The following is a 57,671-nucleotide window of genomic DNA, read 5'->3' on the forward strand; positions in this document are numbered from 1 at the left end:
CGGGACCCGGCCGCCGCCCACCGGACCGGGCAGGCCCGCACCCGGCCCCGCACCAGGCCGGGGCCGGGCCCGGTCCGGCACCGCGCCGGGCGCACAGCCCGCCGGGACACCGGCACCGGCCGGCGCCGCCCGGTGGCCGGACCGCCCGCACGGGCCGGGCCGGTGAGGCGGCAGGCGGCAGGGGGGTCAGGTCCGGGCAGCGGCGGCGGTGTCCTCCTGGGCCCGGTGCTGCTTCATCGCCTCCTCATACACCCACTCCCCGCGCTGCAGGGAGAAGTCCAGGCGGGCCAGCACCGCCGGGGAGGCGATCGCCGACATCAGATAGGAGTAGAAGTCCAGCACCCGCTCCTGCAGGTCCTCCCGGCCCGTCAGGATCCCCGACAGGACCTGGACCCCGGTGAACGCCGCCACGAACACCTTCACCACCCGCGCCAGATCCACGTGCGGCAGGATCTCCCCGGCCGCTTTCGCCTTCTCGAACAGCTCGGTGGTGTGCACCAGCCAGCCCTCGACCGGCACCCGCCGGTCCAGCAGGTCCTTAGGGCCGCCCTGCTCGACCGTCAGACGCATACTGCCCTGCACGATCGGGTCCCCGGTGCCCTTCTGCAGCAGCCGCGCCAGCAGCACCGCCTCATCGATGGACATCTGCAGATGCAGCTCGTGCGCCGGCACCGCGGGCAACCCGCCCACCTGCGCATCCAGCACACCCTGCGCCAGCTCCTCCTTCGAAGCGAAGTGGAAATACAGCGCACCCTTGGTCAGCCCCGACCTCTTCAGGATCTCCGAGATCGTCGCCGCCTCATAACCGACATCGTCGAAGACCTCGGCCGCCGCCGCCAAAATCGCCTTCCGCGTGCGAATCGCTCGCTCTTGCCGCGCCACAGGCGCACCTCCGCAACCCCCGCTGCACGGACCAGGACGGGCAGCCCCGCACCCCCGCACCCCGCAACACCGGGACACAGACACACAAGACCACCACCACACACACCACCCCCACCCGGCCCGGCCCGGAACCACAGCCGAAACCAAACCCACAGCCACAGCCACCGGAGCCGCAACCGCGGCCCGCGGCCACGGCCGCACCCGGCAGCCGCACCCGGGCGGCCACGCCCCGAAGACTGCCCCCGCGGCACTGCCGCGGAGACGGGACGGCCCGCCCGGCGGACGGGACGGTGATGCATGTCCGCCGCCCCCGCCCTCCGCCCGAGGGGCAGAGGACAGGAGCCAACACACCCCATAATAAAACCAGGCGAGCGGTTTTGCAACGATTCTCGATCACGCATTCCCGGCAGCACACACCCGCCCGCCCCGCCCGTACCCGCCCCGGCCAGGCCCTGCAACCGTCAACTACCCCTGAAATATGCGCTTTTGATACGAGGCACGGCTTCGAGAAGACCTCCCGAAACGTTTTACAAGAAACCGGGGGGTCCGTATCTTTGGTCTCCGCACCGCCCTCCGACTCGGCGTCCGTACGGGAGAGGTCCATGACCCTGCTGACCGTAAAGAACCACGCCCAGCACAACCGCGAGACGGCACCAGCAGAGCGGAACACCCCCGCTCACCAGCCCACCCCGCCCCCCGCCCCCACCACCCCGGACACCCCCGCGCACACCGGGCCGGACACCGGCCCCCACACCGCGCACACCACCCCGGACACGGCGGAACACAACGGACCGGACACCACCCCGGACACACCCACCGGAACCGGCCCCACCACAGACACAGACACCACGGGCACCACGGGCACCACGGGCACCACGGGCACCACGGGCACCACGGGCACTCACGCCACCGCACACACCACAAACACCGAGGGCACCACAACCACCACGGACGTGACGGGCGTGACGGGCACTACGGGCGTGACTGACACCGCCAGCACCGCCAGCACCGCCAGCACCGCCAGCACCGCCAGCACCGCCGACGCAGACACCACGGCCTCAAACCCCACCCCCCACCACACCACCGGCCACAGCACCACAAACGGCACCACCACGCATGACAGCACCACAGACAGCGCCACCACGCACAACAGCACCGACACGAACACCCACACCGACGCACCCACCAACGCGCCCGCAACCGCGCCCGCACACCCCACCACAGACCCCGACCAGGACCCCGAAACCCGCACCACCATCAACGAACTCACCCACCTCCTCTTCAACGGCGACGACCTCGACCGCCTCCACACCCCCTGGCGCAACCTCATCTCCACCGACGAATTCCGCCCCCAACCCGGCCTCACCCCCACCCAACAAATCACCCGCTCCTACCAACGCCTCCACCACGTCAACAACACCGCCGGCCCCCACCCCCACACCCTCCCCCAAGACCCCCAACGCCTCGCCGCCATGCACGAATGGCTCGGCCCCATCGACGGCGGCCTCACCTCCCTCGCCAGCATCCACTACAACCTCTTCCTCGGCAGCCTCCTCGACCACAACCACACCCCCACCACAACCACCCCGGACACAAACAGCCCGGACACAGACACCACAACCACCAGAAACACCGGGAACACCGGGAACACCGGGAACACCCCGGACACCGCAGAAACCGGGAACACCGGCGAAACCGGGAACACCAGGGAAACCACCTCAGCCCGGAAGACCCAGAAGGCCGGAGAGACCCAGCAGGCCCAAGAGGTCCAGGAGGCGGGGAAGACCGCAGAAGCCACAGACACCGGGAAGAACGCCAACACCGGGGCGAACACAAACACCAGAGAAACCAGGCAGATCGAGGAGACCGGGAACACCGGAGAAACCAGGAACACCGGGGCGAACGGGGGGACCGGAGAGAACGGGGAGGCCGGGAACACCGGGAACACCGGGGCGAACGGGGAGACCGGGAACACCGGGAACACCGGGGCGAACGGGGGGAGCGGGAACACCGGGAACACCGGGGCGAACGGGGGGAGCGGGAACACCGGGGAGACCGGGGAGGCCAGGACACCCCTGACCACCCGCGACCTCACCCCCTACCTCCACCTCGAACAAACAGGAACGTTTCTCTGCACCGAACTCGAACACGGCAACGACGCCGCCAACCTCCAGACCACCGCCACCTACAACCCCACCACCAAAGGCTTCACCCTCCACACCCCCAACCCCGGCGCCCAGAAATTCATGCCCAACACCAGCCCCCTCGGAGGACCCAAAACCGCCCTCGTCGCCGCCCGCCTCACCACCCACGGCCACGACCAAGGCGTCCACCTCTTCCTCGTCCCCCTCACCAACCACCACGGCCCCCACCCCCACATCACCACCCACACCCTCCCCACCCGCACCGGCCCCACCATCGACCACAGCCTCACCTCCTTCCACCACCTCCCCCTCCCCCCCACCGCACTCCTCCAAGCCCCCCACAGCCACCTCGACCAACACGGCACCCACCACACCACCATCGGCAACCCCCGCAAACGCTTCCTCCGCACCCTCAACCGCGTCACCCTCGGCAAACTCTGCATGAGCGCCGCCTGCCTCGGCATGGCCCGCACCGCCCTCACCACCGCCATCACCTACGCCCACAACCGCCACATCCAAGGCCCCCACAAAAACCAACGCATCCCCCTCACCGCCCACCGCACCCACCACCAACCCCTCCTCACCCACCTCGCCACCACCTACGCCCTCACCCTCCTCCACCGCACCACCCTCCACCAATACACCCAAACCCTCAAAAACCCCCACACCACCCCCCAACAACGCGACACCATCGAACGCCAAATCGCCCTCACCAAAGCCATCACCACCTGGCAATGCCGCACCATCGCCATCGAATCCCGCGAACGCTGCGGAGCCCAAGGCCTCTTCCCCTACAACAACCTCCTCGAACAACAACTCAACATCGAAGGCGGCATCACCGCCGAAGGCGACAACCTCGTCATCACCACCAAAGCCGCCTCCGAAATGCTCTTCAACCACCAACCCCCACCCCCCACCCCACCCACCCACCCCCACACCCCCCAAACCCCCTACCAACAACTCACCGACCCCCACCACCTCCGCAACCTCCTCCTCACCCTCGAAACCATCCACCAACACAACGCCCGCACCGCCCTCAGAAACGCACCCCCCGGCAACCCCATCAACCGCTGGAACAACGCCAGCACCCACGCCCTCGACATGGCCCACACCCACACCCACCGCCTCGCCGCCGACGCCTTCCTCACCACCATCAACAACACCACCCACCCCCCCACCAAACACCTCCTCACCACCCTCTACCGCCTCTACACCTACACCCAACTCACCCCCCACACCACCACCCTCATCACCCACAACCAACTCACCCACACCCACACCAACACCCTCCCCACCGCCATCACCAACACCCTCAACACCCTCACCCCCCACCTCAAAACACTCACCCAAGCCCTCCACACCCCACCCCAATACCTCACCCACATCCCCCTCACCCACCCCAACTACACCCACCACATCCCCACCCACACCACCCACACCAACAGCGCCAACAGCGCCAACAGCGCCAACAGCGCCAACAGCGCCAACAGCGCCAACACCAACCACAACGGCAACAGCACCAACACCAACCACAGCACCACCCACAACGGCAACACCAACACCAACCACAGCAACGGTCAGACACACACCAGCACCAACGGCAGCAATGGCAACGGCAACGGCAACGGCAACCAGGGATACAACTGGGGTGACAGCGCACCAGCCGACCACACCACCCACGGACAGATGCACACCACCACCAGCACCACCAGCAGGCCCAGCACCAGCAACCCGGCCAACAACCCAAACAACAACCCACTCAGCAACCGCCACTACCTACACACCAACACCCCCACCACCAACCACTGCAACCACCCCGACTGCCTCATCGACAACACCCACTGCATCACCACACCCACACCCACACCCACACCCCGAGCCCTACACACCACCACCCCCTAACCCACCAACCCACCAACCCCAACCCACCAGCAACAGCAACCCACCAACAACAAGAGCAACCACGACAGCCCCCCCAACACACCACAGGCCGCGGCGCACGAGGGACGCCACGACCCACACACCCACACCCACCAGCACCCAGGAGCCGCCACCTACAAGCAACCACCACGACAGCAAGCGCGCCTAACGGACAAGGTGCTCTGCCCCTACACACCCGACTACGCCCGGCCCCTGCCTCACTTCAGCAGCGCACCGAACGGGGCCCGCACATCAAGTCAGCCCTCCCGGCCCCGCCACATGGTCACGCAGACCTCGTTCGCCTCCATGTCCGCAAGCAACCAGAACGCAGGAGCACCAGACGCCGACACCAACCGGCCCCCAGCCGCCAGTGCATCCTCAACCCGACCGAGCGCCTCGTCATGCGGAACGCAGACATCGATGTGCAGACGATTACGCTGCGGACACGCACCACCCACCCGCTCAAACCACATCGCCGGCCCCCGCCTCACCGAATCCACCAACAGACCCTCCGACCCCTCCGCACCTGCCTCGGCGACATAGCCCAGCACAGCGGCCCAGAACGGCCGGAATCTCCGCGATGTTCAGAGCGTCAATCCCGATCTCCATGAGCTGAACGGATCGCCGGACCCCGGTATCGGTGTCCGGCTTCGGCAGGAACCCGGACTCGCCAACAGCAGCCGAGATACGCCGCGCCAACTCGACATCCCGATCAGTCGCCGCCGCGCAGTCCAACGACTGCACAGTGAACACAACCTGATCAGCACGTACATCGACCCTCACGTGGCGATCGGTATCGTCACCGCACACAGCCACAGCCTCCGCTGCCAAACCGATCGCTTGAGTCAATGTCCGGCCCCTTACTGGCCCCCAGCCAGCAGACGTCCTGGATCTCGACTGGGCACCGGCACCGGCCATGTTGCAACGAACCTGCAATCCGGAAGGCCTCAACACGAATCCCAACGTGCACGAAGCCGCTTGTGACGACCGACAACCGACGACATAAACCCCACTGACCACGATGACCAGGACAGCAGCGCGGCACCGGGCGCCGGGCACCGGGGTACAGGCGCGCAGAACTCACAGATTGCAGTGGCCTATGCCGGAGCCATTACCTGCCGCACGGGCCACAGCACAGTCGGCCACGAGTACGGCCATGTCTATGGTCCATCAACGGCAAACGGTCCCGCGCTCACCTCGCCCCCAGCAGTCCGTGATGAAACGCGCCGCCAGCCACGCACGGGCCGACCACCGCGCGCGCCACACTGCGAGTGCAGGATCGGCCGAACTCACAGGACGTCAGGCGAGCAGGCCTCCGCGATTGCGTGAGTGTCCCAGTAGAACGGACGGACCTCGGTGATCTGCCGGTCTCTGACCGTGATCGTCTGCAGAATGGGGAAGCCGAGCTCACGTCCCGTCGCACGAGCGCGAGCATGGACCTGGGTGAGCACGACGGCCGTCTCGCCGGTGGCGAGGAACTTCTGCTCCACCATGTCGAATTTCTCCCAGACCCGTCCCATCGCGAGGAAGAACTCCGCCAGTCCGGTGTGCCCGCGCCAAGTACCTCCGTACGGCAGGGCGTCTGCCTGGTGCAGCACGACACCCGGCGCGAAGAACGGCGCGAGCACATCGAACGAAGCCCTACCAGGCCCCCCGGCCGCCAGGTATTGCGCCTCAGCCGCATACATGCCGGTGAGGACTGTCACTGAGTCTGTGATGGATGACAACGTCATGGTGCCAGCGTGATCCATACAGCCGCCTCCTACTGGCGGAAATCAGACACCGCTGTGCACAGCGATGGGTACTCCCCGCATTCCAGTGTCGGCCTGCGCCGCTATCGGCCTACCCGGCGGAGCGTTGGTGGGCCGCCGCTCCCTCATCCGGTTCATGTCGGGGAACTCGATGACCAGAAGCCGGGAGGCCCCCAGGTGCCTTCTACGGGCTGCGGAGGGGCCCGCGACCAGGTATCAGCCGCCGTGAGTGGGTGGTCCGTGCAGCCGAGACATTGCGCGCTGCGGGTCCGCCGGCCGTTCAGGGGCAGAGTCGTGGGCCTTCTTCACTCATGTGCGGGAGCATGTGCGGGAGAAGGGACCGCAGAGGACCGCTGGGTGCCCGCACCGCCTATGTCTTCGACCTGAATGCCGATGAGACACGTGTCGTCGTCGGTGTCGGACTTGCTGTACGTCAGCAGGTGGTCCAGCCGCTGGCCGAGGGTGTCGGCGGGTTTCTGGGCGCCGATGAGCAGTTGGGTCATGGATTCTTGTACGGCGGTGTCCCTGCGTTCGATCAGTCCGTCGGTGTACATCAGGAGGATGTCGCCCGGACGCAGCTGACAGTCGTCCTCGTCATAGCTGACGTCTGCCAACGCGCCCAGCAGAAGCCCGCGTGTGAGAGGGAGCGTGGTCGCGTTGTCGGAGCGCACCACGACCGGTGGCAGGTGCCCGGCCCTTGCCCACCGCAGGGTGCGGGTGGTCGGGTCGTACAAGGCGCACACGGCGGTGGCGGTGACGCGGTCGGTGAGGTGGTGGGCGACGTTGTTGAGCCACCCGAGCAGCTTCGCGGGTCCCGCGCCCGTCATGGCCAGTCCGCGCAGGGCGTTGCGCAGGACCACCATTCCGGTCGCGGCCTTGACCCCGTGGCCGGCGATGTCTCCGACGCACAGCAGGATCTGCCCGGAGGGGAGGGCGACGGCGTCGTACCAGTCGCCTCCCACCAGGGCCTCGGTCTCGGCGGGCCGGTAGCGGACGGCGATGTGCAGACCCGGTGCCTCCAGGGGGCCATGGGTGGGGGGCATGATCGCGTGTTGGAGTTGCAGGGCGAGTCGGCTGCGCTCGGCGGATTCCTGCTCGGTGTGGGCGAGTTGGTCTCGGGTGGCGGCCAGGGCCACCTCCGTCCAGTGCTGCGCGGAGATGTCCTGGTAGGCGCCCCGTACGAGCAGGAGGCGGCCCTCGGAGTCCAGTACGGGTTCGGCGGCGATGCGGATGTGCCGTGTGACGCCGTCGGAGCGCCGGAGCCGGAAGGCGAGCGTGGCGGGGCGCTGATGGTGCAGCACGGTGCGCAGGAAGCGGCCGATCGCCGTGGCGTCGTCCGTGTGGGCGCGCGTGGCCAGGTCTCGCAGCGAAGCCGGGCCGTCCAGAGGGTCGCGCCCGTACAGGCTGAACAGCTGGCTGTTCCAGGTGATCTCGCCCGTCACGAGGTTCTCTTCGAAGCCTCCGACGCGCCCGAGCCGCTGCGCGTGTTGCAGCAGGCTGGCGAGGCGAGCGGTCTCGTCCTCGATGCGCCAGATCATCAGCAGGCTGTGGCCGTGCCGGCTGATACTGATGTCCGCGACGGTTTCGAGGGGGACCTGGTCCACGAGCGTGGTGAGGGTCATGCGTTGGGCGCGGAATGACTCTCCGGTGGCGTACACACGCTCGATGCGGCTGTAGATCTCGCTGCCGCCCACTGCCAGCGGGTAGGTCTCCAGGAGCAGGGAGCCGTTCAGCGCGCTGCGCGGTCGGCCGGCCGGGTCCTGGAAGTGGGTGTTGGCGTAGACGATGCGGAAGTCGGCGAGCCGTCCTTCGCTGTCCAGGTGGGGCCGCAGCACGAGGGCGGCGTCGTGCAGGCCGTCGGACAGGTCGACCAGTTCGGAGTCGGAGGGGCTCGAACGTACCGAACTCGACCGCGCGGAACTCGAACGTGCGGAACTCGACCGTACGGAAGGGGTGAGGCCGGGAGGTGGGGCGGGCAGGGCTTCCAAGGTGTGCGCGCACAGCTCGGCCAGGGCTTCGAGTTGCCTCTCGACTGCGGGCGGATGATCGGCGAGGGGCTGCGGCCAGCAGATCTCGAGCACGCCGTGGATGCGGCCTCCGGTGCCGGCGCAGACAGCGATGCGTCCGCCATGGGGACCGTGCCCGTATCCGATGGTGGGCGGCCCGTCGGCGGTGGTGGAGAGGCGTACGGTGCGGCGTTGGGTCAGGGCCTGGCGGGCGGCGGTCGCCACGCCGGGAGGTACGTAGTGCCAGCGCTCCGCCTCTTCGTCGGGGAAGCCCGCGTGGCCGCTGAGGGTCAGGGAACCGTCGTGGCCGGCGGTCCAGACCGCGACCGCTGTGACGCCCAGCGGGGCCAGCGCGTGGTGGAGGAGGGACTCGGCGACCGTCTGGGTGTCGTCGGCGGCGAGTGCTGCGCTCTCCGTGGTCCGCAGGCTCACGGCGACGGACGGGGTGGTGCTGTCGCCGGGTGGTCCTCCGCCGGTGGCCTGGACGAAGTCCGTGGCGATCCGGGTCACGTGGTCACGTGCGGCTTGATTGATGATGTCGGTGGCGAGCTCGAGTTCGGAGATGCCCGACTGGTCGGCGAGTTCGGCGAGTTGGCGGGCGGCCTGTGCGGGGCCGCAGTGGAGGCGCTCCACCAGGATGCCCTTGGCGAGCTCGATCAGAGCCCGGCCGTCCGCCGCGTTGCGGGCGGCCTGTACTTCCTCGCGCAGCCGCTCCACTGTGGCGGCCAGGCGGCCGACCTGCGCGGACTTCTCGGCTGCCACCGGGGCCGTGTCGGGCCTCGGTGCGGTGGCGTCCAGCGCGCGGGGGGAGGCCGCGGTGTGCGTCGGCGCGTGGTCTTCGCCCTCGGCCGACGCGCCGTTCCGGGGGTCTGTGGAGGCGCTCATCGTCGTGCGGTCCCCTTACTACGCGGGACGCGGTGCCCACAGCCGTCGGAGCGACCGCGGTGCCCACAGCCGTCGGACCGGCGCGGGCAGAGGCGTGGGAGTGCGTCGAGTGGCACGGTGTCACGCCCCGAGCCGGCGGCGGACGCACGCCACGAGGTCGTTGGCGTCCACCGGCTTGGTGACGTAGTCGCTGGCGCCGGAGGCCAGGCTCTTGTCCCGGTCACCCGGCATCGCCTTGGCGGTGACCGCGATGATCGGCAGGTCCGCGTAGCCGGGTGTCCGGCGGATCTCGGCGGTGGCGGCGTAGCCGTCCATCTCGGGCATCATCACGTCCATCAGGATCAGATCGATCTCCGGGTGGGCGAGCAGCGTCTCGATGCCCTTGCGGCCGTCCTCGGCGTGCAGCACACGGATGCCGTGCAACTCCAGGATGCCGCTGATGGCGTACAGGTTGCGGACGTCGTCGTCGACGACGAGCAGGGTCCGTCCGTGCAGGCTGTCGTCGACGGTGCCTGCCGTCTGGTGGTGCGTCCTCTTGGCACGTACCAGCGGAACCACGTCGCCGGGCTGCTCGGCGGACAGGTGCAGGGCGATGCGCTCGCGCAGTTCGTCCAGGCTCGACAGGACCTCCAGGGGCCGTCCTTCCGCCCGGGACTGCAGGGCCTCTTCCTGCGCGTCGGTCAGGCGGCGGCTGTTGTGGGCCAGTACGGGGATGCTGAGCAGGGCTTCGTCGCCGTCGCTGGCGTCCAGGAAGGTCCAGGCGTCGCCGTTGTCCATGTCCACGTCGAGGACCACGCAGTGGAAGGGCTGTGCGGCGAGGGCCGATGCCGCTTCGTGGGCTCCGATGACGGTGATCACTTCGTGGCCGGGTTGACCGGTCACGTCCGGGCGGCCGGTGAGGTTGCCGACGGCGCTCTCCGCGACCAGTGACAGCAGCCCGCGCTGTCGGTGCTCGATGACCAGGAGCCGCCTCGGCGAGGGGGCCGGAGCGTGGGTGAGTGCTGTCGGGCTCTGTCGGCCTTCGGGCAGCGCGGCGGGCTCCCCCGCGGCGGCAGGGTCGTTGGGTGCGACGCTGTTCGCGGCTTCCGCCGGGCCGTCGTCGGAGGCGACGGGCAGGTAGAGAGTGAAGGTGCTGCCCTCGCCGGGGGTGCTCTGCGCGGTGACGGCGCCGCCGAGCAGCTGGGCGATCTCACGGCTGATGGACAGTCCCAGTCCCGTGCCGCCGTATTTGCGGCTGGTGGTGCCGTCCGACTGCTGGAAGGCGCCGAAGATGGTTTCCAGCTGCTGGGCGGCGATGCCGATGCCGGTGTCCATGACCCGGAAGGCCACCACGGGTGCGCCGTGCCGGAGGAGCGCGGGGATTTCGCCGTCCGCGGCCACTTCGATGCGGAGTTCGACGCTGCCGCGCTCGGTGAACTTGATCGCGTTGGAGATCAGGTTGCGCAGCACCTGCCGCAGCCGGGCTTCGTCGGTGAGCAGGTCGGCGGGCGCCGCGGGGGCCGTGGTGATGGTGAAGCCGAGGCTCTTCTGCGTGGTCATCGGCCGGAAGGTCGACTCGATGTCCTCCAGCAGCGGGCGCAGGGCGATGCGTTCCGGGTTGACGTCCATCTTGCCGGCTTCGACCTTCGACAGGTCCAGGATGTCGTTGATCAGCTGAAGCAGGTCGGAGCCCGCCGAGTGGATGATGCCCGCGTACTCGACCTGCTTGGGCGTGAGGTTGCGCGTGTGGTTCTGCGCGAGCAGCTGGGCCAGGATGAGCAGGCTGTTGAGCGGGGTGCGCAGCTCGTGGCTCATGTTGGCCAGGAACTCCGACTTGTACTTCGACGCCAGCGACAGTTGCTGCGCCCGGTCCTCCAGCTCTTGGCGTCCCTGTTCGATCTGGAGGTTCTTGCCTTCGATGTCGCGGTTCTGTGCGGCGAGGAGCTGGGCCTTCTCCTCCAGTTCGGCGTTGGAGCGCTGCAGTTCCTCCTGCTGTACCTGGAGTTCCCCGGATCGGGCCTGCAGCTCACCGGCCAGACGCTGCGACTCTTCGAGGAGTTCGTCCGTGCGGGCGTTGGCGAGGATGGTGTTGACGTTGGCTCCGAGCGTTTCCATGAGCCGTTCGAGGAGGTCGCGGTGGATGGGGGTGAACGGGGTGAAGGAGGCTACTTCGATCACGCCCAGGACCTGCTCCTCCACGACGAGGGGCAGCACGATGAGCCCGCCGGGTGTCGCCTTGCCGAGACCGCTGGAGATACCGATGTAGTCGCCGGGTACCCCCTCGGCGGTGATGACGCGGCGGCTGCGGGCGGCTTGCCCCACCAGTGACTCGCCCAGCTTGAACCGGTCGTGGCCATCGACTCCGACGGGCCGGCCGTAGGAGCCGACCAGTTGCAGCTCCATGCCGTTGTGGCCCTCCTCCGCGACCTCCGCGACCTCCGCGAGGTAGAACGCACCGTACTGCGCGGAGACGAGCGGGGTCAGCTCCTCCATGACCAGCTCGGCCACCACCGCGAGATCGCGATGCCCCTGCATGAGTCCGGAGATGTGCGCCAGGCTGGACTTCAGCCAGTCCTGCTCCTGGTTGGCCCGCGTCGTCTCCCGCAGGGACCCGACCATGGCGTTGATGTTGTCCTTGAGTTCGGCGACCTCCCCGGACGCCTCCACGGTGATCGACCGTGTGAGGTCGCCCTCGGCGACGGCACTGGCGACCTCGGCGATGGCACGGACCTGTCGCGTGAGGTTCCCGGCGAGTTCGTTGACGTTCTCGGTCAGCCGCTTCCAGGTGCCCGAGACGCCCTCCACCTCGGCCTGGCCTCCCAGTCGGCCCTCGCTGCCGACCTCGCGCGCCACGCGCGTCACTTCCGCGGCGAACGCGGACAGCTGGTCCACCATCGTGTTGATGGTGGTCTTCAGCTCCAGGATCTCCCCGCGCGCGTCGACGTCGATCTTCTTCGACAGGTCGCCGTTGGCGACCGCGGTCGTCACCAGCGCGATGTTGCGTACCTGTCCCGTCAGGTTGTTCGCCATCGAGTTGACGTTGTCGGTCAGGTCCTTCCAGGTGCCGGCCACGTTCGGGACGCGTGCCTGGCCGCCGAGGCGGCCCTCGGTGCCGACCTCGCGCGCCACCCGGGTCACCTCGTCGGCGAACGCGGACAGGGTGTCCACCATGGTGTTGATCACCTGCGCCAGGGCGGCGACCTCGCCCTTGGCCTCCACCATGATCTTCTGCGACAGGTCGCCGCGGGCCACGGCGGTGGCCACCTGGGCGATGGAGCGCACCTGCCCGGTCAGGTTCGAAGCCATCACGTTGACGTTGTCGGTGAGGTCCTTCCAGGTGCCCGAGGCTCCCCTGACGTCGGCCTGGCCGCCGAGGCGGCCCTCGGTGCCGACCTCGCGGGCCACCCGGGTCACCTCGTCGGCGAAGGCCGACAGCTGGTCCACCATCGTGTTGATGGTGTCCTTCAACTGCAGGATCTCCCCACGGGCGTCGACGTCGATCTTCTGCGACAGGTCGCCGCGGGCGACCGCGGTGGCCACCTGGGCGATGGAGCGCACCTGCCCGGTCAGGTTGCCCGCCATGAAGTTCACCGAGTCCGTCAGGTCGCGCCAGGTGCCTGAGACGCCCTTGACGTCGGCCTGCCCGCCGAGGCGGCCCTCGGTGCCGACCTCGCGGGCCACCCGGGTCACCTCGTCGGCGAAGGCCGACAGCTGGTCCACCATCGTGTTGATGGTGTCCTTCAACCGCAGGATCTCCCCACGGGCGTCCACCGTGATCTTCTGCGACAGGTCTCCCTGTGCCACCGCGGTGGTGACCTGCGCGATGTTGCGTACCTGGTCGGTGAGGTTGCCGGCCATGAAGTTCACCGAGTCGGTCAGGTCGCGCCATACGCCACCCACGCCGGGCACCTGCGCCTGGCCTCCCAGGCGCCCCTCGCTGCCGACCTCGCGGGCCACTCTGGTGACCTCGTCCGCGAACGACGACAGCTGGTCGACCATCGTGTTGACGGTCTCCTTGAGTTCCAGGATCTCCCCGCGCGCGTCGACGTCGATCTTCTGCGACAGATCGCCGCGGGCGACCGCGGTCGCCACCTGCGCGATGTCGCGCACCTGGGTGGTGAGGTTCCCGGCCATGGCGTTGACCGAGTCGGTCAGGTCCGCCCAGGTGCCCGAGACCCCCGGCACTTCCGCCTGCCCGCCCAGCGTGCCCTCGGTTCCGACCTCGCGGGCCACGCGGGTGACTTCCGAGGTGAACAGGGCCAGCTGATCGACCATGCCGTTGAAGACGGTGGCGATCTCACCCATGAGGCCGTCCGAGCCGTCCGGCAGCCTGGAGCCGAAGTCCCCGTCGCGCACCGCCGTCAGCCCGGCAAGGAGTTGACGCAGCTCCGCCTCACCGGCCTTTCCGGCCGGGCCGGCCGTTTCCTCGCGTGGCGCCGGGCACGACGCGTCAACCGGCGTCTGGGGCATGACACAACCTCGTTCCGCAATCACAACTGATGGCAGCCGCGACGCGGCTTGCGTGAACCTGGCCCGGCGACGCCCCCACCGCCGCTGAACTGTTTCCATGGAGAAACCATTTGTACGGTACTCGACTTTGGCCGCGCAGGGGTACCGGCTCAGGACACGCGGTCGAGTTCCACGGGGGGCGAGTTCCGCCGGGGACCGAGTTACACCTGAGACAGACAGCTGTTCCCGGTCCGCGCCCCATCGCCGCGCAGGGGTGTGATTGACTGGATCCACAGCCAATTTGCACAAGCATCGATCAAGCTCGTCACCGTGATGACGCCGAATTGATCACTTCAATGTGGCGTTCGGCTCGGAACTGAGTGGCGTTCGGCTCGGAACTGACATTCGGAGTACTCAGCATGGGTGCGCACTCTCCCCCGCCCCGCAGGTCCCAGGAGGCCGCGCACACGCTGTGCAAGGTGCTGGAGAGCCTGGAGTCCCTGTGGGAACGCGAGCGCCAGAACCATCCGCATCACCTCGTCTCCGCCTCCCAGCTGCGCGTTCTGTACGCGCTGGACAACACGGCGGGGGTCAGCCTGCGGGATCTGGGGGAAGCCCTGGACTCGGCTCCCTCGCCCCTGAGTCGCCTGTGCACACGACTGGAAGCGACGGGATTCGTCCGGCGTGCCCCGAGCGCGCAGAGCGGCAGGGAGATCGAACTCCATCTGACGCACCGGGCCACCGACTACCTGACGGAGTTGCGACAGGGACGTGAGCGCGCCCTGGCCGAGGTCCTGGACACGATGGCTCCGGCACAGCGCGACGCGCTGATCCGGAGCGCGGAGATCCTGCGTACGGCCGCGGATCGTCATCCGGGGGGTGCCGCGGAGGAGCGAGCTGCCCGTTCCGCCTGAGGAGCCGCGCGGCTCCTCGCGTGCGGAGCCCTGCGGCGCGTCGCCCGAAGAATCCCGTGGCTCGTCACCTCACGAACCCTGTGGCTCCTCGCGTGCGGAGCCCAGCCGCTAATCAGTGGCTTCCGCCGCCGCGGAGCTGCGCCCGAGCCAGTCGACGCACATCACGACCGCGTCGTCCGACAGCGGCGACTCTCCTTGATGCTGGGCGAGGCGACTGAGCACGGCTGCCGGAACCTGGGCGGGCGGCAGCAGCCGCGTGCCCTTCACCGCACGCTCAAGGCCCCGCTCCCCGTACACCTCTCCGGCCGCCGAAACAGCCGCGTAGACACCGTCGCTGGCGATCAGCAGGCGGTCCTTCGGCTCCACGCACAGTTCTTGCGACTCGTAGTGCGTGTCCCCGAACATCCCCAGGGGCATCTGCGCCTCGAGGCGCACTTCTGTCAGCGTTCCGCCGCGCAGACGCCACATGTGCGGAGAACCGGCATCGACAACCTCCATCCGCCCCGTCGCCAGGGAGAAGCGCAACAGGAGCACCGCCACATGGGCGTTCCCCCGGTGCTGCGCGTACACGGCTTCATCGGCGAGGGCCGCCTGGCCGGCCAGGTCCAGCCCCGCCCGGCGCGCGTTGCGCACGGCGTTGACGGCCAGCACGGTCAGGAGGGAGGCGTCCATGCCCTGCCCCATCCCGTTGACGACGGCCACGGTCAGATGGTCCGCCGAGACCGACCAGTCGAAGCCGTCTCCGAACACGGCGTACGCCGGTTCGAGCTGGGCCCCGAGCTCGAACTCCTCCTTCGCTACCGACCGGCTCGGCAACAGCAACCACTGCATCTCGGCAGCGAGCGTCAAGTGCTCGGCCCGGCGCTGGACCTCGTACTGATCCGTCTCCCGCCCCGCCAACAGGATCTCTCGGGCGAGGACCGTGCAGATGTGCTGCAACTCCGCCCGAACGGATGGCGAGAGGGAGTCGGCAGGTGCAGTCATCGACAGCACGCCCAGTCGGTCGCCGCGAAAGGTCACCGGAAGGTGCAACCGTGTCTCGCCGTCACCGCTGGGCGTGTCATAGGGTTCCTGAGCGCCGAAAGCCCGGCCCTGCGGGCTGTTGGCGACAGGCGCCGGTTCCCCGCTCCGGGCGCTCGGTCCGACCGGCTGCAAGGAACGCATCGCGTGATCCACCAGCCGCAGCCGCACCGCACTCGCGCCATAACGCTGTTGCAGGGACATCGTCAGTACCTGCACCAGCAGGTGCGGTGCCGCGTCCTCCAACGCACGCTCCACAGCACGGGCGCTTTCCATGGGGTTCCTCATCTTCTCAGCGTTACCGTCGGACAAGCCCGAAGCCTTCGGGACGCGCCGTCGGTCACGCCCCTCTGGTCCCGGGCAGGAAGCTGCTGGGCGGTTTGCCGTCAGCGCGGCATCCGTGCGGAGCAGGGCCGCCGGTCAGCCAGGATCCTCATTCCCTGGTTGCCGACAAAAACGCCGGGGCAGCCCGATCGAGGGAAGCCCGCCACCACCGTCGGGACACCTGCCTCTCCCGGCACGGCACGGCGCGGCGCGGCGCGGCACGCGAGGGTCGACACGGCCGCGCCGACCGGGATCGCTAGTCGGTGTGGACCATGCGCAGTGTCACCGTGCCGCCACGCCGCACCTTGGTGCCGGCTCCGGGCTCCTGGCTGCCCACCTCCACTCGCGCTCCCTGAGCGCCGGTGAAACGCGGCACGAGCTCCGCGTCGCGGATCAAGTTCCCGGCCGCGTTGCGGGCGAGCCCCGTGGCATCGGGGACGGTGGCATCCTCCGTCGTCGTGTAGACGCGTATGGGCGTACGCGCCGACAGCGCGCCGAACCACTCGGCGCCCTCGCGCAGCATGCGCCACTGGAAGTGGGAGACGCCCGCGGCAGCGGGCGCGGTCACGCGGAACGCGAAGGTGACGTGCTCGCCGGGAGCGACCGTACGGGGCAGCTCGACGCGGGCGGGGCCCCAGGTCTGGTTGTCCTGCGGGCTCTGCGAACCCAGACGGTGGGAGTCGGCCGCCGTCCAGGTCTCCGTGCCGACATTGCACATCGTCACGGTGACGTCATAGCTCTGGCCGCGCACCATGGTGGTGGGCACCGACTGCGCGACGAACAGCGCGTCGCGCGCCCGGAAGTCGGAGGCGAACCAGAGGTCGTTGGCGTCACGCCCGGCAAAACACGTGACCTCCTGCTGGCCCATGGTCCAGTCCGGATGCGCATGGCCCCGGTGCGAGTGGAGGGCGTGCCCGGTCGCCACGTGGATCAGACGGATCCGCCGACCCGCCTGCCAGGTTCCGCCACCCTCGATCTCCACCCGCCAGGTGTCGTTGCCGTCGCCCTGTCCCCCCTCACCGAAGCAGGTGACCTCTTGCTGTCCCGTGACTGGGGAGGGGACACCGCCGTGGCTGTGCAGGTTCCTCCGGGTGGCCATGTGTTCGAGGCGTATCAGGTCACCGTGCGAGACCTGTTGGCCGACGCGGTGGTCCGACGGTGTTCCGTCAGGGCCCCTGACGATCCACAGGTCGTTGTCGTCGGCCCCGTCGTAGCAGGTGACCTGCTGCTGCCCCGACGAACCCGGGTGACCGTACACGTAGGGGTGGGAGTGGAGGTTCGCCCAGGTCATGGCGTGCCGTACGCGCAGCGTGGCGCCGTGGCGCACGCTCACACCCGAAGCCTCCACGAGCACGTCCGGGGTGGTCCCGCCGAACCACTCGACACCGTCCTGCACCATCCGCCACTGGTGGTGGGCGGGCAACTGCGCGGGCGCGGTCACACGGAAGGCGAAGGTCGCCTCGCCCCAGGTCGGCACCCGGTGCGGTACGTCGACCCGGCCGAGGCCCCAGACCATGTTGTCCTGCGGATTCTGTGACCCCAGACGGTAGTTGCTTCCTCGTGTCCACGTCTGGATCCCGGTGTTGCGCAGGGTGACTGCGACGTCGTATCCCTGACCGGGCACCATCGCGGTGGGCAAGGACTGCGACACAAAGGCGGCGTCCCGCACCGCGAACGGGCTCCGGATGCCCTCGACGGTCCACATCTCGGCGTCGATGCCCACGGCGCCGTAGCGGACGCGGAAGAAGCCTCTCTCGCCCCAGTCCTCGCCCCAGCTGTTCTTGCAGATCCAGTAGCCGCCCTCGTCGTCGTAGCCCACGACGCAGACACAGTGCCCGCCGACCTCCTCGCCCCACACGTGCCGGTACGCACCCGTGGTGTAGGCGAAGAAGTCCTCGTACACCGTGAGACAGGCGATCAGCGGCCCCTCGCTGCACAGCCAGAGCTTCATGGAGGCCGCGGTGACATAGCGGCGCCAGTTCTCGATGCGAGTGAGCCGGGACGGGGAACTGTCGCACAGCGCCGGGCAGTTCTGGGCGCCGGCCGTGTACGGACAGCAGCGCTCGTCCACGACACCGGAGTTCTTGACGGCTTCGAGCGCGCGATCCACCCACCAGCCGTTGCCGCATGTGCGGCCCTCGCGCCGTGCGTGGCAGTGGAAGAGATGCGCCTCGGAGTAGTCGATCTCCAGGTTCGGGTTCTTCAGCGCCACCCGGTACGTGCCTTCGGCGGCGGCAAGGGTCCCGAAGGCCACGCACGAGCCGCAGTCGCCCTGATCGCGCACAGGCGTGATGTAGTTCTGACCGTCCACGTTCCGCAGGTCATAGGCGGTCGGCACCCCGAGGGCCGCCCGGGAATCCGGGGAATCCGTGGTGGGGCTCTGCTGATTGCGCAAGGCCACCGCTTCGCGTTCGGCGAGCGACGGGTCGTGGGGGCCGGGTACGAAGCCGAGGCGGCGGCGCCGCGCCTCGGCGGACAGTCGCGTCAGCCGATTGGCGCCGGCGCGCCAGTCGGCGTTGTGCCGGGCGATGGCCCGCCGGATTTCTTCCAATCGCTGTGCTTCTGATGCCATTCTGTCCCCCATAAAACATAAAACATGAACCATGAACCACGAACCGTGAAACCGGATGAGCCACCGTCGCGAGAGGGGTCACTTTGCTCTGCACTGTCCATATCGACCAGCTCTCGCGCGGCAATGACCGGAAAGTGGCTCCAGGTTCCGCACCCGCCTGTGCCGGTGGGTCCCTCCCGGCGTGGAGGAGGCCGGTGTGCCGCAGGTGACCTGCACCGAGGCCGACGACGGCCGTGACATCCACGTACGCGTGGGAGATTCGGTGGCAGTGACGCTGCCCGAGAATCCCACGACCGGCCATCTGTGGCTCATCGCCTCGGAGGCCTCGGCCGTCCTGGTCGCGCAGGGGACACGATTCTCGCCGGGTGCAGGCGCCGCGCCCGGCGCCTCCGGCGCGCGGACGTTCACCTTCCGGGCGCAGGTCGCCGGCGTCGGGCTCCTCAAGCTTCACCTGTGCCGGCCGTGGCGGACCACCGCTGCGCCCCTCGCGTCCTTCTCGCTGACCGTGCACTCCAGGAAGAGGGCGCGCGATGTGATTCCAGGAAGGGGACGCTGCCGTTCCCGGAACCGCCGAATCGCGGAACCACCAGGAGACGTCACGGGACGAGCATGAGTTTGCCGCCTGGCCGCCGGGACTGGCTGCGCTTGGCCGCGACGCGGTCGATCCGGCCGCCGGTGGGGGCCGTGTCCAGGGCACGGTCGACGCGGCCTCCGGCCAGTGCGGTGACGCGTTCGGCCATGCCGTCGCCGTAGTCGGTCACCTGGGCGCCGATCGCTTCGAGGGCGGCGGCCCGGGTCGGCCCGGCGGTGGCGATCACCCCGACACCCCGGTGCAGCGCTAGGTGTATTGATCACGGTGGAGCCCGCGCCGTGGACGAGCAGCAGCTCACCCGGCTGGACGCCGAGATCGTCCAGCGCCTGCCACGCCGTCTCGGCCGCCATCGGTAAAGCGGCGGCCTGCTCGGTGGTGACGCCCTCGCCGAGCACGTCGACGGTGCCCGCGACCTCGGTGCCGAGCACGCGCGGGAGCGGCGGCAACCGGTCGGCGAGGAGGCCGTCGACCACCGCCCAGTCGGCTGGGGCGAGGCCGCACGCCCGCACGGCGATCCGGATCCGGCCGGGCCCCGGTTCCGGCTTCGGGACGTCGCGGAGCACGATGACGTCGGGGGATCCGAAGGCACTGCTGACCGCGCTGGGAACCGCCGACGAGGTCTTTCCGTCGCGTGAGTTCCTGCTGCGCCGCGTCGAAGTGATCGCCGCCGGCCCCGCCTTGGCCGAGCGCGATCTGATCAAGTTCGCCGACATCGCCGACGCACTGGCCCGGACGCTCCAGAGCGGCGGCGTGGAGCCGTGCACAGCACGCTTCCTCGTCGATGTGGCGCCGGCGCTCACCCGGCACGCCACATCTTGCTGGCTTGCCGACCCGGACGGGGCCTTCTCCGAGCTCGTCGACCGGGCCACCGCCGAGCTGCGGCCCGCAGGGGCAAGTGATGGCCGTGCCGTGCCGTGCCTCGTCGTGTCGTGTCGTGTCGTGTCGTGTCAGGGCAGTCAGTCGGCACTCATGCGGCAGGGCCCAGCTGCTCCTGCGCCCACTGCTCGAAGCTCGTCACGTCGATACCCAGAGCACGGGCGAACTCGGGCCGGGCCGGCTGGTCGAACACGTTCAAGAAGGCGTGTGTGGCCCCCATGTCCGCCATGCCCGCGGCGCGGGCCTGGTCCTCGGTCATTTCCGGGGCCGTCAGCGGGTGCCCGAGGGCGCGTGAGAGGGTCTCGGCGATCTGCGTCATGGGCAGGTAGTCGCCGGCGAGTTCGAGTTCCAGGCGGTGGTACTCATCAGGTGCGGAGAAGGCGGCCACGGCGGCTCGCCCCACGTCCGCGGTCGCCACGAGTGCCAGGTGCGTACCCGGTTTGACGAGGGTCACCAGGCCGCCTTCGACTCCGCGGGGGAAGTAGAAGCGCATGGACGGCTCGAAGTTCTCCATGAAGAACGAAGGCTTGAGCAACGTCCAGCGAGGGAAGTCCAGTTCGCGTAGGCGGTGCTCGATCGCCGCCTTGGCGCCCAGGGGGCGATCCATGATCTCCCAGTGGCCTTCGGCCCATCCCGGTGCCTCGGTGTGCCGGCCCACACCACTTGTCGAGGACTGGACGAACTGACGAACACCGGCGGCCTTGGCGGCGGCCATGAGGTTGTGTGCCTGACTGATCTCGTTGTCGAAGTCGACGCCCTCTTCGGTGAACGCGGGCATCTGCACGGAGAAGACGCCGCGTACACCGCTCACAGCCGCCTCCAGGGTCGAAGGGTCGGTCAGATCACCGACGATCAGGTGGGCGCCGAGCTTCTCGATGGCTTGTGCGCGCTCTGTGTGCGGGTCGCGCACCAGGGCGCGCACGTGCACTCCCTGCCCGAGCAGCGTTCGGGCAGTCGCGCCCCCTTGGCGGCCGGTCGCACCGGTGACGAGTACGGGAGCCGTGGGATCTGACATGAGTACCTCTCCTGGCAGTCGGGCACGCCACAGGCGCGCCACAGGCACATCGTAAACGGCGGGGCCCGCCGTTTACTGCTCGCTAGAATATGGCGGGGCCCACCACTTATCAATGCCGGGCTCGTCGACGTGGGATCGGCGGTGCTGGAGTCAGCCGTCGACATCGGCGTCGTCGCCACCCGTCACCACTCGTAGCCACTCGTCACCACTCGTCAACGCTGGGGAGATCATGACCGGCCAACGCTCGGACGCCCGCTACAACTACGCCCGCATCCTCGCCGTGGCAGAGGTCGAGGTCGCCACCCACGGCGCGCAGGCCTCACTGGAGCAGATCGCCCGCACTGCGGGCGTCGGATCTGCCACCGTGCGCCGCCACTTCCCCACCCGCAAGGCCTTGCTCGAAGCCGTCTTCAAACAGCGCGTCCACGCCCTGAGCGACCTCGCCGAGTCACTCGGCGCCGAGGACGACAGCCGCGCGGCGCTGCTGACCTGGCTGCGCGAACTGCTCGACTACTCCGTCGCCGCGCGCGGCCTGGCCGACGCCCTGTCCTACGAGCCCCTCGGGGACGACAGCGCTCCGGACTCCTGTGCGACGGTCCTGGTGGAGGCCGTCGCGCCCCTGCTGCACCGGGCGGTCGCCGATGAGTGCGTACGGGAGGACGTCACCGTTCACGATCTGCTCACGGTGGTAGTCGGCATCGCGTTGGCCACCGAGAGCCATCCCGACGCGGCTGTTCAGGCGGAGCGCGCCTTTCGGCTCTCCGTCGAGGGCCTCAGCCCCAAGGGCACCTGACAGCCGCGCACCGCACCCTGCGGTTCGGCCTGGTCGACGTGTTCGGTCTGGTCGACGTGTTGGGTCTCTCGTTGGCGTGCTCGGCCTGGTGCGGTTCCCGCCGGCCGGTCGCGCCTTCTGAGCAGCAGGCCCGCCCGGCAGCAAATTCGGTGGCGTACGGGGAACAGGGCGCGCACGCTGTCTCCGTGGCAGAACTCCAGCAGCAGATCCGCGCCCGCCATACCGGCTCCACGGTCGTCGTCTACCAGGCGTATCCAGCAGAGATAGGCCTGCCCGCCGCCCGGGACGGCCGTTTCCCGGCATCCTGGCAGCGGGACCGGATGACGTGGATCAAGCCGTCCTTCCTCTGGATGATGTACCGCTGCGGGTGGGGGACCAAGGAGGGCCAGGACACCGTCCTCGCCGTCGAGATCACCCGCGAAGGCTTCGAGTGGGCGTTGCGGCACGCTTGCCTGTCCCACTACGAACACGGCCTGCACGGCGACCGGGCCCTCTGGAAGCAGCAGTTGAAGCAGGCCCCTGCCCGTGTCCAGTGGGACCCCGAGCGCGATATCCGCCTGCTGCCCCTCCCCTACCGCTCCCTGCAACTCGGACTGGCCGGGGAAGCCGCACGTCGCTACGCGGACGAGTGGACGGTCGGCATCACCGACGTGACCGCTCTCGCCCACGAGATCCACGGGCACGTACGCGGCGACGATCTGGAAGCCGCCCGGCAGCTCCTCCCCCAGGAGTCTCCCTACCCCGTGCCCGGCGGGCTCCTCGACCACCTGCGCCCGCAGACCGCGAACCGCGAACCATGAGTCCCCCCACGCCTCAGGCCTCAGGCCTCAGGCCTCAGGCCTCAGGCGGGTCGAAGGACACCCGGCTGCGGCCCGAACGACAAGCGGAACGGACACGATGAACACTCCCCCCGCAGACACCCACCAGCCCTCCTGTCGCGACCTGGTGGGCGCGCTCGCCCAGAACGACCGGCGCGCCGCCTACGCGGCCCTCGCCCTGGGAGCCACGACCGCGGCCGAGGTCGCCGAACAGGCCGGGCTGCGCCCCTCAGCCGCCGCCATGGCACTGCAGAAGCTGGTGGAGGTCGACATCGCGCGCTACGACCACGGTGAGCGCACGTACACGCTGCTCGACGAGACCTTCCGCCTGGCCGTACGGGCCGAGGTCAGGGTCGCCGGGCGGGCCGGTGGAGATGGAGCGGGCTCATACTTCCGGCGTGGCCGACTGACCTCGATCCCCGGTGACAGGGACGTACGCAGTCGGGTGCTGGACGTGGTGAAGGACTCCTTCGAGCCTGGGACGCCCTACCCAGAAGCCAAGATCAACGCGATCTGCGGCGAGTGGTTCGACGACTGGGTGACGCTGCGCCGTGCGCTGGTGGACGAGGGCATCCTGCGCAGGAGCGAGTCCGGGGCGATCTACGAACGCGCCTGACGGACGACGCGCCTCGGACTGACGCCCTGGCGGCCGCCGCAGACCTCAATCCGCTTCCGACTTGCTGATGGTTCCAGAATGAGATCCGGAGGCAGCGAGGCGCAGGCGGTGCAGCCGGTTGAGGCGAGGATCTGTCCGGCTTGCCTCATGCGGCTCTGTCTCACGGCTTGCTCCACGGCGGCTGGCAGCCGCACAGACTTGCCCGTCCGGACTGGGCGCCGTGCATGGTGTGTTCATGGATCGATCCGTGGGTCAGGCCCGCCTCGAATGGTGAGCCCAATCATGCGACGTGCCTTGAGCGGTCGACGATCAGATGGTGTTCGGAGCCGGGGCGGACACGGTCGACGGGCGAGGGGCCGACGTGATCCCGCCTTTCAGGGCCCTGACATGCCACCCGTCGACGGCGCAGTCGTCCACGTCCAGAAGGTCAGCACGCACTCGGAACACCCTGCCGATCAAGATCCCCGAGCACAAGACTCACAGCTCAACTCGTACTGAAACGGTCAGTTGTCCGAGGGAGCGACCGACCCGGTGGAAGCGGCTGCAACCGGGAGTGGCATGTGTGTGCCGCCCGGCGTGAACGACAGCGCGGCGCAGCTGCGCAGCACGCGGCGCCTGCGTGCTCGGGGCCGCTCCGCCCTGCTGCGATCCGCACACGGGCTGTTCGCCAAGGCCCTTGTCGGGCCCGATCGCTGCCGTCGGACGCCCGCCTCCTGCTTCCCCGCGCTGCCTCGTCCGCGCAGGTCGCCCCTCGTGGCAGCTCGCTCGGAACCAACCGGCGAGGAATGTGATCAAGGCATGTGTAGGCACTGAATAAAACGATGCTGTTCGAGAACGGGAGTCTTGAGTTGAGGTTCACGGTCCATCCCCTGTTGTCCGGCAGACCAGCTGTGGCTGTGTTGGCCGCGGTCGGTATCACCGCGAGTGTGCTGATCGGCGGGGAGGGGGTGCGCACTGTGGCGGGCTGCGGTGCGGCCGACGACCCCTACCCCTCCCGGACCGCGGCGGACTGGAAAGCGGGCGCGGACCACGTGGTCGTGGCGGTGCCGGCCTCCGAGCGGGAGAGCAACAGGCAGGACGTCGCCAAGGGGGCGGTGCGGTACACCGTCGACCGGGCGGTGACGTTCCGGAAGGAGAAGGTGCTGTGGTCCGCTGCCGCCCCTCGGCATGAGCTGGGCACCGAGTTCGACATGACCGCCCCGGGCTGGTCGGTGTACCGCAACGGCAAACGGCTCAAGGGCACCGCCCCGGAGGCGCCTCGGCTGGAGACCGGTCACACCTACGTCCTCGCCCTGCGCTGGGACGCCGACCAGTGGATTGTCCTCGGCGAGGGCGCGGCCGTGCCGTTCGACGACCATGTGGCGGGGCGAGGTGAGTGGTGCGGCCAGGTGCTGAGCGAGGACGACTTCGCCAAGGGCGAGCGGTTCTCGCAGCGCGACGACCACAGTCTGGAGCAGGCCGTGCGCGGACAGGGCGAACACGCCATCTCCCGCGAACTCGCGAAGGCGAGCAGCGGGAAGGGGCCGTAGCCCAGCTCGGCGAACGCACCGGGCCGGCCGACAGCTCCCTCGCGGAGGGCCTCAGACAGACGGTCCCGGAGTGACACCGGAGTGCACCCCGGGCCGCCGCAGCGGTGTCCCGTCCATCTCGTGGCGCCACATGATGTCGGTGACCCTGCTCCATCGCTCCGGCGAGATGGCGCCGACGCCGAGCATCTCGTCGGTCTTCTCCGCCGGCCAGGAGGCCGTGGGCAGAGGGCGCCAGTCATGGGCGGACGGCTGGTAGCGGTGACCCCGACCTCCACCGTGGTGTCGAGGGGCCGCACGTCGCAGCGGAGCGAACATCTCCCCCGTCTCCAGGCGCAGCCTTTCGCGGAAGACCCGCCGCTCAGCGGTCAGGCCGCCGCCCTCCCTGTGGACACCCTCGTCCGGCCATTCGACGACCAGTTGCGTGCCGGGCCTGCTGTTCGACGACGGTCGCCGAGTGACCTCGCTGCACTCACTGAGCAGACCCGCACTCGCACCCGCACCCGCCCGCACCTACTGATCCGCGACGACCAGCCCGCACCCCGCCACCCCGACCGCGAGGCGGGGTAGGCAGATCAGAGCGAGTGGGGCCCGCCACCGCCTCCACCACCTCCACCGCCGCCATCGGACTAGAGCGCCCGCAGCAAGCGCCAGGTGAACGGTTCGACGACCTCCACGTCGACGCCGAGCCGTAGCAGCTCACCGCAAGCGTGCTCCGCGCTCTCGGTCAGGATGACGGCCTCGACCCACCAGTCGTCACCGACGGCGGTCGGGGCGATGGCGGAGGCGGATGACAAAAAGCGGTGACGGCAGACGGTCGGCAGGAAGCGGATTCCCCTCCAGGTACCGAGTAGGTACCATGAGGGCATGCCGTCCTTGAACATCAGCTACAGCGACGAGGAGATGGAAGAACTGCGGGCCGCGGCAGCGGCAGCGGGCACCTCCCTCAAGCAGTACGTCCACGACCTGTCCCTGCGGGAGAGGCAACGTCTGCAGTTCCTGCGGTACGCCACCTCCTGGGGTGAACAGCACCGTGCCGAGTTCGACGACGCGTTCCCCGACGAAGTGCCCCCGGCCGGCCGTCCCCGGGGAGCCGAAGCCGCCTGATGGTGCTCCATATCGACATCGCCTGGCTGCTCGACGTCCAGGAGCAGTCTGTTCCCGAGGACGTCACCGTCGCGGACTACTCCGCCCTGGTCGCCGCGGTCGCCCGCCACAAGACCCTCATCCCCCGCCCGGGGATCACTCCGCCCGACGCCGCCTGGCGTGCCGCGGCCCTGTTGCACACCCTGGTGCGGCTCGAACCGCTGCCGCACCGCAACTCCCTGTACGCCTGCCAGGTCGCGGCCGCCTACATGCACGCCGCCGGTCACGGCATCGACCCGCCGTACGGCGCGCTCGTCGAGCTGGTCCGTGACATCCAGGGCAGCAAGACCACCGTCTACCAGGCAGCCGACCGCATTCGCGGCTGGCGGATCTGACGCGCGACCGGCACCGCGACACCCCTCGTCTGCTCGGAGTGTCATCGCCGCGGCGGCAACCTCCGTGGCGCACAGTGACCTCGGCTCACCCGTACCCGAGAGGAGACGAAGGCGCATGCAGAACCAGTTCGAGGTCGATGTCACGAAGATCCGCAACGACGCCCGGACCCAGATGGAGCAGGGGCCGGTCACCAAGACGTACGGCGCCGACCGCGAACGGCTTATCGAGGTGCTCAACCAGGTCGTGGCCACGGAGGTCGTCTGCTACCTGCGCTACTCCCAGCACGCGATCGCCGCCACCGGAATCGACCGCGCGCAGGTGGCCGCGGAGTTCACCGAGCACGCGCAGGAGGAGTTGCAGCACGGCCTCTGGGCCGCCGAACGCGTCAGCCAGCTCGGGGGCAGCCCCGACTTCGATCCGGCGACGCTTCGGGAGCGCTCCCACACCGACTACGTCACGACGGACGAGAGCGACCTGAAGCGGATGCTTCAGGAGAACCTCGTCGCGGAGCGCATTGTCATCGCGACCTACCAGGAGATGATCCGCTGGATCGGCGAGAGCGACCCCACCACCCGGCGCATGCTCGAGAAGATCCTCGAGGAGGAGGAAGAACACGCGGACGACCTCACCGATCTTCTGGGCCTCTAGCCCGGCAGGCGGGTGGCGACGATCGGCCGAAGGCTGATCACCGCCACCCGCCTGCGATGGCGACAAGCGGGCGTCAGCTGGTGACGCGCCAGGTGAGCTTCTTGGTCAGGAGCTTGCGCAGTGCCGGATCGATGACCGCCTTCGTGGTGTCGGTGCCCCGCACCGAGACCGTGTGCGCGCGCCCGTCGGCCGGTACGCCGAGGTCACGCGGCGTCACACTCGCCTTGTCCTTGTACGTTCCGGTCGCGCGGCCGTCGACGTACCAGCGCAGCTGAATGCGCTTGTCCGCCTGGACGGTGACGCGCTGCGTGCGGCGCACCCGCTTGTCCGTGGGCGTGGTGCTGCTGATCACCGACGCGTGCCGGTGGAAGCCCGCGATCATCGCCTCGCGTCCGGGGAGGTTGAACTCGTTGCCCAGGGTCCGCATGATGGAGTTCTCGGTGGGGCGGTAGATGCCGCGGGGGTAGTAGCCGCCGCCCCGGTACGCGCCGACGGTGCCGCCGTCCGGAGAGGTCCGGCCGATCCAGCGGTACCACTTCTTCTTCTGCTCGGCCAGCTTGGTCTTGGTGAGCTTGCTGATGTTCGACTCCCACGGCTCGGCGCCGCCGTAGGTGCCGTAGTCGTCGTACCAGTACTCGTCGGCGAGCTTGCCCAGCGAGTGGCCGGTCTCGTGGACGATGATCTGGGAGGAGTCGGGGTTGTCCGAGGAGGCGGTGGCTATGCCGTCGTACCCGGAGGGCGACGTGATGTCGTTGTAGCCCGCGCCTCCGTACTTGGTGGAGTTGGCCAGGACGATCACGAGGTCGGCGTCGGCGGCCTTGCTGGCGTACGCCTCGACCTTCTCGGGGTTGACGCACAGCAGGCGCTCGACGTTGTCGCACCAGAACGACGAGCCGAGCGCGGTCCGCTTGCTCGTGCCGTAGTCCGGATCGCCTCCGACACCCGACTGCGGCGAGTGGGCCTCCACGGCCCACACGTTGAACTGGTTCTTGTACGTGGAATACGGCGCGACCGCGGAGACCTCCTTCCACTTCTTGCGCACGTCGGCCACGAAGTCCTTCTGCTGCGACTTGGTGTAGCCGTCGCCGATGAACACCACGTCGGTCTTGGCCCCGACGGGGCCGCTCTGCACGACCGGGACGACTTTGCCGTCCCGGGCGATCGCGGTCCGCTGCCTGCTGTTCAGCGGGCCGGGGGCGGGGAGCGTGTGGTGCCGGGGGTGGCTGTCGGGGCCGGTGAAGTACTCGACGCGCTGCGAGGGCTCCCCGGACCGCGCCGTGCCGGTGGCCTTGCCAGAGTCGGCGCCGTGGTCGGGGGCGGCGGAGGCGGTGGCGCCGGTGATCGAGGCGGCCAGGGCCGCGATCGCGACGGCCGTGGCGACGGCTGTCCGAGGGCGGGGCCGCCCGGCTCGTGCGGCCCTGTCGGTCCGTGCAGATCTGCCAGTCTTCGCGCTCCGCATGGGAGTCCTTTCACCATCCGCCCACGCCGGGCGGGTTCCATCGGGTCGGCGACGGACGATGGTCGGCTCACGCGGGCACGCACACATCCTTGGACGCGCGCATGACAATTGGGGCGCCGAGGTGCTTGTTCCCTACCGGTCGAGCGGGTGGGCGGTCGGCTCGGCATCCGAGCCGACCGCCCTGTGACGATCATCCGTCCGAACGTTCGGCGAGCCTGCTCTCCGCTGTCGGACCACATCTCCGCTGCGACGTTCACCCTCATCCTGACCTGGGGCGCTCACGCACCGCTGACGTTTGGCTCACGCGCGGATGACGCAGGTGACGCAGAGGACACAGCAGAAGACACAGGTGACGCGACTTGTCGATCAGTCCCGTGCGGCCGACCCGGCGGCAGGAGTCGCATCAGGTCCCGTGCGGCCGCCCGGCGGTGCGAGCCGCATCACCGGGATCACCGGGCGCGATGTGCCCCTCCCCCACCCGACGAATCCGCTACGCCCTTCGCCCCTCCCGTACCAACAGCACCAGGAGGTACGCCCCGCCGACGCACACGGTGACCGCGCCGGTCGGCAGTTGCACACCGGAGATCGCGTGCTGCGCGGCGATGTCGGCGCCGAGCAGCAGGATCGCCCCGACGAGCCCGGCCCCCACCAGGTCGACGGAGTTTCCGTGACCGGTCAGGCGCCGGGCGATCTGGGGCGCGGCCAGCGCGACGAACGCGATCGGTCCGGCCACGGCGGTCACCACGGCGGTGGCGGCCACACCGAGGACGACCAGCATCAGCTTCGTACGCTCCACGGGTACGCCCAGCATCGCCGCCGTGTCGTCGCCCAGTTCGAGCCGCCGCATCCGGCGTTGCGCCACCGGCGCCGCGGCGGCGACCCCCGCGAGCACGACGGCGGCCGTCGTGACGGCGGGCCAGCCGACACCGCTCAGGGAACCGGCGCCCCACACCGCGGCCCGCAGGGCGCTGTCGACGTCGGCCTTCACCAGGAACCAGGTGTTGAGGGAGGACAGCATCGCACCGACCGCGATGCCCACGACGATGAGCCGGAAGCCGCCCGCGCCCCGCTGGAACGCCAGCAGGTACACGGCGAAGGCGGTGAGGAGACCACCGGCGAGCGCGCCCGCCGCGAGGGCCGAGTAGCTGGTCGCGCCCGCGAGGAGGGTGAGGACGACTCCGGTGTAGGAGCCCGTGGTGAAGCCGATGACGTCGGGGCTGCCGAGCGGGTTGCGGGTCAGGGACTGGAAGATCGCGCCGCCCACGGCGAGGGCGGCTCCGAACAGTACGGCGGCGACGATGCGCGGCGCCCGCCACTCCAGGACGACGGTGCGGACGCTGTTCCTCGCCGTGCCCGTCATGACGGCGGTCAGGTCGCCGAGGCTCAGCGGGTAGCTGCCGAGGGTGAAGGCCCACAGGGCCAGCGCGATCAGCGTGATCCACAGCAGCGCGCACACGAGGACCGCGCGGCGGCGCACTCTCAGGCTCAGGGTTCCCGCCCTGAGGACGATCGCCCCGTTCACAGTGCCCTCGCCCGGCGACCGCGCACCAGCAGGATCAGGACCGGCGCGCCGATGAGCGGCATCATCACACCGACCGGCAGTTCGGCGGGGACCACGACCAGCCGGCCGACCACGTCGGCGACAAGCACGATCGCCGGAGCGAGGACGGCGGAGTAGGCGAGGATCCAGCGCCAGTCGGGCCCGGTGAGCCAGCGCACCGCGTGCGGCACCATGAGGCCGACGAACATCAGGGGCCCGGCCGCGGCCGTGGCCGCACCGCACAGCAGGGCCACCGCGACCACCACGCCGCACCGGGTCGCGCCGACCCGCAGCCCGAAGGCCCGCGCCGCGTCGTCGCCGAGGGCGATGGCGTTGAGCGGGCGCGCACAGCAGACGGCGGCCAGCAGCCCGGCCAGGACGAAGGGCGCGATGGCAGCCGCGGTGTCCGTCGGGCGGTCGGCGAGGGTACCGGCTCCCCAGAACCTCATGCGGTCGAAGGTCTCCGTGTCGATCAGGGCGAGGGTCTGGGAGATCCCGGAGAGGACCGCCGTGAAGGCGACCCCGACGAGGGTGAGCCGCAGGGGCGAGGGTCCGCCCCGTCCGCCGCTCGCGGCGAGGTAGACCACGGCGGAACCGATGACGGCCCCGGCGAAGGCGAGGGGCAGATACTGCTCGATGCGTGTGACGCCGAGGACGGCCACGCCCAGCGTGACGGCGAAGCCCGCACCCGCGTTGACACCGAGGACACCCGGGTCGGCCAGCGGATTGCGGGTGAGCGCCTGGATGAGTGCTCCCGCCACGCCGAGCGACACACCGACGAGGACGCCCAACAGGGTGCGGTCCACGCGGGCCTCGCTGACGGTGGCGTGGGACGCGGATCCGTCCGGAGCGGTCAGCGCCTGCCACACCACGTCCGGGGGGAGCATCGCCGAGCCGAGCGCGACGCTGAGCAGCACCGCCACGAGGAGGGCACCGACGGCCGCGGCCAGGCCGAGAAAGCGACGCGTCCTGCGCCGCGGCGACGGCGTCGAGGGCCGTGGAGCCGACGGTGGCGGTGGCGGTGGCGGTGGCTCAGCCGTCGTCGTGTGCACCTGTGCCATCGAACCTCCCTGACTGCCCGCCACCCGGACAGTCCGAAGTGCCGTACGTGAGCGGAATACCGGAAACTACGTGAGCGAAGCACTGGTCATGCTTCAGCGGGCGCCGAGCGCCCCCGCCGGGTCCGACGTGAGCGCGCTCACGGGCACCCCGGACTCGCGGCTCAGCGCGCGCAGCAGTCCGGCCCGGGTCGCATAGCCCGCGGCCCTGGCGGCCGCCGTCAGCTCGCCCCCGCCACGGAGGTGTTCGACGGCGGCGTTCATCCTGGCCCGGTTGCGCCAGCGTGTGAAGGGCAGCCCGGTCTCGTCGAGGAAGACGCGCTGCACCTGACGGGGGCTCATCCGGTGGTCGGCGGCGAGCCGCTCCAGCGTCGCGGTGCGCGTGCGCAGGGCTTCGCGGGCGAGGGCGCGCACCGCGGGGTGGGTGGGCAGCACGATGGGGAAGTACTGCCGGGAGACGCCCCGCAGCACCCGTCCTAGGGCCTGCCGGAAGGGCAGGACCTGCTCCCTCGTACTCGGCGCGGCACCCAGTGCGGTGGTCATGACCTCGACGATCGCGGGGACTGCCCCGAGCGGCTGGACACGGCGTCGGGGCAGGTCACCGGGGTTGAGATAGGGCCCGAGCGCCATGCCACCCGGCTCGATCCGCAGCGCGTGCGGCACCTGTGGAGCGAGCCAGACCGCTTCGTGCCGCCCCAGCTGCCACTCCTCGCCGTCGGCGAGCAGCCGGGCCGTGCCGGTCACCACGTACACGAGATGCGGCTCGTCGTGCTGGTGCGTGTCGTGTCCGAGGAAGCGGATGGCGTTCTCGGCGACGACGGTGCCCAGAGATGTCATCGGCAAGGGTGCCTCCCGTACGTGCGACGCGTCGTGTCCGTCACCGGCGATGTCGCACCCGGATCGACACGACGGAAAAAGCGAGGTTAGCCTCACCTTACCAACGGCTCGAATCTTCGATCGTGCCCAGTCACATGAGGTCCCATGTCTGTTCCTGCTCGCCTGCTCGCCTTCGCGGTCGTCGCCGTCCTTGCGCTGTCCGGCTGCTCCGCCTCCTCCTCGTCGGACGACGGCGACAAGGCGTCCCCCGCGAAGACCCGTACGGTCAAGACCGACTACGGCGAAGTGAAGGTGCCGACCGAGCCCAAGCGCGTCGTCGTCCTGAACCACGCCCTCGCCGGATACCTCTACGACCTCGACGTGCCGGTGCGCGCCACGATTCCCGAGGACGCCGACGGCAAGGGCAAGTTCTCGCCGTACTGGGCGAAGGAGGCGAAGAAGGCGGGCACGACCTTCCTGCCGTGGAGCGTCGACGGGTTCGACCTGGAGGCGATCCTCGCCCTCGATCCCGACCTCATCGTCGGCGGGGGCATCGGCTTCCCCCTGTTCCAGGCGGAGAAGGTGTACGACAAGCTCACCGACATCGCTCCGACCGTGCTCGTGGGCAAGAAGCTCGGTGACTGGCGGAGCCAGTTCTCCTTCCTCGCCGGTGACGTGTTCGGCAAGGCCGACGTCTACAAGCAGCACGTGGCCGCCTACGACAAGCGGATCTCCGAGGTGAAGAAGGCCATCGAGCCGCCGCCGGGACCGGTGTCCTTCCTCGCCCTGACGGGCGACGGCACCGCCTACGGCCTCGTGGAGAACGTGGGCCTGCCCACCGAGTTCAAGAAGGTCGGCATCGAACCGGCGCCGGTCTTCGCCAAGGGCGGATTCAAGGTGTACGGGCAGGGCGGCGACATGTTCGAGCTCTCGACCGAGAAGGTGGGCCAGAACATCACCCAGCCGTCCGTGTTCGTGATGGGCTTCAACAGCGACACCACCGACGTCGCCACCCTGAAGAAGAACCCCGTGTACGGGGCGCTGCCCGCCTTCAAGTCGAACCACGCCTACGACCTGCCGTACTGGGTGCTGCGCGGTGACTACGACGAGTCGATGGCCCTCCTGGACCTCATCGAGAAGAAGTTCTCCTGATGGCCGCGCAGCGTGCGTACACGACGCATCCCCTCGTCCTGCGCCGGGTCACGGTGCGCCGCGTCCACGACGTGACGCCCCGGATGCGAAGGGTCGTCCTCGGCGGCGACCAGCTCGCCGCGTTCACCCGCGACGGGAGCCGCCATCCCGCGTTCGCCGCGCCCGGCTTCGACGACCACATCAAGCTGGTCCTGGCCGCGGACGGGGACGTCCACGCGGCGCTTCCCGCCCAGTTGCCGCACGGCATCGAGTGGACACCGGCCGAGCACCGGCTGACCCGCGACTACACGCCCCGCCGTGTGGACCCCGAGGCCGGTGAGCTGCACCTCGACTTCGTGAGGCACGGCGACGGACCCGCGGAGGCCTGGGTCACCTCGGCGCGGGAGGGCGACGAGCTGTGGTTCGTCGGCCCCAAGTCGTCGCTGCGGCTGCCGGACCGGCTCGACTGGATCCTCCTCATCGGGGACGAGACCGCGCTGCCCGCCATCGGCCGCTTCCTCGACGAACGTCCGCTCGACGCCACGGCGCACGTCCTCGTGACCGTCGCCGACGACTCGGCGCGCCAGGAACTCGCCCTGCGGGACGACGACACGATCACCTGGGTGGTCGCGGAGCCGGGTGACGCCGCCGCCCTGGACGCGGCCGTCCGCGCGCTGCCGGTGCCCGCGGGCGAGGGCTACGCCTGGGCGGCGGCGGAGAGCCGGGCGCTGCTGCCCGTCCGCCGGTATCTGGAGCGCGAACGGAAGCTCCCGAAGGACCGGCTGAACGTCACCGGTTACTGGCACCGCCGGGAGGAGGCGATCGTCGCGGTCGCGCCGGGGGTGGAGGGGGCTGCGGACTTCGGCGCTGGCGCCGCGGGTTCCGCGGGTGCTGCCGGTTCCGCCGGTGCTGCCGGTGCTGCGGGTGCTGCCTCGCTGGGAGGTGCCGGAGGGGGCGTCCCGTCGCCGCTGCCGTGGCTTGTCGTACGGGCCGCGTTGCAGCTCGGCGTCGTCGATGCGCTGGCCGACGCGCCGGGGCTCTCGGCCGACGCGCTCGCGCGGCACGTCGGGGTGTCGGGGGCGGGACTCGGCGTGCTGCTTCCGACGTTGGCGGCGTGCGGAGTGGTCGTCGGTGACGGCTGCACCGCCGGTGTCGTAGATGGTGCTGGTGGCGACTCTGCCGGCGGGGGGAGCGGCGGTCTGCGGCTCGGCCCGGCGGGTGAGGAACTGCTCGACGACCACGAGCGCGAGGAGTACACCGGGCACGAGGCCGAGCTGCTGCTCGCCCTCGCCCATCTGGCTCCCGCGCTCCAGGGGGGCGGTGCGACGTCCGATGCGTCTCGCGCATTCGATGCATCTCGCACACCCGATACGCCTCGCACACCCGATAGGCCTCGCACACCCGATACGTCGGACACGTCAGGGACATCAGACACGTCAGGAACATCAGGCACGTCAGGGACATCGGGCACGTCGGAGGCGTCCCCCTGGCGGCTCGCCTCTGGCGCCACTCTGCACGACACGGTGTGCCACGACGCGGAACGCTACGGCGAACTCGTCGAGGAGTGCGAGCAACTGGTCTTCCTTCTGAACGGCCTGACGGCCGACCCCCTGTGGGACGACGTCCGGACCTGCCTCCTGTCCGGGCCGGGCAGCGCATCGGTGGTGGCCGCCCTCGACGACGCCGGACGGCGGCCGCGGCTGCGGGTCGCGGAGGACGACGTACCCGCCGCGGTCCTGCGCGGGCACGTGCCGGCGCCGGAACGTGCCGACTGGACGGCGGGCCCCGCCGATGTCGCCGTCGCCGCGAAGGCCCTCGCGCACCGCACCGACGACGAGGTCGTGCTGCTCCTCACCGGGCTCGCAGCCTGGACCCGTACGGCGATCCTCGTCGAGGCATCCCGGCCCGACGGCCTGAGCGCGCACGCGGCCGAGGCGGCCCTGCGCGCGTACGCGGCGACCGGCAGTCCTCTGCGCGACTCCGCCGCGATCGCCGCCCTCGCCGAGCGGTCGGGCTGGCAGGTGGAGCGGAGCATCGCGCTCGGTTGGGGTACGGAGGCGACGGTCCTGCGGCGGCCCTGAAGCCGGGGCTCCAGGCCCTGGCCGAGGTGAACTCGGCGGTCGGCCGCTTCGGGTACTGCCCGGGGCGGCCGAGAGGCCTGCCCGACTGCCGTCTGCCGTCTGCCGTCCCGGAACGCGGCTGATCTTTCGTGACCTGCGCCGGTGCCTGCGGCGGCAAAGGCCGTCGGGACGCGCGAGCGTTCGTACGCCGTGGGAGGTTCCGCACCAGCGGCCTCGGCGGGCGCCCCACGTATAAGGCGGGCGCCCCACGTATAAATGGGGAAGCTCGGACAGACGGCTGAGGGACCGGGGGTCCGGCGAGGCACTGCGAGTCCCTGCCATGTCGCCGGGCTCCAAAGACACTCCAGAAGCACTCCAGAAGCACGTCGAGTGCTGGCGGTGCCGCCAGGGCTCAAGCAACCGAAAAGGAACCATGAACCATCCGCTGCACGGAACGCTGCACCATGTCGAGTTGTGGGTCAAGGACCTCCGGCGGACGCAGGACTCGCTCGGCTGGCTGCTGGAGACGTTGGGTTACGTTCCGTTCCAGAGCTGGGAGAGCGGCCGGAGCTGGCGCCTCGGGCCGACCTACATCGTCGTCGAGCAATCGTCGGCGCTCACCGCCGCCGACCACGATCGCTGCCGCCCCGGGCTCAACCACCTGGCCTTTCACGTCACGGACGCCGAGACGGTGGAGGACCTCGCGGCCCGCGCCTCTCGGCACGGCTGGCGTCTGCTGTTCCCCGAGCGGCACCCCCACGCGGGCGGTGGACAGCACTACGCCGCCTACCTCGAAGACACCGACGGCTTCGAGGTCGAGCTGGTCGCGACCACCACCGGCGGCTGAGGGCTCCGCCGCTCCCCTCCCCTGTCCTCCCAGGACGCGGGACGTGCCGCCTGTCAGCGGCTGAACCACGCCTTGCACGCGTCGGTCAGCGCGTCGGCCTGGTCCCAGACGTCGCCGATGATGTCGCCGGTGGCGCCGGACGGACGGCACCGACCCATACCGGCGTCAGCCTGCCTGGCGCCGACCTCGATGGCGGCGCGTGCGACGGCGTCCGGTGCGGCGCAGCCCAGGAGCGGCAGATCGTGCTCACGATGCTCACGTGCCAGGCTGCCGTCGTCGTTGGGCTCGCTGCACTGCCACAGCGGTCCGCTCTCCGGCCCCTCCGGCAGCCATCTCCATATCAGGTCGAGGCCGTTGGGCCACTCGCCGCCCGGCGGCGCGTCCGCCCGGCCGCGGTCGTGCACCGGGCGGGGATCGACCCTGATCTCCGCGTAGAGGTAGGCGTGCGAGTCCTGGTCGGGGCATCCCCAGGTGCGGGGGCGGCCGCGGATGTGGAGGCGGGCGGCTTCGAGTGCCTCGACCACGGCCGCTATGTACGCGCTGTGGGGCAGACCCGTAGCCGCCTCCGGAACGGCTCCCGGGACCTTCCCGTCGCCTTGAACGTTGCTCTCGTGGGTGTGCACTGCGTTCCTTTCGATCGTCTGGGAGTTCTGACCGGACGTGCGCGAGTCCTGACCAAACACGGTGCGTCCCGCTCCACCATGCCCACAGAATCACCCGGCGGACCATTCCTCCCGGGAACCTTCCACCATGCACAACACTCCTAGCGAGTGCAGGTGTTCATCGCCCGCCAGTGAACACGGTCGAAACCGCGGGACCCCGGCAGGTGGAGACCGGCCGCAGGCACCACCGCAGGCACCACCGCAGGCACAGGGGAGAGAAGGCATGACCGATATGGACCCGAGTGTCGGCCCGCGTCCGCCCGGTGCCGGTGTGGACCGGCGTCGGCTCCTCTTCGGCATCCTCCCTGCCACCGCCCTGCTGGCAGCCGGGTGCGGAGGTTCGGGCTCCGACGAGCGGGGCGCACGCGCGGACTCCGACGAGCACGGCGGTCGGGGTAACCGGCCGGGCGACGGGTCACCCCTCGCCCTGGTCTACAACGGCCCGCAGGGCTGCTCCGAGTGCGCGCCGTCCGTCGCCGACCTGCTGCGCCGGGCACCACAGCCCTTCAGGGTGACGTACGTGGGCCCCGGCACCGGAGTGCCCCTCACCGCCGACACTCTCGCCGACGCGCAGTTGTACGTACAGCCCGGCGGCGGCGCCGACCTCGAAAGGACCTGGCGGGACCTGCGCGGCTCGGCCAATGCCGTGCGCGACTGGGTCCGCGGCGGAGGCGGCTACCTGGGCCTGTGCTTCGGCGCGTACCTCGCCGGGCGCAACCCGGGCTTCGACCTGCTGCCCGGCGACACCGACGGCTACATCGACCTGCCGGACACCACGATCCATCACCAGCGCGACACCGTGGTGCCCGTGACCTGGCGCGACAAGAAGCGCCACATGTACTTCCAGGACGGTCCCGCCTTCCTCCTCGACGAGGACGCCGACGCCGACGTGTTGGCCACCTACCCGAACGGATCGGCAGCCGTCGTCGTCGCCCCGTACGGCAAGGGCAGGGTCGGCGTCAGCGGCCCGCACCCGGAGGCCGACCGCTCCTGGTATGCGGAGAAGGGACTGCGCAACCCCGACGGCGTCCGCTTCGACCTGGCCCACGAGTTGGTGGGGGCCACCGCCGGCCGACGGTGAGGAACCCTCCGGCGGGGGCCGGCGGTGCGGGACCCGCCAGGGGGGACCGCCGCAGACACGCCCCCGACCAGGTGTTTAGACTGCGGCACGTACGAACGTCGCGTCGAACGTGCCGCGACCGAACGACCTTCTTTGGGGGAACTCCACGTGCGTATCCGTACGGGGGCGGCTTCCGCTGCCCTGGCCACTCTGCTCGCCGTCAGCGCGGCCGTCCCGGCCCAGGCCGCAAGCTCCGACACGCCGCAGTACCGCAGCGTCGCCACCGCGGAGGCGGCCCGCGCCGGTTCCGGCGTCGGGGCGTTCCAGACCCTCGGCGACAACGTCCACTTCTCGCACACGGTGCGCGGACACATCAACGCCCACGGCTGGTGGAAGAACCTGAGCGGCCCGGCCAGGGGCGTCAAGGCCAAGGTCACCGTGTGGCTCCAGGTCAAGCGCGGGGGCCAGTGGAAGACCCTCACCAAGGAGGCCAAGAACGTCTACTCCGGCGGCGGCAGCGGCAAGCGCACGGCGGCCGCGTACAAGTGCACGTACAACGTGGGTCTGCACGAGTTCCGCAGCGTCATCGACGTCGACCTGATCGGCTACCCGGACGACAGCCACAAGAAGATCACCGCGACGCAGAAGCTGGGTTGCGGCCTGTGATCCACGGCTGACGGCCGGGGCGGTGCCGGAAGAGTACTCTTCCGGCACCGCCTGCTTCTCTCTCCGGGAGTGCCTGCCTGTGTTTCCCCCCACCGTCGCCGTCGGTCTGCACGGCACCCTTCAACTGCGTCCGTGGTTCGACGGGGTGATGCCGCAGGATGGCGACACCGATGTCGCGGAGGACGTCCTCTCCCTCGTCGTCGATCGCGCCGGTTCCTACGGCTGGCGGACCGTGGGCGGGCTGCTGCACGAGAACGGCGAGGTCACAGCCAGCCACGAACCCACGGCGTGGGCTCATGAGGAGGTCGGCGGTGACTGGACGCAGGACGGTCAGGTGCGCCAGTTGGCGTGGCTGGGGGCAGGGGTGCTCACCGACCCGCCGCGTCCGGGGCTCCCCCTGCGGCCGATCGCCCTCCTGCTGTCCGAGGCCCTCGCCCGCGCGGGCGAGGTGACCTTCACCGGTCTGCACGCCTTGCTGCCGCTGCACGCGACCGAGCGCGACACCGCCTTCCACCAGATCGAGCTGGCACCGTGGTTCGGCCTGGCCGATCCGGATGCCCGGTACGAGGTGGTGGTGACCGTCTCCTGCCGAACCCCCGGGGACGGTGGAGGTGGCGAGCACGACGTGACGGCCCTGCGCGAAGCGGTACGGGAGAAGGCGCAGGGGATGGTGGATGTCTTCGCGGCGGGCACGAAGGACACGCCCTCGGGGGCCGAGAGCGCGCTCCCCGGGCTTGACCTCGATCTCCGCCGTACGGTGCACACCGACGGGATGCGGGAAGTGGTCCGGTTCGGCTGCGGCACGCGGGAGTGGTCGCCGGACGTGGCGGTGTGGCTGGTGGAGATGACCGCCGAGGCCCTGCGCGAGGCGGGGCGACCGGCACCGGTGGTCGTCACGGCCTCCCTGGTGACCCCGCCCGCGTAGCCCGAGTCGCTCCGGGCATGCCCGGTGAAGACGTCCCCGCCGACCTTCAGGACCGCTCCCGGCTGTACCACAGCGTGCCGGCCGCCACCACGCCCTGGCCTGGCTGGACGACGAACGCCCCGACCTCGTCGCCACCGCTCGGCGACCGGCGCGGCGATGGCGGGCCGAAGGGAACGGCCATTCGGTGGGGTCGATGCGGCAGGACGGGACGGACCACGACTGGTCCGTCCCGTCCGATCGGGGCCGTGCGCTACGGAAGGCTGTGCACCTTCGGGCCGACGGCGTTCGACCACGCGTTGCCCGCCGTCGCGTCCCAGTTCGTGGACCACGTCATGGCGCCGCGCAGGGACGGGTAGGTCTTGGACGGCTTGAAGGAACCGCAGCCGGTGCCGCGGGTCAGGCAGTCCAGGGCGTTGTTCACGATGGACGGGGCGACGTATCCGCTGCCCGCGCCGCGCGTCGACGCCGGGACGCCGATGCCGACCTGCGACGGGTCGAGGCCGCCCTCCAGCTGGATGCAGGCGAGCGCGGTGAGGAAGTCCACGCTGCCCTGGCTGTAGACCTTGCCGTCGCAGCCCAGCATCGAACCGCTGTTGTAGTACTGCATGTTGACGACCGTGAGGATGTCCTTCACGTTCAGCGCCGTCTGGAAGTAGCCGCCGGACGTCGACTGCATGTCGATGGTCTGGGGCGCCATCGTGAGCACCATCTTCGGGCCCGCCTTCGCGGACAGCTGGCGCAGCGCCTTCGTCATGTAGGTGGGGTTGAGGCCGTTCTCCAGGTCGATGTCGACGCCGTTGAACCCGTACTCCTGCATCAGCGCGTAGGCGCTGTTGGCGAACGCGGTCGCGGAGGCGTCGCTGTTGACGGAGATGGTGCCCTTCTCCCCGCCGACCGAGAGGATCACGGACTTGCCCGCGGCCTTCTTCGCGGCGATGTCCGCCTTGAAGTCGGCGACCGAGGCATAGCCGACGGCCGGGTCCAGGTTGAAGGTGATCTGCCCCGGCGTGGTGGTGGCGTCGGCGAAGGAGACCGCGATGATGTCGTACTGCGAGGACACGTCCCGCAGCTTCTGCACGGTCGCGCCGTTGTTGAAGTTCTGCCAGTAGCCGGTCACCGCGTGCCGGGGCACGGTGCCGTCGCCGCCGCCGTCACCCTTGGGGGTCCGTACGGACACCGCGGACGACTTCGCCGACTCGCCCGCCGCGTTCGAGGCGCTCACCTGGAAGCTGTACGTGGTCTCCGGCGTGAGGCCGGTGACGGTCGTGGAGGCGCCGCTCGCCGAGGCGACCTTCGTGCCGTCGCGGTAGACGGTGTAGCCGGTGGCCGTGTTCGACGGGGTCCAGGACAGGTCCACGGACGTGGGCGTCGCCGTGCCCGCCGTGAGGCCGGCCGGGACGGGCGGTATCTCCACCGGGTCGGGGCCGCCGCCCCCGTCGGGTCCGAAGACGCTGACGTCGTCCACGTAGTACGCGCTCTGCCCGTACCAGCCGTGTGTGTAGACGGTGACCGAGGTGGTGTTCGCGCCGGTGGTGAAGCTCGTCGAGAGCTGCTGCCAGGAAGAGGTGCCCGGCGTCCAGGTCGACACGTCGGTGGTGCCGGTGCCGCGGGCGCCGAGGTAGGTGTAGCTGCCCTGCACCCAGCTGCTCAGCTTGTACGTCGAGTTCGGCTTCACCGCGACGATCTGGGAACACTCGGCGGTGCCCTGGCCCGACGGGGTGGCCTTGAGCGCCTTCGCGCCGCCGTGCACGGGGGACGTGACGGCGGCGCCGCTGTTCGCGGCGCAGGTCCAGTTGCTCAGGTCCGCCTCGAACCCGGCGTTCTTGGCGACGTTGACGTCCGCCGCCTTGGCGCTCGCCGTTCCGACTGCCGCTTTGGCGTCCGCCGACTGCGCGGGCGCGGCGAGCCCGGTGACGCCGAGCGCGGCGGCCGCACCGACGGCGATGGCCGCGCCGATTCTCCGGCGAACGCCGGGTCTGCCCTGTCGTGCACGATCCATGGGGGGCCTCCAGGAAGAGGTGAAGGGCGGAAGCGAACGGCGTAACCACCGTCGTTGTGCGCAAAGTTGGTCCAGACCAATCGAGTTGTCAAGACCTCTGACGAGGCGGACCTGCCTCCGGGGGCGGGTGGCGTGCGGCCCGAGGAGAGGGTTGAGCGGGATGCGAAAAGGATTGGACGGGGTGACGCCCGGGTCTGTACTTTGCAGTGGACCGCGACACCGCCCGAGGAGGTGAGACCCATGAACGCAGTAGCGATGTGGGTGCTCCCCCTTCCTGTCACGGTCGGGCGATCGGCGTAGCTGTCGCCGGGAGCGCCTCTCCACCCAGGCACTCCCGAAGGACGCCACCTGTGACCTCTCATTCCCCGCGGCACACCGACGCCGACCCGTACGACGTGATCATTGCCGGGTGCGGGCCCACCGGTGCCACGCTGGCCGCCGAACTGCGGCTGCACGGCGTGCGCGTACTCGTACTGGAGAAGGAGACCGAGCCCGTCTCCTTCGTCCGCATCGTCGGCCTGCACATCCGCAGTCTCGAACTGATGGCCATGCGCGGCCTGCTGGATCGCATGCGCGAACACGGACGCCGGCGCCCGGCCGGCGGATTCTTCGCCGCCATCGCCAAACCCGCGCCCGCGGGCCTGGACACCGCGCACGCCTATCTGCTGGGCATCCCACAGCCCGTCGTCGTCGGTCTCCTCGAAGAGCACGCGATCCAACAGGGCGCGCAGGTGCGGCGCGGTCGCGCCGTGGCCGCCTTCGCACAGGACAGCCACGGGGTGACCGTCGAGCTGGCCGACGGGCAACAACTGCGTGCGCGCTATCTCGTGGGCTGTGACGGCGGACGCAGTACCGTACGCAAACGACTCGGCGTCGGCTTCCCCGGCGAGCCCTCGCGGGCCGAGACGCTGATGGGCGAGATGGAAGTGGGAGTGTCGCAGGAGGAGGCCACCGCCAAGGCAGCCGAGATCCACGAGACCGACAGCACGTTCAGCCTCAGGCCTTTCGGCGGCGGTGTCTACCGCGTCGTGGTCCCCGTCGTCCACCACGCCACCGCCGTCCCCGACGTGGCCGTCGGCCCCGATGCCCTCCATGCAGGGGGCAACGAACGTGCCGGACGACCGCCCACCCTCGATGACTTCAAGCAGCAGTTGCGCGCCGTCGCCGGAACCGATTTCGGTGTGCACTCCCCGCGCTGGATGTCCCGTTTCGGGGATGCCACCCGGCTCGCCGAGCGGTATCGGGTCGGGCGGGTCCTCCTGGCCGGCGATGCGGCCCACATCCATCCGCCCGCCGGTGGACAGGGCCTCAACCTGGGTGTGCAGGACGCCTTCAACCTCGGCTGGAAGCTGGCCGCGCAGATCCGGGGCCGGGCACCGGACACGCTCCTCGACACCTACCAGACCGAACGCCGCCCGGTCGCCGAGGCCGTGCTGGACAACACCCGCGCCCAGCGGGAACTGACCTCCACCGAACCGGGACCGCAGGCCGTGCGCAGGCTCCTCACCGAACTCATGGACATCGACGAGGTGAACCGCCGCCTGATCGAGAAGATCACCGCGATCGACATCCGCTACGACTTCGGCGCGGGCCCCGACCTGCTCGGCCGCCGCCTGCGCGATCTCGACCTGGCACAGGGCCGCCTCTACGACCTGCTGCACCGCGGCCGGGGCCTGCTCCTCGACCGCACAGCAGGCCTGTCCGTCGACGGCTGGTCGGACCGGGTCGATCACCTCACGGATCCCACCGCGCCACTGGACGTTCCGTGCGTCCTGATGCGCCCCGACGGCTACGTCGCCTGGATCGGCGACGAGCAGCAGGACCTGGACGACCACCTCGCGCGCTGGTTCGGCGAGCCCGTCAGCTGATGTCCGCCTGTCCTCAGGACATCACTCCCCGCCGTTCGACCGGCGGGGCTACGGCGTTCGGCCCCTCGCGGCCAGCACGGCCGCGAGCCCCTCCCGCAAGTCCGCGACGAAGTACTCCGGGACCTCCAGCGACGGGAAGTGCCCTCCGGACTCCGGCTCCCGCCAGCGGACGATCTGCCGGTAGCGCTCCTGGGCCCAGGGGCGCGGGCACTTCTCGACGTCGCGGGGATACATGGTGAGCGCCGCCGGGACGTCGACCCGGAGTTCGGGATCGAGCGAATTGTGGCTTTCGTAGTAGATGCGGGCCGCCGACGCGCCGGTCCGCGTCAGCCAGTACAGGGTGACGTCGTCGAGGATCTTGTCCCGGGGGATCGTCTCGAAGGGGCTGTCCTCGGTGTCCGTCCACTCGGCGAACTTGTCGAGGATCCAGGCGAGAAGGCCGACCGGTGAGTCGACGAGCGAGTAGCCGACGGTCTGCGGCCGGGTCACCTGCTGTTTCGCGTACGCCGCGCGGTGGCGCCAGAAGTGGCGGGCCTCCTCGGCCCACTCGCGCTCGACCGCCGTCAGGCCGTCCGTCGCCAGGCCGGGCGGGCCCTCGGCGAACGTGGTGTGGATGCCGAGGACGTGGGCCGGGAACCTGCCGCCGAGGATCGTGGTGATGTTGCCGCCCCAGTCGCCGCCGTGGGCGACGAACTTGTCGTAGCCGAGCCTTCCCATCAGCTCGACCCACGCGGCCGCGATCCTCTCGGTTCCCCACCCGGTGGTGGCCGGCTTGTCGCTGTAGCCGAACCCCGGCAGCGACGGGACCACGACGTGGAACGCCGGTGCGTCCGCGTCCTGCGGATCCGCCAGGTCGTCCACCACATCGGTGAACCGCACGACGCTGTCCGGCCAGCCGTGCGTCAAGAGCAGCGGGGTGGCGTCCGCGCGCGGGGACCGACGGTGCAGGAAGTGGATTCCCAGGCCGTCGACCGTCGTGCGGAACTGGCCGATCCCGTTGAGGCGCGCCTCGAAAGGCCGCCAGTCGTACTCGGTGCGCCAGTACGTGACGAGGTCGGCCAGGTCGGCGAGCGGCACGCCCTGCTCCCATCGGCGCGGGCCGGGTGGTGCGCCCTGGACCGTCTCGGCCTCCGGCAGTCGCGCCGCGGCCAGCCGCGCGCGCAGATCGTCGAGGTCGGCGTCGGCCACGTGGGCTTCGAACGCGCGCACGTCACTCGCCGGACGGGGCATGGGACCTCCTGGCCGTCGTGGAACCGGACCGGCCACGCCCTACCGTGAACCGGCTATGACGGTTCTAACAGTTCTCCGCACCATGCGGCAACCGGCTAAGGTGGTTCCATGTGTGCCGCGTTCCCTGAATTCCGCCTCGGGACTGTGCTGGCGACCAGCTTCACGGGGACGCTGTCGGAGCGTCACGGCGACGCCGTGGAGCGCGTTCCCACGCCAGGGCGGCTCGTCGACTGGCTGGTGGTGAGCGGTCTCGCCGTGGACTCCTGCACGGAGGCCCAGCTCGGTCTCGCCCGGGAGCTGAGGGAGTCGATCCACGCCGTCGCGACGGCGGCCGCCGCCCGGGAGGCTCTCCCGGCCTCCGCTGTCCAGGTCGTCAATGACCGCAGCACTCAGGGGCGGGCCGCGGCGGTCCTGACCCCCGAGGGGCAGCGGCTGTGGCGGCTCGGTTCCGCAACCCGCAGGAAAGACACCCTCGGCGTGGAGGACGCCCTTGCCGTGATCGCCGCCGACGCCATCGGCATCGTCGCGGGCGAACGGGACGGGAGGCTGGCCCTGTGTGCGTCACCGACCTGCCGGGCCGCCTTCTTCGACACCAGCCGGAGTCGCACTCGCAAATGGTGCGACATGAACACGTGCGGGAACCGTCAGAAGAAGGCGCGCTTCCATGCCAACAAGGGCAGAGCGGCCGGACCGGTGGAGTGATCGTCGTCCGGCGGAGTGATCGTCGTGTCGCGGGCGGGACGTCGCGTCCGCAGCGGCCCTCCCCGGCCGCACCGGTGACCCGGTGACCGGGGAGGGCCGAAGGCCCCGTCAGGTGCGGTAGGCGAAGTAACGCGCGTTGGGGTAGGACGCGATGATGCTCGCGAGCGACCGCCGGTAGGTGTCGGTGGAGTGGTAGGTGAGGTACGGCATGCCGCGGTTGTTGCGGTACGTCACCAGCATGGAGTGGTCCTTGGAACCGTTCTTGTCGAAGTCCATCTGCAGGACGTCACCGACGTCGAGCTGGTAGACGTTCGTCAGGTTCGGGGCGCGCCGGTTGGAGAGGGTGAACCAGCCCCACTCGTTCGTACCCACCCAGGAGGTGCTCTGGCGCGTGCCGTCGTGCCACCAGTTGCGGTAGTCGGAGGCCGAGCCCGGCACGTGCTTCCAGCCGCCCGCCTTCAGCGCCTGGCTGAGGAAGTTGGTGCAGTCGCCGCCGGAGCCGTTGAACCGGGCGTAGGCCGGGTTGTAGTTGCGCCAGTACTTCTCCGCGTACCGGGCCATGGCCGCGTAGTCGTAGGAGCCGCCGGTCTTCCTGGGCGTGGGGCTCGTGGGGGCCTTGGTGGCGGCCGGAGTGCCGTCCGGGTACTGGTTGCCGTCGTCCTTGACGGTCTTCGTCCCGGCGGTGAGCGGCTCGACGACCGCGACGGGGCCGCTGTCACGGGACGTGATCGAGGTGAGCTGCCAGTCGCCGCCCTTCGCGGCGGCGAGCTTCAGCTCCTGACGCGTCGAGAAGGCGGTGGTCTTCGGCTCGTCGCCGCGCAGCTTCTTGTAGGTCAGCGTCGAGGACGCGGTGACCTCCACGGTCGCCGTGCTGCCGCTGATGGTGGCGCGGTCCACGACCACGCGGGTGTCCGCGTCCGTGTAGGCCTCGCCGAGCTGGGCGAGGCGGGACTTGCGCGACTGCAGCGAACGGAGCGCGGCGGCCTCGTCCTTCTTGAGCCGGCGGGACAGGTGCGACGCGGAGGCGCCGGTGCCCGCGGCACCGTGCCCCTGGACCAGGGCGTCGGCGCGCCGGGACAGGACATCCTCGGCGATGCGGGCGAAGGTGTCGACCGTCTTGCGGTCGGCCTTGCGCGGCTTGCTGGGGGCGGTGTCCGCGTGTGCGGCGTACGCGAGCGTGGAGCCGGACATCACGGCCACGGTCAGACCCGCGACGACGGCGGGTCTGTATCTCTTCGATATCACTCTGTTTCCTCTTTTGTTGCCCGGACGACCAAGGCCGGGGGACGGAATCGTCGCACAACTCGGCACTTTTGTAGATCCGTTCGGCCTGTGCGGTTTCCGGCGACTGCCGCAGAACAGGTCCATGCCCCGTCCTGCCCCACTTCACGTACCTCTAAGGTGTGCCCAAAGGGGCAGCGGAGGAGGCATGCGGGGTGGGTGGGAGGAATACGGCCACAGGGGGGCAACCGAGTGGCCGCCGGGCGGTGTTCGGGCGTCACGGCGGGCCGACGGGGCGGCGCAGAAAGCCCGGGAAGCGGCGCGGGACGCGCTCCGGCGAGGGCACGTCCAGTGGCGCGACCGGTGGCATATCCGGTGCGCTCGCCGTGGCTCGCGGGCAGCTGCGGCGGCTGCGGCCCGCGTATCCCCGCCCGGGGCGCAGCGGGTGGCGGCGCTGGGTGCCCTCGTGGCGCCAGTCCCTCGGGGCCTTCCTGTACGTGGTGATCGGTCTGACCGGCTTCGTCGCGATCGCCTACGCCACCACGGACATACCGGATGACCTCAACTCGTTCGCCACACAACAGGACAACGTGTACTACTGGTCCGACGGTTCCGTCATGGCCCGCACCGGCTGGGTGATCCGGCAGGAGATACCGCTGGACAAGGTGCCGCCGAAGGTCCAGGGCGCCGTCCTCGCGGCCGAGAACGCCAGCTTCTACTCGGACGCGGGAGTCTCGCCCACGGGTGTCATGCGCGCCGTGGGCGCCGCGGTGACCGGCGGGGAGACCCAGGGCGGGTCGACCATCACCCAGCAGTACGTGAAGAACGTCTATCTGAACCAGGACCGCACGCTCTCCCGCAAGTTCACCGAGCTCCTGCTCGCCGTGAAGCTGGACAACCGGACGAGCAAGAAGACGATCCTGCAGAACTACCTGAACACCAGCTGGTTCGGGCGCGGCACCTACGGCATCCAGCGCGCCTCGCACGCGTACTACGGCAAGGACGTGTCTCGTCTCAACCCCAGCGAGGGCGCGTTCCTGGCCTCCCTCCTCAAGGGTGCCGGGCTCTACGACCCCGCCATCAGCAAGGCGAACCACAAGCGCGCCGTCGAACGGTGGAACTGGATCCTGGACCGCATGGTCGAGACCGGACATCTCACCCGCGCCGAGCGCGCCACGTACACCGAGTTCCCCGAGCCCACCGGGCCGGGCACCGGCGGCATCCCGGGCGCGCAGACCGGCTACCTGGTGGAACTCGCGAAGCGGCACGCGATCAAGGCCGGGCACATCAAGGCCGCCGACTACGACCTCGGCGGCTACCAGATCCGCACGACCTTCGACCGGGCCCGTACGAAGGCCCTCACCGCGGCCGTCCACAATGCGGAGAAGGACTTCGACGCCGAGAAGCGCCCCCGCACCGACGAGCACGCCAGGATCGGCGCGGCATCCGTCGCCCCGGACGGCAGCCTGCTCGCCATGTACGGCGGCAAGGACTATCTGAAGCAGGGATTCAACCAGGCGAACGCGACGACCATCCCGGCCGGTTCGGCCTTCACCCCGTTCGTCTACGCCGCCGCGCTCGACGAAGGCGTGCAGCGCACCCGCGGCGCCACCCGCACGCCCGTCTCCCCCACCAGCCTGTACGACGGCAACAACCGGATCGCGGTGCGGACCCCGGAGGGCCCGTACTGGGACCGCAGCGGCAAGGTGGTGAAGGGGCGCAACGAGGGCGGCCGCGACTGGGGCCAGGTGACCTTGCGGCAGGCCGTCGCCGACTCCGTCAACACGCCCATGCTCCAGCTCGGCCTCGACGTCGGCCTCGACAAGGTGGAGTCGTACGCCCTGCGCGCGGGTCTGCTCGAATCGAGCCTCGGGGAACGCGTCCCGGCGTTCGCGCTCGGCGAGAACTCGACGCCCAGCGCCATCCGGATGGCCGGCGCGTACCAGACCTTCGCCGCCGGGGGCATGCACACCGAACCGTACTCGGTGCGGTCGGTCAGCCGTGCCGGTGACGCGGTGCCGGTCGTCAAGCCGAGACCCGCACGTGCGGTGACGCGGCGGACCGCCCAGGCGGTCACGGACGCGCTGCGGGCCACCATGACCGAGGGGTCGGCCGCGGCGGCGGGCGACGCGCACCCCGGCGCCGTGGGCAAGACCGGGACGACCACCGCGAACACGGCGGGCTGGTTCGTGGGCGGCACCAAGGCCGAGACCACGGCCGTGGTCGTCTACCGCATGTCGCTGACCGACCTGGTGCCGCTGCCCCTGAAGGGCCTCGGCGGCGACTCCCCCGAAACCCCCGGCAGCGAACGGGCGGTCGGCCTGTGGGCCGACTACATCAAGGCGGTGAAGTAGGCGCGGCCACAGGGACGGCCGACGGTGGGCCGGTGGGTGAACGGTGGGCCGGTGGGTGAACGGTGGGCCGGTGGGTGAACGGGACGGTCGGCGACCGGGGCCGCCCTACTTGCCGAGCGTCCTCCAGTCCGGCGCCTGCGCGGGATCGAGCATGCGCAGCCTCGCCAGGACCTTCGGGTCCTGGGCGTCGAGCCAGTCCGCGAGCTCCCGGAACGACACGCACTTCACGCCCTTGCGCGGGCACACGTCCCGCATGACGTCCTCCACGGCGTCCATGTAGATACCGCCGTTCCAGTCCTCGAAGTGGTTGCCGATGAACATCGGCGCCCGGCTGCCGTTGTAGACCCGGTTGAAGCCGTTCATGTACGAGGCCCTGACCTGTTCCTTCCAGGCCGGGAACTTCGCCGGGTCGCCCTGGGTCTCCTCGCCGGACTGGTGGTAGAGGAAGTTGAAGTCCATGGAGAGGACTTGCACCTCTTTGCCCTGCAACGGCATGAGCTGAAGGGGGAAGTTCCATATGCCGTTCATCTTGGACGGCCATATCTGGAAGTCCCCGGACGAGCTGGCGTCGTAGCGCCAGCCGAACGGCTTGATCGCGGTCAGCAGGTTCTTCTGGCCCTCCAGGCAGGGGGCGCGGCCGCCGACGATCTCCCGGTCCGGGTCGAAGGGCAGCGGCGCCTCGCCGGTGAAGCCGGTGTTGGTCTTCCAGTTCTTGATGAACCCGTACGTCTGGTCGATCTCGCTCTTCCACTCCTCGGCGCTCCAGTCCCCGCCGCCCTTGGGGCCGCAGAAGTGCCCGTTGAAGTGCGAACCGATCTCGTTGCCGTCCTTCCAGGCGCCGCGCAGCTGCGTGAGCGTGGTCTGGATGTGCGGGACGGTCGGGTACGAGATGGCGGCCGAGCCCGGCTTGTGCTGCGGCGGACGGTAGAGCATCTTCTTGCTCTCCGGCAGCAGATAGATGCCGGTGAGGAAGAACGTCATGTGGGCGTCGCTCTCGCGCGCCACCTTGCGGAAGTGGGAGAAGCGCTGGTCGTCGCCCTCCAGCGCGCCGTCCCAGGAGAAGACCACGAACTGGGGCGGCTTCTGTCCGGGCTTGAGCTTCTTCGGCTTCAGCTGTCCGGACTGCGGCCCGGCGTAGGAGGTGGAGCCGTCCCCCAGGACTTGGACCTTGCCGTCCCACTCCTCCTTCTTGTCCTTCGCCCGCTTCGCGGAACCCGCGCCCTCGGCCGTGTCGCCCAGGGACGTGGGCGCCGCTTGCGGGGCGTCGCCGCTTCCGTCGGAGTTCCCGAAGGTCAGTACGTACGCGGCGCCGGTGCCCCCGAGGGCGAGCACGGCCGCGCCGACGCCCAGGCGCTTGCGCTTGCGTGCCTTCTCCCGCGCCTTGCGTGCGGCACGGGACTCCGCCGGAGCATGAGCGGTTCGGTCGGTGTCAACCACTGCGGTCCTACCCAGTGTTCATCGCAGCAGGGCCGCGCACGGATGCTTTGTATGAATATAGGACTACGTGGAACACCTTCGGCTGCCGGGTTGGTCACAAGGTCGCCACACACGGCTCTCGTCGCACGTCAGACCCGCATGAGGCGGCCCGCACGGGGCATTCGGTCTGTCGGTGACGGGGAGGATGCCATGACCATGACGGAGCGGACCGTCGAGCTGCCGGAGAACGCCGACGACACGGAGAACGCCCGTGAGCGGGCCAATCGCCGCTGGCACGAGATCCTGCAGGAGACCCGGGTCGCCCAGACCGGCGTACAGATCCTCTTCGGGTTCCTGCTCAGCGTGGCCTTCACGCCCCTGTTCCGGGAGCTGGGCACGTTCGACCGCACCGTCTACATCATCACGGTGGTTCTCGGCGCGGCCGCCACGGGCGCGCTGATAGCGCCCGTACCCATCCACCGGTTCCTGTCCGGCCAGCGCATGAAGGACGAAGTGGTGGCGACCGCGGGGCGCTTGATGATGTGCGGCATGGTCCTCCTGGCGCTGACCATCGGCTGCACGGTCCTGCTGATCCTGCGCATCGTCGTCCCCGGTCCCCTCGCCGAGGCCCTCGCCGGCGGGATCATGCTGTGGTTCGGCCTCTGCTGGTACGTGCTGCCGCTGCACCTGCGGCGCCGCGCCACTCGACGCTCCGGCGCCGGAGGCTCGTAGGCCGCCGGGGACCGCCGGGGCGGCCACGCGCGAAGGGGCGCCTGATCGGGGGCTGCCCGTCAGGCGCCGTTCGTTTCGGCAGGTGCGGATTCACTCCATACGTGCGGATGCGCACCGTGCGGGTGAAGGAGTTCTGCACCTTCGGAGGTGCGGAGGTGCTCAGCGGATGTTGACGTCGATGCACGCGTAGAAGGCGTTCGCCGTGTCGCCGATGTTCCACACCGCGAGGATCTTGTGCCTTCCGGTGAAGTTGCCGAGGTTGACCTGGTGCGAGACGGTCGCCGGCGGCTGCTGGTTGCCGCCGTCGACGGTGGCGACCTTGGTGCCGTCGACGAAGTACTCGTAGTTCGACGTGCGGTGCCTCGCGGTGAAGGTCCACGTGAAGGTCTGCGTCCTGCTGACGTCGCTGACCTTCCAGCCCTTGCTGTCGTCGTCGAGCTCCGCGAACCTGCCGTTGCCTCCGCTACAGCTGCGCAGCCCCTTGCGGCCCTCGACGCTCTGCGGTTCGTACTTGATGGCGCCGCACGGCACCGTGCGCGCGGCGCACTGCGCCTGACGGCTGGCCGGCGCGTTGACGTACCCGTGCGCGCCGGCCGAACCGGTCGGCAGCGTGAGGGCGAGTACCGGTGCCAGTCCGGCACCGATCACGGCGGCCAGCTTCCGCTTCTTGTCCATGCGTACTCCTTCACGGCGATACTGCGTCGGGGGGACGTGAAGTGCTCGTGGGTGGGCGGGGTGACGTGGGGGGAGAGGGGCGTGGGGGGTGGGGTCGAACCCGGGGCCGGATGTTCCACGACTGCCGATTAGTCCGGACCATAGACTTTGGCAGACCACGGTCAAGGGTGGTTTCGCGCCAACACCCGGACGGCTGGCAGCAGGCCATGTGGAACGGGCGGCGACCGCTGAGGGGTCGCCGCCCGAGTGAGCGGGGTCGTCCGCGGGTGGCGGAACGGACCGGGGCTGCCCCGGGTGACCGGGATGCCCCCAGGTGAGTGGGACGTCCCCGGGTGACCGGGCTATCCCCGGGTGACGGAACGGATCCAGGTGAGCTGCTTCGAGATCTTCCCGGCCTGGGCGACCTGCTCCCGGTCGGAGCCGTTGAAGACGCCGACGAGGGTTTCGGTGCCGCGCGGGCCGACGCTCATCACGGGGCCGCCGGAGTCACCGCCCGCGGGAATGCCGGACACCTTCTTCATGCAGAAGTCCGGGCCGCTCGGCGTGACGTAGCCCTTGCACCGGGGAGTGTCCGCGGACACGACCCGCAGCTTCGACTGCTTGAGCACGCGGGACTGGCAGGCGTTCTCGTCCGTGGTGCAGGTGGCACCCCACCCGTACTGCCGCACGGTCTGGCCGATGCGCACCGGGGACGTGGCGAGACGCGCCGTGCGGACATCCATGCGCGACACCTTGATGAGCATCATGTCGGCGTGCGCGCTGCCCGCGCGCTTGCCGACCGGGCGGACCGTGGTGCCCTTGCGGACGTCGAGGTCGCCGACCCGGAACGAGATCCGCCGGTCGGCGACCGGGCGGGCCTGCTCGTAGAAGCAGTGCGAAGCGGTGAGGATCCAGCGGCTGGTGACCGCCGTCCCGGTGCACGCCGGTTTGCCGTCGACGAGCATGCGCACCGCCCACGGGCCGTAGGCGCTCTTCGACCCGCCGATGACGGCGGAGGCCGGCGCACTCGACATCACCGTTCCCGCCACCAACGTCAGGGCGGCCAACAGCAGCACCTGGACTCGACGCACCATGCGGAACAGCTCCTCTCCTCGGGGAGGGGACGCCCCCTCCGGGTGAAGAGATACCTCGCCGGGCGAAAAGGTTCCGTCGAAAGTCCCGGAGAGTCGGTGCGTGGCGCGGCGCCGCCCCTACCGTGGGGCGTCGGGGCCGTTCGGCTTCCCTCCCCCGCGCGATCCTGCGGAAGGTGACGATGGTGGACCACGACGGCACGCCTCAGGTGTCCCGGCCGCTCACGGGGTGGCGCCGTGCCCTGGCACGGCTGCCGGTCCACCTCTTCCGTGCGGGCCTCGGGCCGGCCTTCGGCAGGCGGCTGCTCCTGCTGGAGCACGTCGGACGGGTGAGCGGCAGGCGCCGCCAGGTGGTGCTCGAAGTGGTCGCCCACGACTCCTGTGGCTCCAGCTGGACCGTGGCGTCCGGCTTCGGCCCAGGGTCGCAGTGGTACCGCAACCTGCGCCGGGAGCCGCACACGGTCATCCAGGTCGGCCGTCGCCGCCATCCCGTGACCGCGCGTTTCCTGTCCCCCGACGAGGGCGCCGACATCATGGCGCGCTACGAGTCCCGGCACCCGGTGGTGTCACACGTGCTCGGCGTCTTCACCGCACTCCCCACCGACGGCAGCGAGGAGTCGTTCCGGGAGGCGGCGCGGTCCATCCCGTTCGTCCGGCTCGACGCCCCTCGCCGCCCCGGGGATCAGGAGGAGGGCGCCACGGCCGAGGACGGGTAGACGCCGTCGACCGCGGTGTCGAGCGTGCGTTGTCTGCCCGCCGTGCCTCCTTGTCCGCCTCCCTTGCCGACGACCAGCTTGAACACGCCTCCCTCGGCCACCCGGCTGATCTGCTCGTCTCCGGCGGCGGCCAGCACGCGCGCCGGTTCCTCACCCGCCCGTTTCCAGGACCGCGCTCCCGGTGCGAGGGTGTAGTGGACCGGTGCGCGGCCGGTGTCGACGGAGCATGCCGCCGTCCCGCTCGTGCGCTGCTCCGCCCGGTAGACCACATGGGCCGTGCCGTCGGGGCCGAACCACGTATCGTGGACCCGCCAGCCGACTCCGGGGCCGTTCAGCCGATGTTGGGCCCGGGAGGCAATGTCCAGACCTGCCATGGGGTGGCTCGCCTCCCCGCACGAACCGTACGGGGCCTGCCCGTTGGGCGGGTCGATGACGGCACTCCTGCCGTCCGGGTCCACGGCCCACACACCGCCCTCGTAGCCGAGCTGCGGGAGCTCCTTGATCTGCCGGGCCCGGGTGGGCGATTCGAGCGCGAACAGAGAAGTCCGCTCCCCGACTGTTCCCACCCGGGCCACGAGGTAGGTACGCAGGCGCGAGCCGTTCCAGGAGGAGACGAGCCTGGTGTTGGGCGGCCCGTCGTGCGCCGGGCCGTCCGGGACCTCGGGCAGGTCCCTGTTCTTGGGCTCCCCGCCGTCGGCGGGATAGTGCCGGATGTCGAGGCCTCCCGAGACGAGTTCCCCGTCCACGAAGGCGATCGTGCACGAGAAGCACGTCCACGACCGCACGTTCCCGGACTTGAGGTCGCGCAGCCTCACCGTCGTGTCGTCCGAGGGCTCGTCCGAGGGAGCTGTGTTCACCTCCGTCCATGCCACCTTGGTGGCGTCCTCGGACCACACGACGTGGCCCGGCCGCCGCTGTCCGCCCAGGGACGCGAGGACCTCCGGCCGGCCGCCCGCCTCGGCGAGGAACTTGATGTCGGTCTTCGTCGTCCAGGCCAGCGGACGGAACGCGACGGTGGGGGCGGGCGAGCCCGTGAGCTCGGCACACCGTCTTCGGGCGGCTTCGTCATCGGGGCTGGTCGTGGTGGCGCACACCTGCCGCTCGCCGTCGGCGGTGATCGAGCAGGTGGTCGCCTGCGGGCCCTCGTCGCAGCCCCAGTACACGATGCTGACGCCCGCGGGCAGGGGCTGGGCAGGGTCGACGGAGACCGGTCCCGACTCGCCCTTCTTGGACCTGACGACCCTGGTGCAGTCCGTCGCCCCGCTCCTCACCACGCAACGGCCGTCGGCCTCGCCGGGCATCCGCGCTTCGAGGACCCGGGTCGCCACGGTCACCCTGACCGGGACGGTGTCCGCGCCCGCCTGCTGGCTGAGGACGACTCCGCCCGCGGTGACCGTCGCGGCGAGGCCCCCGCCGATGACCACCTTGGCGGACATGGCCATGCCTGTCTTGGCAGCCACGCCCGTCTTGGCCGCCGCACCGCCCTTCGCCGCCGCCGCCATCGACCCGGGGTCGAACGGCGGGCCCGAGGAGACCAGTTGGGACGTCATCTCGTGCCCTAGGTCCGCGGCGGAGCCCGGGTCGGCGGCGCCCTGCCCTCCGGAGGCCAGGGCGCCGGCGCCGGGGTCCGTCCCGTAGGCACCGGGGTCGGTGAGGTCGGGCTGTGTCCCGAGGTCGGAGGAGGCGTCCGCGCCCCCGTCGCCGGCGGCGTCCCCTCCTGCCGTGGTGTCGCCTCCGCTCGCGGGGTCGCCGCCGCAGGCGCGCGCCGCGTCGTCCGCGGCGGCCGCGTGCTCCGTGCTGCCGAGCTCACGCCAGTAGGCGGCGGCCGCGGCGAAGGCGGCGCCCGCGAGCAGCCGCTTGCCGGTGACCAGTTTGCGTACGCCGTCCTCGTGCGTCAGATAGGCCGCGACGTCCCGCAGGCCCGCGCGGTCGGCGGCATCGACACCGCGCTCCAGGACCTGCCCCCAGGCTCCGGTGCGCAGCGAACAGGCGAGGGCGGGGGACGCCGCCTTCGCCAGGTGTGCGGCCTCCTGCGGACGCCCTGCCGCGGAGGCCGCGTCGATCGCCGCGGTGAGCAGCGCGGCGTCCCGGGCCACGGCGGCCGGCTGCGTGCCCGTCGCCGAAACCCACTGCGTCAGCCGCCCGGCGAGCATCGCGAGGGCGGCGGCGCCGGGCTGGAGCTCCGCGAGCAGCCGGCCGCCGATCTCCGGCGCGAGACGGTGACCGTGCTCGGTGGCCACGACCAGGCCGCGGGCTGCGAGGCGGTCGCACACCGCGGCGAGTCCGGTGACCCCGCCGAGCAGGACCGTCAGGAGCCGGGTGCTCACCCCGCCGTCGCGGGCGACGGCGAGGATCTCGACGACGTCGCGCTCGGCACCCGCCAGTGCCGCGAGGAGGTGCGGCAGCAGCCCGTCGAGTTCGGCGGCGGCGGCGAGCCGATCCGACGCCGCCGCTCGCAGGAGCGGCAGCGGGGCGCCCGCCGTGGCCCGCCACAGTTCCTCGGCGACGGGTTCCTCGGCCGTCGTCAAGGGACGCCCGAGGCTGCGCGACATCAGCTCCACCGCGTCCTGGTGGCCGAGGCCGCCGAGTGCCAGGGCCCGTCCCCTGCCCAGCAGCGTGCGCCGCCCGCTCGCGAACAGGAGCACGGAGGACGGCAGCGCGTCGAGCACGCCGTCCAGATCGGCTGTCGCCGCCTCCAGGTCGTCCAGGACGACGTCCGCGGCGACACCGGCCATGAGGCGGCGCAGTTCCGTGGGTGCGGGACGGTAGCCGGGAGCGTCGTAGCAGGCCTCGAAGACGTCCTGGAGGACGTCGCCGGTGTCACGGCCCGCCGCGTCCACGAACAGCACCGGCCGGCCCGCCTCGGCGAGGCGGTGGGCGGTCAGGCGCAGCAGGGTGCTCTTTCCGATGCCGGGCGGCCCGTGCACCTGCCAGGCGTCGTGGTCGGCGAGCCCTTGGACGATCTCCTCGACGTCACGGTCCCGTCCCACGGCCGTGCGCGGGCGCCGGGGCAGCAGCGTCATGTCGTCGCGTACGGCCGGGGCGGGCCGCTCGGCGGCGTTGACCACGTGGACGTACGAACGGTCTCCCGAGACGACGATGTTGTTGTCGCCGATGGTGACGTTGCCCCGGACGTCGCTGATCTCCACGGACGTCAGCGGTCCGGGCATCAGCCCTCGCCGGAGGTGGAGGAAGCGCCGAAGCTCTCGAGGAGGCCGCCGAATCCGGCGGCGACCTCGTCGCCCGCCGCCGTCGCCAGGAGCGCGATCGTCGGGTGCAGCAGCAGGCCCGTGACGGTGTCCAGCATGTCGGGCAGCTTCTCCGCGAACCAGGCCCGCACCCTGCCCATGGTCCGGACGTCCGGCTCGTCGTCCGTGACGGCCGCCTCGAGTTCCTCCAGGCGGTCCACGGCGGCGCCCTTCTCGCGCTCGCCCACGCCGTCGAGGTTCTCGATCAGCTCCCGGACACCGGCGAACTCACGTCTCAATGCCTCCAGTTGGACGTCGGTGACCTCGCTCGCGGCTTCGGTCGTGGTGCCGATGTTGCCGACGACCCGGTTGTTCCGGCCGACGGTGGTGTGTCCGGTGACGTTCCGCACCGTCACTTTGTACGTGGTGTCGTCCCCGCCCTGCGGATCCCCATGACTCACCATCCGGTGTGCTCCCCCCTTGGCGCGCGGCGATCCCGCTCGGCCCTTGACGCGCGGCGATCGCTCGGGCTCCGAGGGTAATGTTTCGGTCACATGTGTCGCAGGGATTCGGCGGAGCCCGTCACGACTGCCCCGCCATGACTTCCTGCTCGCGCGGCGGGTCGTCGGTCCGGCGGGTGGCGTCGGCACAGGTGTGTTCCAGCGCGGTGACGACTTTCGACGCGTGGCGTGTGGGCAGGCGGTGGCAGCCGCGGGGCACGACGTGGAGCCGGGCGGTGGGGACTGCCGCGAGCAGGCGGTGGGAGTGCTCCGGCGGGATGGTCGGGTCGTCCTCGCCCACCATGATGTGTACGGGGATCCGCCGCAGGACGTCCAGGTGCCGCCGCACGTCGTGCCGCATGAGGGCCTTGAACCAGTGGGCGGCGACGTCGATGGGCGGCTGGGTGTCGAGGCGCGGCTGCCAGAGGTTGTGCAGGCGGTGCGCCGTGCGGGGCGCGCGGATGCACAGGGCCGCCATGGCGTGGCGGAGCAGGCCGATCATGCGTGTCCGTGGCGGGTGCGCGGCGGCGGCGAGGTCGAGTCCGCCGGCGCTGGTCGACACGA

The 57,671-nt window shown here is 70.2% G+C and carries 46 protein-coding genes and 2 pseudogenes (1 of these 48 running past the window's edge); 21 read left to right on the plus strand and 27 right to left on the minus strand.

The window, feature by feature from the left end; genetic code table 11:
* Positions 1-186 precede the first annotated feature (186 nt).
* Positions 187-882 carry a ScbR family autoregulator-binding transcription factor gene (locus GPA10_RS31550; RefSeq protein WP_058846585.1) on the minus strand — a complete coding sequence of 232 codons (696 nt, stop codon included), beginning with the start codon at positions 880-882 and terminating at the stop codon, positions 187-189.
* A 602-nt stretch (positions 883-1,484) separates the two neighbouring features.
* On the opposite strand from GPA10_RS31550, the gene GPA10_RS31555 reads away from it, so the two are divergent.
* Complete coding sequence (locus GPA10_RS31555) at positions 1,485-4,928, plus strand: acyl-CoA dehydrogenase family protein (protein ID WP_157168460.1); 3,444 nt, start codon at positions 1,485-1,487, stop codon at positions 4,926-4,928.
* A gap of 275 nt (positions 4,929-5,203) precedes the next feature.
* Here the strand turns inward: GPA10_RS31555 and GPA10_RS44165 are convergent, their stop codons facing one another.
* The 4 genes from GPA10_RS44165 to GPA10_RS31570 form a co-directional block, all read right to left on the minus strand.
* On the minus strand, positions 5,204-5,497 hold the full coding sequence (locus GPA10_RS44165; protein WP_058846562.1) for a VOC family protein: 294 nt from the start codon (positions 5,495-5,497) through the stop codon (positions 5,204-5,206).
* Positions 5,498-6,235: 738 nt separating this feature from the next.
* Positions 6,236-6,679, minus strand: a complete 444-nt coding sequence (locus GPA10_RS31560; RefSeq protein WP_198351760.1) for a nuclear transport factor 2 family protein — start codon at positions 6,677-6,679, stop codon at positions 6,236-6,238.
* Positions 6,680-7,002: 323 nt separating this feature from the next.
* Positions 7,003-9,588, minus strand: coding sequence for a SpoIIE family protein phosphatase (locus tag GPA10_RS31565; protein ID WP_157168461.1), 2,586 nt, complete (start codon positions 9,586-9,588; stop codon positions 7,003-7,005).
* Positions 9,589-9,708: 120 nt separating this feature from the next.
* Complete coding sequence (locus GPA10_RS31570) at positions 9,709-14,037, minus strand: HAMP domain-containing protein (RefSeq protein WP_157168462.1); 4,329 nt, start codon at positions 14,035-14,037, stop codon at positions 9,709-9,711.
* Between the two features lie 398 nt (positions 14,038-14,435).
* Between GPA10_RS31570 and GPA10_RS31575 the strand changes: the two genes are divergently transcribed.
* On the plus strand, positions 14,436-14,930 hold the full coding sequence (locus GPA10_RS31575) for a MarR family winged helix-turn-helix transcriptional regulator (RefSeq protein ID WP_157168463.1): 495 nt from the start codon (positions 14,436-14,438) through the stop codon (positions 14,928-14,930).
* 108 nt (positions 14,931-15,038) lie between these two features.
* Here GPA10_RS31575 and GPA10_RS31580 read toward each other — a convergent pair whose 3' ends face one another.
* Entirely contained in the window at positions 15,039-16,226 is a 1,188-nt protein-coding gene (locus GPA10_RS31580; protein WP_157168464.1) for a PP2C family protein-serine/threonine phosphatase, read from the minus strand.
* 304 nt (positions 16,227-16,530) lie between these two features.
* Positions 16,531-18,846 carry a C1 family peptidase gene (locus GPA10_RS31585; RefSeq protein ID WP_198351761.1) on the minus strand — a complete coding sequence of 772 codons (2,316 nt, stop codon included), beginning with the start codon at positions 18,844-18,846 and terminating at the stop codon, positions 16,531-16,533.
* Between the two features lie 250 nt (positions 18,847-19,096).
* On the opposite strand from GPA10_RS31585, the gene GPA10_RS44170 reads away from it, so the two are divergent.
* Positions 19,097-19,459: a protease inhibitor I42 family protein gene (locus GPA10_RS44170; RefSeq protein ID WP_425505850.1), complete on the plus strand. Its 363-nt coding sequence runs from the start codon at positions 19,097-19,099 to the stop codon at positions 19,457-19,459.
* On the opposite strand, the gene GPA10_RS43845 is transcribed toward GPA10_RS44170, so the two are convergent.
* From GPA10_RS43845 to GPA10_RS31600, 3 genes and pseudogenes are all read right to left on the minus strand, one after another.
* Entirely contained in the window at positions 19,443-19,664 is a 222-nt protein-coding gene (locus GPA10_RS43845) for a hypothetical protein (RefSeq protein ID WP_343041561.1), read from the minus strand. The two genes, GPA10_RS44170 and GPA10_RS43845, sit on opposite strands and share 17 nt — an antisense overlap.
* A 205-nt stretch (positions 19,665-19,869) precedes the next feature.
* Positions 19,870-20,151, minus strand: a pseudogene (locus tag GPA10_RS43850) (hypothetical protein); the annotation flags it as partial.
* 254 nt (positions 20,152-20,405) lie between these two features.
* Positions 20,406-21,329 (minus strand): NmrA/HSCARG family protein, encoded by a 924-nt coding sequence (locus GPA10_RS31600; protein WP_157168467.1) that lies wholly within the window; start codon positions 21,327-21,329, stop codon positions 20,406-20,408.
* Positions 21,330-21,558: 229 nt separating this feature from the next.
* Here GPA10_RS31600 and GPA10_RS31605 point away from each other — a divergent pair, with 229 nt between their 5' ends.
* The 3 genes from GPA10_RS31605 to GPA10_RS31615 all read left to right on the plus strand — a co-directional run bounded on the left by GPA10_RS31605 (position 21,559) and on the right by GPA10_RS31615 (position 23,556).
* Positions 21,559-22,122: a TetR/AcrR family transcriptional regulator gene (locus tag GPA10_RS31605; RefSeq protein WP_157168468.1), complete on the plus strand. Its 564-nt coding sequence runs from the start codon at positions 21,559-21,561 to the stop codon at positions 22,120-22,122.
* Between the two features lie 185 nt (positions 22,123-22,307).
* Entirely contained in the window at positions 22,308-22,922 is a 615-nt protein-coding gene (locus GPA10_RS31610; RefSeq protein WP_343041544.1) for a DUF4291 domain-containing protein, read from the plus strand.
* Positions 22,923-23,019: 97 nt separating this feature from the next.
* A complete protein-coding gene (locus GPA10_RS31615) occupies positions 23,020-23,556 on the plus strand; it encodes a DUF2087 domain-containing protein (RefSeq protein WP_157168469.1) in 537 nt (178 codons plus the stop codon).
* 301 nt (positions 23,557-23,857) lie between these two features.
* Here the strand turns inward: GPA10_RS31615 and GPA10_RS31620 are convergent.
* Positions 23,858-23,979, minus strand: a pseudogene (locus GPA10_RS31620) (IS5/IS1182 family transposase); the annotation flags it as partial.
* A gap of 524 nt (positions 23,980-24,503) precedes the next feature.
* On the opposite strand from GPA10_RS31620, the gene GPA10_RS31625 reads away from it, so the two are divergent.
* Positions 24,504-25,085 carry a hypothetical protein gene (locus GPA10_RS31625; RefSeq protein WP_343041546.1) on the plus strand — a complete coding sequence of 194 codons (582 nt, stop codon included), beginning with the start codon at positions 24,504-24,506 and terminating at the stop codon, positions 25,083-25,085.
* A gap of 51 nt (positions 25,086-25,136) precedes the next feature.
* On the opposite strand, the gene GPA10_RS31630 is transcribed toward GPA10_RS31625, so the two are convergent.
* Positions 25,137-25,595 (minus strand): hypothetical protein, encoded by a 459-nt coding sequence (locus GPA10_RS31630; RefSeq protein WP_157168471.1) that lies wholly within the window; start codon positions 25,593-25,595, stop codon positions 25,137-25,139.
* 116 nt (positions 25,596-25,711) lie between these two features.
* Positions 25,712-25,879, minus strand: coding sequence for a WCX domain-containing protein (locus GPA10_RS31635; RefSeq protein WP_425505849.1), 168 nt, complete (start codon positions 25,877-25,879; stop codon positions 25,712-25,714).
* A 70-nt stretch (positions 25,880-25,949) separates the two neighbouring features.
* Between GPA10_RS31635 and GPA10_RS31640 the strand changes: the two genes are divergently transcribed.
* From GPA10_RS31640 to GPA10_RS31650, 3 genes are all read left to right on the plus strand, one after another.
* Positions 25,950-26,189: a hypothetical protein gene (locus GPA10_RS31640; RefSeq protein WP_058846551.1), complete on the plus strand. Its 240-nt coding sequence runs from the start codon at positions 25,950-25,952 to the stop codon at positions 26,187-26,189.
* On the plus strand, positions 26,189-26,563 hold the full coding sequence (locus GPA10_RS31645; protein WP_058846550.1) for a hypothetical protein: 375 nt from the start codon (positions 26,189-26,191) through the stop codon (positions 26,561-26,563). The genes GPA10_RS31640 and GPA10_RS31645 overlap by 1 nt, the downstream gene beginning before the upstream one ends.
* A gap of 115 nt (positions 26,564-26,678) precedes the next feature.
* Positions 26,679-27,212 carry a ferritin-like domain-containing protein gene (locus GPA10_RS31650; RefSeq protein WP_157168472.1) on the plus strand — a complete coding sequence of 178 codons (534 nt, stop codon included), beginning with the start codon at positions 26,679-26,681 and terminating at the stop codon, positions 27,210-27,212.
* A gap of 73 nt (positions 27,213-27,285) precedes the next feature.
* Here the strand turns inward: GPA10_RS31650 and GPA10_RS31655 are convergent, their stop codons facing one another.
* From GPA10_RS31655 to GPA10_RS31670, 4 genes are all read right to left on the minus strand, one after another.
* Positions 27,286-28,671 (minus strand): M64 family metallopeptidase, encoded by a 1,386-nt coding sequence (locus GPA10_RS31655; RefSeq protein ID WP_157168473.1) that lies wholly within the window; start codon positions 28,669-28,671, stop codon positions 27,286-27,288.
* 490 nt (positions 28,672-29,161) lie between these two features.
* A complete protein-coding gene (locus GPA10_RS31660) occupies positions 29,162-30,193 on the minus strand; it encodes a FecCD family ABC transporter permease (RefSeq protein ID WP_343041547.1) in 1,032 nt (343 codons plus the stop codon).
* Positions 30,190-31,272: a FecCD family ABC transporter permease gene (locus GPA10_RS31665; RefSeq protein WP_157168474.1), complete on the minus strand. Its 1,083-nt coding sequence runs from the start codon at positions 31,270-31,272 to the stop codon at positions 30,190-30,192. The genes GPA10_RS31660 and GPA10_RS31665 overlap by 4 nt, the downstream gene beginning before the upstream one ends.
* 93 nt (positions 31,273-31,365) lie before the next feature.
* Positions 31,366-32,106, minus strand: coding sequence for a helix-turn-helix domain-containing protein (locus tag GPA10_RS31670; protein WP_157168535.1), 741 nt, complete (start codon positions 32,104-32,106; stop codon positions 31,366-31,368).
* 144 nt (positions 32,107-32,250) lie between these two features.
* Between GPA10_RS31670 and GPA10_RS31675 the strand changes: the two genes are divergently transcribed.
* The 3 genes from GPA10_RS31675 (at position 32,251) to GPA10_RS31690 (ending at position 36,123) form a co-directional block, all read left to right on the plus strand.
* Positions 32,251-33,237, plus strand: a complete 987-nt coding sequence (locus tag GPA10_RS31675; protein ID WP_157168475.1) for an ABC transporter substrate-binding protein — start codon at positions 32,251-32,253, stop codon at positions 33,235-33,237.
* Positions 33,237-35,297, plus strand: a complete 2,061-nt coding sequence (locus GPA10_RS42970) for a siderophore-interacting protein (RefSeq protein WP_246260167.1) — start codon at positions 33,237-33,239, stop codon at positions 35,295-35,297. Before GPA10_RS31675 ends, GPA10_RS42970 begins: the two co-directional genes overlap by 1 nt.
* A 412-nt stretch (positions 35,298-35,709) precedes the next feature.
* A complete protein-coding gene (locus GPA10_RS31690) occupies positions 35,710-36,123 on the plus strand; it encodes a VOC family protein (RefSeq protein ID WP_058846543.1) in 414 nt (137 codons plus the stop codon).
* 53 nt (positions 36,124-36,176) lie between these two features.
* On the opposite strand, the gene GPA10_RS31695 is transcribed toward GPA10_RS31690, so the two are convergent.
* Positions 36,177-36,746 (minus strand): hypothetical protein, encoded by a 570-nt coding sequence (locus GPA10_RS31695; protein ID WP_157168476.1) that lies wholly within the window; start codon positions 36,744-36,746, stop codon positions 36,177-36,179.
* A gap of 262 nt (positions 36,747-37,008) precedes the next feature.
* On the opposite strand from GPA10_RS31695, the gene GPA10_RS31700 reads away from it, so the two are divergent.
* From GPA10_RS31700 to GPA10_RS31710, 3 genes are all read left to right on the plus strand, one after another.
* Positions 37,009-37,866, plus strand: a complete 858-nt coding sequence (locus GPA10_RS31700) for a BPL-N domain-containing protein (protein ID WP_246260169.1) — start codon at positions 37,009-37,011, stop codon at positions 37,864-37,866.
* A gap of 147 nt (positions 37,867-38,013) precedes the next feature.
* A complete protein-coding gene (locus GPA10_RS31705; RefSeq protein WP_058846540.1) occupies positions 38,014-38,511 on the plus strand; it encodes a hypothetical protein in 498 nt (165 codons plus the stop codon).
* 79 nt (positions 38,512-38,590) lie between these two features.
* On the plus strand, positions 38,591-39,436 hold the full coding sequence (locus GPA10_RS31710; protein ID WP_058846539.1) for a hypothetical protein: 846 nt from the start codon (positions 38,591-38,593) through the stop codon (positions 39,434-39,436).
* A gap of 250 nt (positions 39,437-39,686) precedes the next feature.
* Here the strand turns inward: GPA10_RS31710 and GPA10_RS31715 are convergent, their stop codons facing one another.
* On the minus strand, positions 39,687-41,435 hold the full coding sequence (locus GPA10_RS31715) for a chitinase (RefSeq protein WP_157168477.1): 1,749 nt from the start codon (positions 41,433-41,435) through the stop codon (positions 39,687-39,689).
* A 350-nt stretch (positions 41,436-41,785) separates the two neighbouring features.
* On the opposite strand from GPA10_RS31715, the gene GPA10_RS31720 reads away from it, so the two are divergent.
* On the plus strand, positions 41,786-43,303 hold the full coding sequence (locus GPA10_RS31720) for an FAD-dependent monooxygenase (RefSeq protein ID WP_343041548.1): 1,518 nt from the start codon (positions 41,786-41,788) through the stop codon (positions 43,301-43,303).
* A gap of 48 nt (positions 43,304-43,351) precedes the next feature.
* On the opposite strand, the gene GPA10_RS31725 is transcribed toward GPA10_RS31720, so the two are convergent.
* Positions 43,352-44,533: an epoxide hydrolase family protein gene (locus tag GPA10_RS31725; RefSeq protein ID WP_157168478.1), complete on the minus strand. Its 1,182-nt coding sequence runs from the start codon at positions 44,531-44,533 to the stop codon at positions 43,352-43,354.
* 108 nt (positions 44,534-44,641) lie between these two features.
* Here GPA10_RS31725 and GPA10_RS31730 point away from each other — a divergent pair, with 108 nt between their 5' ends.
* The gene (locus tag GPA10_RS31730) at positions 44,642-45,235 is read left to right on the plus strand and encodes a CGNR zinc finger domain-containing protein (protein ID WP_157168479.1); all 594 of its coding nucleotides are present in this window, start codon (positions 44,642-44,644) and stop codon (positions 45,233-45,235) included.
* Positions 45,236-45,343: 108 nt separating this feature from the next.
* Here the strand turns inward: GPA10_RS31730 and GPA10_RS31735 are convergent, their stop codons facing one another.
* A complete protein-coding gene (locus tag GPA10_RS31735; protein ID WP_343041549.1) occupies positions 45,344-46,480 on the minus strand; it encodes an amidase domain-containing protein in 1,137 nt (378 codons plus the stop codon).
* Positions 46,481-46,842: 362 nt separating this feature from the next.
* Between GPA10_RS31735 and GPA10_RS31740 the strand changes: the two genes are divergently transcribed.
* Positions 46,843-48,810: a transglycosylase domain-containing protein gene (locus GPA10_RS31740; protein ID WP_343041550.1), complete on the plus strand. Its 1,968-nt coding sequence runs from the start codon at positions 46,843-46,845 to the stop codon at positions 48,808-48,810.
* Positions 48,811-48,915: 105 nt separating this feature from the next.
* On the opposite strand, the gene GPA10_RS31745 is transcribed toward GPA10_RS31740, so the two are convergent.
* The gene (locus GPA10_RS31745; RefSeq protein WP_241844843.1) at positions 48,916-50,247 is read right to left on the minus strand and encodes a hypothetical protein; all 1,332 of its coding nucleotides are present in this window, start codon (positions 50,245-50,247) and stop codon (positions 48,916-48,918) included.
* A gap of 189 nt (positions 50,248-50,436) precedes the next feature.
* On the opposite strand from GPA10_RS31745, the gene GPA10_RS31750 reads away from it, so the two are divergent.
* Positions 50,437-50,958, plus strand: coding sequence for a DUF6328 family protein (locus GPA10_RS31750; RefSeq protein ID WP_058846533.1), 522 nt, complete (start codon positions 50,437-50,439; stop codon positions 50,956-50,958).
* Between the two features lie 159 nt (positions 50,959-51,117).
* Here GPA10_RS31750 and GPA10_RS31755 read toward each other — a convergent pair whose 3' ends face one another.
* Together GPA10_RS31755 and GPA10_RS31760 are read right to left on the minus strand one after the other, a co-directional pair.
* Entirely contained in the window at positions 51,118-51,633 is a 516-nt protein-coding gene (locus tag GPA10_RS31755) for a lytic polysaccharide monooxygenase auxiliary activity family 9 protein (protein ID WP_058846532.1), read from the minus strand.
* A gap of 341 nt (positions 51,634-51,974) precedes the next feature.
* Positions 51,975-52,706 carry a S1 family peptidase gene (locus GPA10_RS31760; protein WP_157168481.1) on the minus strand — a complete coding sequence of 244 codons (732 nt, stop codon included), beginning with the start codon at positions 52,704-52,706 and terminating at the stop codon, positions 51,975-51,977.
* A gap of 179 nt (positions 52,707-52,885) precedes the next feature.
* On the opposite strand from GPA10_RS31760, the gene GPA10_RS31765 reads away from it, so the two are divergent.
* Positions 52,886-53,419: a nitroreductase family deazaflavin-dependent oxidoreductase gene (locus tag GPA10_RS31765; RefSeq protein ID WP_157168539.1), complete on the plus strand. Its 534-nt coding sequence runs from the start codon at positions 52,886-52,888 to the stop codon at positions 53,417-53,419.
* Here the strand turns inward: GPA10_RS31765 and GPA10_RS31770 are convergent.
* From GPA10_RS31770 to GPA10_RS31780, 3 genes are all read right to left on the minus strand, one after another.
* Positions 53,386-56,589 carry an ATP-binding protein gene (locus GPA10_RS31770; protein WP_157168482.1) on the minus strand — a complete coding sequence of 1,068 codons (3,204 nt, stop codon included), beginning with the start codon at positions 56,587-56,589 and terminating at the stop codon, positions 53,386-53,388. The two genes, GPA10_RS31765 and GPA10_RS31770, sit on opposite strands and share 34 nt — an antisense overlap.
* A complete protein-coding gene (locus GPA10_RS31775; protein WP_157168483.1) occupies positions 56,589-57,071 on the minus strand; it encodes a hypothetical protein in 483 nt (160 codons plus the stop codon). The genes GPA10_RS31770 and GPA10_RS31775 overlap by 1 nt, the downstream gene beginning before the upstream one ends.
* A 118-nt stretch (positions 57,072-57,189) precedes the next feature.
* Positions 57,190-57,671, minus strand: the 3' portion of a protein-coding gene (locus tag GPA10_RS31780) for an alpha/beta fold hydrolase (protein ID WP_157168484.1). It continues 397 nt past the right edge of the window; 482 of the gene's 879 nt are visible here — the last part of the coding sequence; its start codon lies off the right edge, out of view — the gene reads right to left on this strand; it ends in the stop codon at positions 57,190-57,192.

Origin of the sequence: Streptomyces typhae (genome assembly GCF_009755605.1) — a bacterium.
Lineage (GTDB): Bacteria > Actinomycetota > Actinomycetes > Streptomycetales > Streptomycetaceae > Streptomyces > Streptomyces typhae.

Excerpts from the sequence above, each read along its gene's own strand:
- GPA10_RS31690 (WP_058846543.1), top strand. The coding sequence starts at position 35,710 with ATGAACCATCCGCTGCACGGAACGCTGCACCATGTCGAGTTGTGGGTC.
- GPA10_RS42970 (WP_246260167.1), top strand. The coding sequence starts at position 33,237 with ATGGCCGCGCAGCGTGCGTACACGACGCATCCCCTCGTCCTGCGCCGG.
- GPA10_RS31575 (WP_157168463.1), top strand. The coding sequence starts at position 14,436 with ATGGGTGCGCACTCTCCCCCGCCCCGCAGGTCCCAGGAGGCCGCGCAC.
- GPA10_RS31565 (WP_157168461.1), bottom strand. The coding sequence starts at position 9,588 with ATGAGCGCCTCCACAGACCCCCGGAACGGCGCGTCGGCCGAGGGCGAA.
- GPA10_RS31645 (WP_058846550.1), top strand. The coding sequence starts at position 26,189 with ATGGTGCTCCATATCGACATCGCCTGGCTGCTCGACGTCCAGGAGCAG.
- GPA10_RS31605 (WP_157168468.1), top strand. The coding sequence starts at position 21,559 with ATGACCGGCCAACGCTCGGACGCCCGCTACAACTACGCCCGCATCCTC.
- GPA10_RS31700 (WP_246260169.1), top strand. The coding sequence starts at position 37,009 with ATGACCGATATGGACCCGAGTGTCGGCCCGCGTCCGCCCGGTGCCGGT.
- GPA10_RS31715 (WP_157168477.1), bottom strand. The coding sequence starts at position 41,435 with ATGGATCGTGCACGACAGGGCAGACCCGGCGTTCGCCGGAGAATCGGC.
- GPA10_RS31560 (WP_198351760.1), bottom strand. The coding sequence starts at position 6,679 with ATGACGTTGTCATCCATCACAGACTCAGTGACAGTCCTCACCGGCATG.
- GPA10_RS31765 (WP_157168539.1), top strand. The coding sequence starts at position 52,886 with ATGGTGGACCACGACGGCACGCCTCAGGTGTCCCGGCCGCTCACGGGG.
- GPA10_RS31600 (WP_157168467.1), bottom strand. The coding sequence starts at position 21,329 with ATGTCAGATCCCACGGCTCCCGTACTCGTCACCGGTGCGACCGGCCGC.
- GPA10_RS31760 (WP_157168481.1), bottom strand. The coding sequence starts at position 52,706 with ATGGTGCGTCGAGTCCAGGTGCTGCTGTTGGCCGCCCTGACGTTGGTG.
- GPA10_RS31655 (WP_157168473.1), bottom strand. The coding sequence starts at position 28,671 with ATGCGGAGCGCGAAGACTGGCAGATCTGCACGGACCGACAGGGCCGCA.
- GPA10_RS31585 (WP_198351761.1), bottom strand. The coding sequence starts at position 18,846 with ATGGCATCAGAAGCACAGCGATTGGAAGAAATCCGGCGGGCCATCGCC.
- GPA10_RS31775 (WP_157168483.1), bottom strand. The coding sequence starts at position 57,071 with ATGGTGAGTCATGGGGATCCGCAGGGCGGGGACGACACCACGTACAAA.
- GPA10_RS31755 (WP_058846532.1), bottom strand. The coding sequence starts at position 51,633 with ATGGACAAGAAGCGGAAGCTGGCCGCCGTGATCGGTGCCGGACTGGCA.
- GPA10_RS31580 (WP_157168464.1), bottom strand. The coding sequence starts at position 16,226 with ATGGAAAGCGCCCGTGCTGTGGAGCGTGCGTTGGAGGACGCGGCACCG.
- GPA10_RS31555 (WP_157168460.1), top strand. The coding sequence starts at position 1,485 with ATGACCCTGCTGACCGTAAAGAACCACGCCCAGCACAACCGCGAGACG.
- GPA10_RS31675 (WP_157168475.1), top strand. The coding sequence starts at position 32,251 with ATGTCTGTTCCTGCTCGCCTGCTCGCCTTCGCGGTCGTCGCCGTCCTT.
- GPA10_RS31570 (WP_157168462.1), bottom strand. The coding sequence starts at position 14,037 with ATGCCCCAGACGCCGGTTGACGCGTCGTGCCCGGCGCCACGCGAGGAA.
- GPA10_RS31615 (WP_157168469.1), top strand. The coding sequence starts at position 23,020 with ATGAACACTCCCCCCGCAGACACCCACCAGCCCTCCTGTCGCGACCTG.
- GPA10_RS31725 (WP_157168478.1), bottom strand. The coding sequence starts at position 44,533 with ATGCCCCGTCCGGCGAGTGACGTGCGCGCGTTCGAAGCCCACGTGGCC.
- GPA10_RS31750 (WP_058846533.1), top strand. The coding sequence starts at position 50,437 with ATGACCATGACGGAGCGGACCGTCGAGCTGCCGGAGAACGCCGACGAC.
- GPA10_RS31730 (WP_157168479.1), top strand. The coding sequence starts at position 44,642 with ATGTGTGCCGCGTTCCCTGAATTCCGCCTCGGGACTGTGCTGGCGACC.
- GPA10_RS31640 (WP_058846551.1), top strand. The coding sequence starts at position 25,950 with ATGCCGTCCTTGAACATCAGCTACAGCGACGAGGAGATGGAAGAACTG.
- GPA10_RS31650 (WP_157168472.1), top strand. The coding sequence starts at position 26,679 with ATGCAGAACCAGTTCGAGGTCGATGTCACGAAGATCCGCAACGACGCC.
- GPA10_RS31770 (WP_157168482.1), bottom strand. The coding sequence starts at position 56,589 with ATGCCCGGACCGCTGACGTCCGTGGAGATCAGCGACGTCCGGGGCAAC.
- GPA10_RS31665 (WP_157168474.1), bottom strand. The coding sequence starts at position 31,272 with ATGGCACAGGTGCACACGACGACGGCTGAGCCACCGCCACCGCCACCG.
- GPA10_RS31670 (WP_157168535.1), bottom strand. The coding sequence starts at position 32,106 with ATGACATCTCTGGGCACCGTCGTCGCCGAGAACGCCATCCGCTTCCTC.